A 56,292-nucleotide genomic window follows, 5' to 3' on the forward strand; every position below is an offset into this window, starting at 1 on the left:
GCGGGCGCGGATTCGGTGTCCATCGGGACCAACACGGTGTCGGGGGCGGGCGGGCCCTCGGTGGCCATCGGGTTGGCGGCCAATGCGAGCGGGGCGTTGGCCACCGCGGTCGGCCCTCAAGCCCAGGCGACCGCACCGAGTTCTGCCGCTTTCGGCCAAGGCGCCAATGCAACGGGATTTGGCGCGACGGCAGTGGGGGCTGGCGCCAAGGCATTGGTAGGGGGCGGCGCGACCGCGGTCGGCAACAACGCAGTGGCTTCGGCGGCGGACAGCGTTGCGCTCGGGAGTTCGGCCAACGCCATGGGCACTTTCGCGGTGGCGATCGGATCGCAAGCGCGAGCGCAGGGCCTGGGTGCCCTCGCGGTGGGCTTCACGGCCAACGCGGCGTATGACGCGAGCGTGGCGATCGGCAACGGCAGCGCGACATCGGCCACCCTGGCGGCACTGCAGGCCACGGCGGCCTACGTGCCTTTCGCGGGGGCCCCGATCGCCGGGGAGACGCCGGTGGGCGAGGTGGCCGTTGGATCGAGCTTTGTGCAGCGCCGGCTCACCAATGTGGCCGCGGGCGGTGCGCCGACGGATGCGGTCAACGTCAGCCAGCTTTCGACGACCGCCTCTTCGCTGTCCACGGGATTGAGCACGGCGACGAGCGACATCTCCAGCCTGTCCACCGGCCTGAGCACGACCAACAGCAGCGTGGGCAGCCTGTCGACATCCACGTCATCGGGCCTGAGCACGGCCACGAGCAACATCGAGAGTCTGTCGAGTTCCACTTCGACGGGCTTGAGCACCGCCGTCAGCGGGATCGGCAGTCTTTCCACGGGGCTCAGTACGGCCACGAGTGGCATATCGAGTTTGTCGACTGGGTTGAGTACGACCAACAGCAGCGTCGACAGCCTTTCGACGTCGACCTCGACGGGACTGAGCACTGCAACCAGCGGCATCGCCAGCTTGTCCAGCGGGTTCAGCACAGTCACCAGCGGCATTTCGAGTTTGTCGACGGGGCTGAGCACTACGAACAGCAACGTCGACAGCCTCTCGACATCAACATCGACGGGATTGAGCACTGCGACGAGTGGCATCACAAGTTTGTCTACCGGCTTGAGCACGACCAACAGCAATGTCGATAGCCTCTCGACGTCCGCCTCGACGGGCTTGAGCACCGCGACGAGTGGCATCACAAGTCTGTCTACTGGCTTGAGCACGACCAACAGCAACGTCGACAGTCTCTCGACATCGACATCAACGGGGCTGAGTACGGCGACGAGTGGCATCTCGAGTTTGTCGACCGGCTTGAGCACGACCAACAGCAACGTCGACAGCCTCTCGACATCGACATCGACGGGATTGAGCACTGCGACGAGTGGCATCACAAGTTTGTCGACCGGCTTGAGCACGACCAACAGCAACGTTGATAGCCTCTCGACATCCACCTCGACGGGCTTGAGCACCGCGACGAGCGGCATCACAAGCCTGTCTACTGGCCTGAGCACGACGAACAGCAATGTCGACAGTCTCTCGACATCGACATCGACGGGCTTGAGCACCGCGACAAGCGGCATCTCAAGTCTCTCGACTGGATTGAGCACAACCAATAGCAACGTCGACAGCCTCTCGACATCGACGTCAACGGGGCTGAGTACGGCCACGAGTGGCATCTCAAGTTTGTCGACTGGGCTGAGTACGACCAAGAGCAACGTTGATAGCCTCTCAACCTCGACATCGACGGGACTGAGTACCGCGACGAGCGGCATTTCAAGCCTTTCGACGGGCCTGAGCACCGCCACAAGCGGAATCTCCAGCCTCTCGACGGGCTTGAGCACTGCAACCAGCGGGATCTCCAGCCTGTCCACCGGACTGAGCACGACCGCCAGCACCGTCGACAGCCTCTCGACCTCTACCTCCACAGGCCTGAGTACCGCGACAAGCAACATCTCCAGCCTGTCCACCGGCCTGAGCAGCACGACCAGCAACATCTCAAGTCTCTCGACCGGCTTGAGCACCACCGACAGCACCGTCAACAGCCTGTCGACATCGACGTCCACGGGCTTGAGCACGGTCACGAGCAACATCGGCAGCCTCTCGACGGGCCTGAGCACGAACACCAGCGGCATCTCCAGCCTCTCCACGGGCCTGAGCACCACCAACAGCAACTTCGCGAGCCTGTCGACCAGCGTCATCGGCGCGACGAGCGGCTTCGGCAGCCTGTCCACCGGCCTCAGCACGGTCGAGAGCAATGTCAGCACGCTGAGCTCGACGGTCACCAGCATCTACAACGGCGGCACCAAGTACTTCCATGCCAACTCGTCGGCCGGCGATGCGGATGCCAGCGGGCAGGAGGCGGTGGCGATCGGGCCGCAGTCGGTGGCGAGCGGGGCCAATTCGTTCGCCGCGGGCAACGGCGCGAAGGCGACCGAGGCGGGCGCGGTGGCGATCGGCTTCGGCGCGCAGGCGACCGGCGCCAACGCCATCGCGATCGGCCCGGGCGCGCTGGCCACGGGGTCGCAGGCCATCGGCGTGGATTCGCGCGCCGGCGGTGGCGGCGTCGCGCTCGGCGACAAGGCCGATGCGGGCGGCACGCCGCTGAGCCAGGCGCAGAACATCGTGCAGGGCACGGCCGTCGGCTTCGGCGCGGTGGTGCAGCAATCGGGTGGCGTGGCGCTCGGCTCGGGCTCGGTGGCATCGACGGGCGCGGGCGCGGCCGGCTTCGTGCCGGCAAGTGCGACGGCGCAGCAGGCGCAGGCGATCAAGGCCACCACCGGCACGCAGGCGGCGGTGTCGGTGGGCGATGCGGCCACGGGCCAGTTCCGCCAGATCACCGGCGTGGCGGCGGGCACGGCCGACAGCGACGCCACCAACGTGGCGCAGCTGCGCGCCACCACGGGCGCGGTGGCCGCGGGCAGCGTGCAATACGGGACCAACCCCGACGGCTCGGTCAACTACGGCCAGGTGACCCTGGGCAACGGCCAGGCGCCGGGCGGCACGCGCATCTCGAACGTGGCGCCGGGCATCGTGGCCAGCGACGCGGTCAACCTGGGCCAGCTGCAGGGCGTGCAGGGCCAGGTGCGCGACATCGCCCGCATCGCGTACTCGGGCGTGGCGATGGCCACCGCGATGAGCTCGCTGCCGCAGGCGATGACGCCGGGCAAGACGCTGATGTCGGTCGGCGTGGGCTACTACTCGGGCTACAGCGCCGTGGCCGTCGGCTTCTCGCAGCGTTCGGAAAGCGGCAGCTGGGTCTACAAGGTCAACGGCTCCTACAGCGGGCAGAAGTTCAACCTGGGGGTGGGGGTCGGCTACGAGTGGTAGCGGGCGGCGCGTGGTTCGGAGGAGGGCGCGAGCATCTCCTCGAACCACGCCGCCACGTGCTGCGCTTCGGGCGCGGCGTCGGGCGCGAGGCCGTAGTAGTAGCGGCTGAGCGTCATGCGCAGCGCGGGCAGCGGCGACTGAAGGCGGCCCGAGGCCAGGTCGTGCGACACGAGCGAGGTCGGCGCGAGCGCGATGCCCAGGCCATCGACCGCCGCCTGCAGCACGAAGTGCAGGTGGTCGAACTGCAGCCGGCCCACGGGCTTCGCGCGCGGCGCGCCGACCTGCTTCTTCCAGGCGTCCCAATCGTCCTTGCGCGTGCGGGCCGAGAGCTGCACGTGCGATGCGAGCGCGCGCAGGTCCGCCAGCGGATGCGTCTTGAACAGGGCCGGTGCGCCGACCACCAGCACCTCGTCTTCGAGAAAGGGATGCACGTCGATGGAGGAGGGCCAGCCCTCGAGCCCGCGGCGCACCGCGATGTCGAAGCTGTCGGTTGCTTGCTCGGGCGTCACCGTGCTCGTGGTGACCTGCGGCTCGATGTCGGGGTGGCGCTCGACGAACGCCGGCAGGCGCGGAATCAGCCAGCGCACGGCGAACGAAGGCCGCACGTTGATCCGCACCGCGCGGGCCGGGCCTTGCGCCTGCAGCGCCTGGGCGGCTGCGTTGATCTGCGCCAGCGCCGGGCCGGCCTCGGCGAAGAACTGCTGGCCTTCCGGCGTCAACGTGACCTGCCGGACGCGCCGCTCGAACAGCGCGACGCCCAGGCATTCCTCCAGGCTCTTGATCTGCCGGCTCACCGCGCTGTGCGTGACATGAAGCTCCTGCGCCGCGCGCGTGAAGCTCTGGTGGCGGGCCGCGGCGACGAAAGCGCGCACGGCGTTCAGGGGCGGTTCTCGAAGCGGCATGTGTGCGATTTTCTCACGCATGCGGGGCGTTAATCTCGTTTGTCAGCCCGCCTTGCCGCGGCGCACCATGCGGTCCCGATGCCTTCAACGCCCCTCACACCTGCCCCCGCTCCCGCGCCCAGCACCACCGACCTGAATTCCCGCCACGCAGCCATCGCGCTCGGGCTTTCGCTGCCGGCCGACGTCGTTCTCTACCTGCTGCTGCCGATGTATGCCAGCCAGTTCGGCGTGACGCTGGCCGAGGCCGGCATGCTGCTCGCAGCCAACCGGCTGGTGCGCATCGCCGGCTACCGCTGGGTGGCGCGCTTCTATGCGCGCAACGGCGACCGGCCGACCTGCACCATCGCCGTCGTGGCCGCTGCCGTGTGCGGCGTGGGCTACGCGACGCTCTCGGGCTTCTGGGCGCTCTTGCCGTTGCGGTTGATGTGGGGGCTGTGCTTCGCGGCGCTCAATCTCTCGACACAGGCGCTGGCCACGGCCGACCCCATCGGCGCGGCGCGCCGCAATGGACGCTCGCGCGCGTTCATCGCCATGGGGCCGGTAATCGCGCTGCCGCTGGGCGCGTTGATGGCCCACTGGATCGGGCCGCGCGCGATCTTCGGCAGCCTCGCGGTGTTCTCGCTGCTGGCGGTGTTCGCGGCCCGGCGGCTGCCCTCGGCGCCGCATCGCTCGCACAAGCCCACGCGGCGCTTCCAGTGGCCCAACAGCCTGGACGGCTGGTCGTTCATGGAAGGGCTGGCGCTCGACGGGCTCTTCATCGTCGGCCTCTCGTACCTCGGCAAGGACCTGCTGCCGGGCGGCGCGGTGATCGTGGCCGGCTTGCTGATGGCGCTGCGCTACCTCGCGGAGATTTTCCTGAGCCCGGTCGGCGGGCACCTGGCCGAGCGCTTCGGCGCGGAGCGGCTGCTGGTGAGCCTCTCGCTCGTGACGGCCGTGGCGCTCGTGGGCTTCGGCCTCGGCTGGCTCTGGAGCTGCGCGGCGCTCATCGTGGTGTTGCGCGCCTTGCAACTGCCCTTGCTGTCGCCCATCGTGGCGCGCCGCACGCCGGGGCCCGAGCGCGTGCAGGCGCTGGCCGCGCGCTCGGTGTGGCGCGATATTGGCGCGGGCGCTGGTCCGCTCATCGCGGGGCTGCTGCTGCCGGTCGCGTCGCCGCCGTGGATCTACGGCATCGCCGCAGTGCTGCTGGCCATCATGGCGATCGCTTGCGGCCGGAATCCGTCGTCCCATCCGACACCTAACGCCCAGGAGCCAACGTCATGAACACTTCCCACGCCATCGAAACCGTCGCGCAGCTCGAGGCTCTGTTCGGTCAGCCGGGCGAGGCTTCGCTCAAGAAGGAAGTGGCTTATCTGCACCCGGCTTACCAGGCGCTGATTGCCGCATCGCCCTTCGCAGTGCTCGCCACGACCGGCCCTGGTGGCCTGGACGCCTCGCCGCGCGGCGACCCGCCGGGCTTCGTGGTGGTGCAGGACGAGAAGACGCTGCTGCTGCCCGAGCGCCGCGGCAACAACCGCATCGACAGCCTGCGCAACATCGTGGCCGATCCGCGCGTGGCCTTGCTGTTCCTGATCCCCGGTGTGGGCGAGACGCTGCGCGTGAACGGAAGAGGGCGCATCACCGTCGCGCCGGACGTCATGGCGCGCTTCGCGGTGGAGGGCAAGCTGCCGCAGTGCGTGATCGAGGTGCAGGTGGAGACGGTGTACTTCCAGTGCGCCCGCGCGATCCAGCGCTCCAAGCTCTGGGCCCCGGTGGCGGCGGATGCGAAGCGCGAGGTGCCGACGGCCGGAGCCATTCTTTCCGCGTTGACCGATGCGGCGTTCGACGGGGCGGCCTACGACCGTGAGTTGCCCGCCAGGCAGCAGGCCACGCTGTACTGAGCTGGGACGGGGCCGTGGCGCGGCCGCAAAAACCCGCGCGGCGCGGGCTACAAGATGTCACGCAAAAGGCGCTTCCGGCAGGGCGCGGGCAGCCGGTTCAGAGGGAGCGGCAGTGTAGACTGCCAAGTTTTTCCATCTGGCGGTAATGGTGCAAGTGTCAAGGCGCACAGGCTTCACCGGCTCGGCGCTGATTCGCTTGCTCGCTCGACTGACCGACATCGAAGTCCCCGAGCCCAAACAGGCTTTTGCGGATCGATTGAGTCAATGGCTCGGCTGGACCGATGCCATCTCCCTTTCTGCAGCGTTGAACGGCGGCGTGGCCGGCGTGCCTTCTGGCGCGCGCGCAGCCGGCAACCCCGAGGAACGCGAATGCGAGCGCGTGCGCAGCGCGATGGCCAACGCCATCGCGGAGGACATGCACAGCGTCGCCAAAGACAACACCGCCGACTTCCCGGCCTACCGCCGGCGCTATCACGCGAGGCAGCAGGCCATGGAGACGAGCATCGGCCCCTTGCGCGGCCGCCTGCGTTCGACGCTGGCGACGCGCTCGCCCGACATGGCGCGGCTGGCGGCGGTGGATGTGGTGATGGAACAGGTGCTGGGCGCTCAGGAGCATCGCCTGCTGGCGAGCGTGCCGGCGACGCTCGAGAAGCACTTCAAGCGCCTGAGCCGGGCCCCTGCAAACGCCGATGCAAGCGCTGATGCAGATGCCGGCACCGAGGCCGGCACCGACGCCGAGCCCGCCGCATGGCTGGCCGTGTTCCGCAAGGACATGCACGACGTGCTGCTTGCCGAGATGGACGTCCGATTTCAACCGGTCGAAGGGCTGCTCGAAGCCCTTCGCGCGAGCTAACCAGAGTTTCATGACCCAACTTCTTCATCGCATCGTCTTCATCGTCGGCCTCGCCGCGGTCTGCTGGGTCGGCATCGGGTACATCGGCTCGAACCCGCTGGCGCTGGCGATCACCGTGCTCATCGGCGCGTTCTACGTGATCGGCGCGCTCGAGCTGCACCGCTTCGGGCAGGCCACGACCACGCTGGCCAGCGCCGTCGCGGACATGACCGGGCCGCCGTCCACCCTGGGCGAATGGCTCGACAAGCTGCATCCGTCGCTGCGCAACGCGGTGCGCCTTCGCATCGAAGGCGAGCGCGTCGGCCTGCCCGGCCCGAGCCTCACGCCGTACCTGGCGGGCCTGCTGGTGCTGCTGGGCATGCTGGGCACTTTCCTCGGCATGGTGGTCACGCTGAACGGCACGGGCACCGCGCTGGAGAGCGCGTCGGACCTGCAGGCCATGCGCGCCTCGCTGGCCGCGCCGGTCAAGGGGCTGGGCGTGGCGTTCGGCACCTCGCTCGCGGGCGTGGCGACGTCGGCGACGCTGGGCCTTCTGTCGGCCCTCGCGCGGCGCGACCGGATGCAGACCGCGCAGTCGCTAGACACCCGGATCGCCACCACCTTGCGCGTCTTCTCGCAAGCCCATCAGCGTGAAGAGTCCTTCAAGCTGCTGCAGCGCCAGGGCGAGGCGATGCCCGCGCTGGTCGACCAGCTGCAACTGATGATGGCGACGATGGAGCGCCAGAGCCAGGCGTTGAACGAGCGCCTGATTTCCAGCCAGGACAGCTTCCACGGCAAGGCCGAGTCCGTGTACGCGGGCCTGGCTTCGTCCGTCGGCCAGTCGCTGAAAGAGGGCCTTGCCGACAGCGCCCGCATCGCCGGCGCGACGATCCAGCCGGTGGTCGAAGCCACCATGGCCGGCATCGCGCGCGAGACGGCTGCGCTGCATGCCACCGTCGAGCAGAGCGTGCAACGGCAGCTCGACGGCCTCTCCACCCGCTTCGAGTCCAACACCGCCACCGTGGCGGACATCTGGAAGACTGCGCTCGCCGGTCAGCAACGCACGAGCGAGGCGCAAGCCAACGACCTGCGCGCCACGCTCGCGCAGTTCACGCAGACCTTCGAAGAGCGTTCGGCTTCGCTGGTGGACGGCGTTTCCACGCGCCTGGAAACCACGGTCGAGCGCGTGTCCGACAACTGGCGCAGCGCACTCGCGCAGCACGAGCGCGCGAGCGAAAGCCTCTCGGGGGACACGCACCGCGCGCTCACGGCCGCCGCAGCCACGTTCGAACAGCACTCGGCATCGCTGCTCAACACGGTGGGCCAGGCACACACCGACCTGCAGACCGAGATGGCATCGCGCGACCAGCAACGCCTGGCCACCTGGACGCAGGCGCTCGAAACGATGGCCGTGTCGCTCCAGCAGGAATGGCAACAGGCCGGTGCCCGCAGCGAAGCCCAGCAGCAGGAAATCTGCAAGACGCTGGCAGAGACCGCCAGCGACATCTCCGCCCAGAGCGAGGCTCACGCAAGGAGCACCATCGCCGAGATCGGCCAGCTCATGCAGGCCGCCTCCGAAGCGCCCCGCGCCGCGGCTGAGGTGATCGCCGAGCTGCGCCAGAAGCTCTCGGACAGCATGGCGCGCGACAACGCGATGCTCGACGAACGCAGCCGCATCCTCGGCACATTGGAGACACTGCTCGATGCGGTGAACCACGCCTCCACCGAGCAGCGCAGCGCCATCGATGCGCTCGTGGCCACCTCGGCTGATCTGCTGGACCGCGTGGGCTCGCGCTTCACCGACAAGGTCGATACCGAAACCGAAAAGATGGCCGACGTCGCCGCGCAGATCACCGGCAGCGCGGTGGAAGTGGCGAGCCTGGGCGAGGCCTTCGGCTTCGCCGTGAAGCTCTTCACCGAATCGAACGACAAGATGAGCGCGCACCTGCAGCGCATCGAAGGCGCGCTGGGCAAGTCGATCGCGCGCAGCGACGAGCAACTGGCGTACTACGTGGCACAGGCCCGCGAGGTCATCGACCTGAGCATCTCGTCGCAGAAGCAGATCGTCGAAGACCTACAGCAACTCGCCGTGCAGCGCGATCAGCGCGATCACCGTGCAACGGCGGGCAGCGAAGCGTGATGACCGAGGACCTCGACGCCGGCACGGAAGCGACGGTCCCGGTCTGGGCCGTGTTCGGCGACCTGATGTCGGGCCTGCTCGGCGCCTTCGTGCTGATCCTGGTCTGCGTGATCGGCATGCAGCTCGAACTTGCGACGAAGCTCGAAACCGAGGTCAAGCAGCGCAAGGTCGAGGCCGAACGGCTGCAGACGCTCGAGCAGGCGCTGGCCGGGCCGCTCGCGGCGGGCCGCGTGACGCTGAACAACGGCCGCATCGGCATCAGCGGCAGCGTGCTGTTCGCGCTGAACTCCGCCGAGCTGCAGCCCGAAGGCCGGCAACTGCTCAAGAGCCTGGCCGCGCCGCTCACCGCGTACCTGCAAGCCCGCGACGAGATCCTGATGGTGAGCGGCTTCACCGACGACCGACAGGTGCGCGGCGGCAACCGCCAGTTCGCGGACAACTGGGAGCTCTCGGCGCAGCGCGCGTTGACGGTGACACGCACGCTGATCGAAGAGGGCATTCCGTCGTCCGCGATCTTTGCCGCGGCGTTCGGCGCCGAGCAGGCGGTGGCGTCGAATGCCGATGCCGATGGGCGCTCGAAAAATCGGCGCGTGGAGATGGCGCCCACGCCGAAGCGCTCCGACGCAAAGACAAAGCCGCGTGAGTAGCAGCGACGAAGCCAGCGGAATCGATGCAACGCTCGGCGCATGGCGCGAGCGCGGGGCGCATCGCCTCGACCCGGTCCGCTTCCACTTCATCGAGACGCTGGCCCGGCGCGCGGCGGACCACGGCGGCGAGGCGCGGCGCATCCTCGACGAGAAAGTCATCGCGTTGCTCGCGGCCTATGGCGACGATCTCGAAAAGATGCCGGATGCGCAAGCCACCGCGGTCGAGCCACGTGCGCATGGGCCGCTCGCGGAACTGACCGGCCACATCGCGCAGCACGCATCGTCCGAGCGGATGGACCCGGCAACCAACGAGCTGAAGGTGCTCCCGTTTTTCCGGAGCACATGGTCCAGGCTCAGCGCCGAACGGCGGCTCACGCAATCGCTGGCGAAGCTGCCGCAGAACGCCGGCCCGCTCAACTCGCACAACCTCGTGCATCAATCGCTCACGCTGATGCGCGAGCTCTCGCCTGAATACCTCAACCTGTTCGTGTCGTATGTCGATGCGCTGCTGTGGGTCGATCAGGCGAACGCCCCGGCGAGCAACGAAGCGCCGCGCGCCGAGAGCGGCAAGAAGACTGCGCGCAGCAAGTCCGGCTGAGCCGCAGGGAGCGGTTCAGCGGAGCGATGCCCGGTGCCGCTCGCGCAACCGCAACACCAGCAGGCAAACCGTGGCCGCAAGCAGCAGTGCCGCGGCAACGACTTCCGACAGGATCGTGAGGTTCGCCGTGCGGGTGTGCCAGGCCATCGGCGCCAGCGCATAGTGGCCGAGCCCGTCGAAGCCGAGCAGGGCATAGGCGGCGACAAGCAGAAGGCCCGTCATCACGAACCGCTTGCGGATGAGCAGGAACCCGATCACCCCCACCGACGTGATGCCCACCCAGGCCGCATAGACCTTCGCGCTGGTGAGCGAAGCCGGAAGATTCGGGTACTCGCAGATGAACTCGGCGTTGTGAGTGAAGTGTCCGAGGCTCGTCAGGAAGTACGCCACGGTCAGGACAGCGAGCAGCTTGGGGAGGCCGGAGAGGCGAGGGATTGAATTCATCGTGCCCTAATTTTTTCGCGTGACCGGCACGTTCACGTTCCACTTCTGCAGGGGGGTGCCCACAGCGCGTGCGCAGGTGACCATGACATTGCGCCCCGTCAGCCCGTAGCTCTTGGGTGTCCATCGGGTTTCGAGCGGAACGGTGCACCGCGGGACCAGGATTTTCAGGTTCGGCTCGAGCGCCACCCATCCGCTGTGAGTGGCCGCGTTCTCCTTCGCGACAAAGTCGCGAGCCTCCTGCCGTATCTCGAAGAGGCCATGCATCTCGGCGGTGGAGCGATCGGTCTCGATGCTCCACGAGGCAAGGCAGGGCGCCGATGCAAGCGGCAGCAAGGCAAGCAGCAGGGCCCGGCCGCCGTTCATCGCTGCGCTCAGGCCCGCCCCGCCGCCGCCTGCTCGGCCCGCGCATCGTGCCCGATGATCAGCACCAGCACGAACGCCACCGCGGACAGCAGCGCGAGAAAGATCACCGCGTAGATGTCGTTGCCCATGCGGTCCTTCAGCGCGCCGAAGATCGTCGGGCCGATGTAGCCGCCCAGATTGCCGATGGAGTTGATCCACGCGATGCCGGCCGCGGCGGCGGTGCCGCTCAGGATGGCGGTGGGGAGCGTCCAGAACATCGGCAGCGCGCTGAAGATGCCGAACGCGGCGAGCGTCACGGCCGCCATCTTGGGCACCGGCGCGCTGGTTTCCGCGGCCGCGACGAGGCCCACGAAGATGCACGCGAGCGGGATCAGGAGGAACCACTTGCGCTCCTTCTTCGCGTCGGAGGCGCGGGTCCAGAACACCATCGCGATGGCGCCGATCAGGTAGGGAAAGGCGTTGATGAAGCCGATCTCCACGTTGCCCAGACCTCCGAAGCCCTTGATGATCTGCGGCAGGAAAAAGCTCAGGCCGTACAGCGGCACGGTGATGCCCATGTAGACGAACCCGAGGCCGATCACGCGCGGATTCAGCAGCGCCTGCTTCCACGAGATGGTGTGCAGTGCCTCGCGGCTGCGACGCTCGCCGTCGAGCGTGTGCTGCAGCCAGTCGCGCTCTTCGTTGGAGAGCCACTTCGCATCCTTGGGACCATCGGGCAGGTAGAAGAGGATGAAGAAGGTCAGGATCAGCGAGGGGATCGCCTCCAGGATGAACAGCCACTGCCAGCCGTGCATGCCGCCCACGCCGTCCATGTTGAGGATGTAGCCCGAAATCGGCGAGCCGATCACCGTGGAGATCGGAATGGCGAACATGAACCAGCCCACGATGCGCGCGCGGTACGCCGCCGGAAACCACAGCGTGATGTAGAAGATCACGCCCGGAAAGAAACCGGCCTCGGCAATGCCGAGCAGAAAGCGCACGACATTGAAGCTGGTCGAGCCGCCCACCCAGGCCTGGGCCGCGGAAAGAATGCCCCAGCTGAACATGATGCGGGCGATCCAGCGGCGTGCGCCGAAGCGCTCCAGCGCCATGTTGCTCGGCACCTCGAAGAGAAAGTACGCCAGGAAGAAGATGCCGGCCGCGCTGCCGAACACCGCGGCGGTGAAGCCCAGGTCCTTGGACATCGCCGACCCGGCAAAGCCCAGGTTCACGCGGTCCAGGTAGGCGATGAAGTAGCTGATCATCAGGAGCGGCAAGAGCCGCCAGCTGATCTTGGAGATGGTTCTCTGTTCGACGGGGTTCACGGTATGTATGTCTCCTGTTATGTGAAGGTTTTGGTGGAGCCTGTCCGGTGACAGGTGATGGGAAAAATGCTCAGGAGGACGCCTGGTCCTCTTCTTTCTGCTGTGCCCTCATGACCTGGTGACGTTGCCAGTAGTAGCCGACGGCGCCCCTGAAGTTGTCTTTCTGCTTGCCAAGGCCCGCCACCTTGACCTTGGTGGTGCGCGCGCCCAGCATGCCCTTGTCGTGGTGCGTGACGATCAGCGTGTCGCCGAAACTGCCGTCCTTGTAGGTGAGGCCCTTCACCTCGTCCCACGCGATGGTCGAGCCGCCGTCCGCGCTCGGGTGCAGGCCGGTGTAGTCGATCACGATGCGCTCGCCGTTCTTCAGCGCGAACTCGACCGGCGGAAAGTGCCGCAGCACCACGACGCGCTCTTCCTCGGTGGCGGGTTCGTAGCGGTAGGCCAGGGCCAGGTCGTGGTTCTGCACGAAGCGCTGCTCGTACTCGCTCCACAGACGCTGCTCGATCGCGGGGGCCGTCTCGATGTCGTCGGCCCAGGTCGCTTGCGGTGCGGTCGCGACGATGGCGCCGTACACGCTCTCGGGCACATGGTGCTCGACGTTGCGCATGCGTTCGAGCAACGGCGGATGGCTGTCGTAGGGGTGGGGCACGTCGGCGGTCTTCATCGTCTCGATGAACGCCTCGGAGCTCGCGTAGGGCGGCAGCCCGTCGGCCACGAAGCTGGCGATGCCCAGCACGCCGTCGTGCTGGCGGTTTTGCGCGAAGAGCTTCTGCTCGACGTCGTTGCGGTAGCTCGCGTAGGCCGAGATCTTGATGAGCGACTGCACGATCGCGCTGGGGGCCGTGAGGCTCGCGGACACGCGGTCGGCCTTGTACTCGCGCTCGCGGCTGTCGCGCGCCAGGGCGAACTCGAAGATCATGCGATACAGGCGCAGCAGGTAGTGCGCCACGATGGTGAGGCCGCCGCTGCGCATCTTCCAGGTGTACTGGTCGAACTGCCGCAGCTTCGGGCCGAGCGCCGCGCTGCTGCGGGTGTCGCCGCCGCCCAGGTGGGCCAGCTCGTGCGCGAGCACCGCATCGGCCTCCGACTGGTCGAGCACGCGCAGCAGCGGAAGGCTCACGAAGAGCGTGCGGCCTTGCAGCGTGCGGCCGCCGACTTCGATGGGCGCTTCGGTCACGAAGAAATTGGTGTCGATGCCCGCGACGATCTGGTCGGGCGGCGCGGTCTGCACGCGGCCCGCGAGCTGGCGGATGCGCTCCCACAGGCGCGGCGCGTCGCCCTCGGCGATGAGCTCGCCGTCGATCGCGTTGACCGAGGGCAGCTTCTTGAACAGCGTGTACACCGCATAGAACACGGCCGCCGCGGCCGCCACGCCGGCGATGATGATCAGCTTGACGTAGTAGCTGTGCCAGAAGAAGGCGGTGAGCCAGAACGAGAGCCACACCAGCATCGCGCTCTGCAGCACGACCTCGATGGCGCTGGACACCGTCATGAGCCGCCAGCCCGCCACGAAGCTCGCGTAGCGCAGGCCCCGGTTGGCGAACGCCAGCGCGCCCAGTACCAGGGCCGCCGCGAGCAGCGCCGCGCCGAGCGCGAGCGTCCAGAGGGCGGCGCGGTCGGCCCAGTGGAACTGCCACTGCATCGAGTAGGGGCTGCACACCTTGTCGTGAAAGTTCTTGTCCTCTGGCGCGGTGGCGTCGCAGGCCTTGGAGAGCGGGTGGCTGCGGTAGAACGCGGTGGCTTGCGCCTTGTCGTCGGCGGAGAGGCGGGCATCCGAGTTGATGCGCTTTTCGATCGATTGCAGGAACTCGGCGTCCTGCGAGCGCAGTGCGTACTCGGTGAAGACCAGCGTCGCCGCCGGGATGGCGAAGAGCGACACGAGGGTCAGAAGAAACACGCGAAGCAGATCGGCATGGATCGTTCGGGCGAAGGCCATGGGTAACTCCTCCTGGAAGGCAGATGCTGTGAGTTGTTGTGAAAGCGGTCCGGGAAGCCGATAGGGTAGCCGCCGATCGTGTCGCCGCGCAATTGCGTGACACGTCAAGCACGTGCGGGCGCCGACCAGCCGGCAAATAAGGTTATCGCTTTTGCATCGTTCCACGGCCCGCAGCGCAGGTATAGCCTTCGGCGTCACGTATGCCTCCAACCACGCCTCCCACCTCTGCACCATCCCCTGTTTCTCCCTCGGGTTCGAGCCCTTCTCCGGTGGCCTGGATCGCCGGTGTCGGCGCCAGCGCGGGCCTGGGCGCAGCGCTCGCGCGGCGCTTCGCGGCCGAGGGATTTCTCGTCGCGCTGACCGGCCGCACGCAGGCCCAGTTGGCCGCGGTGGCCGCCGAAATCGAGGGCGCCGGCGGGCGCGCCCAGGTGTTCGCCGGTGACGTCGCCAGCGAGGCGGAGATGCATGGCATCGCTCAGCGCGTGAAGGCACTGGGCGCGCTCTCGGTCGCGATCTTCAATGCCTCGAGCGCGGTGCGCGCGCCGACGCTGGAGATTTCGGTCGACCAGTTCACGCAGGCCTGGCGCACCAGCGCGCTGGGCGGTTTCATCTTCGCGCGCGAAGCGCTGCAGGGCCTGCTGGCCAACGGCTTCGAGGCCACCGCACCGCGGGCGCGCGGCAGCCTGCTTTTCACCGGCGCCACCGCGGCGCTGCGCGGCAAGCCGCCGTTCGCCGCCTTCGCGGCGGCCAAGGCCAGCCTGCGCTCGCTCAGCCAGAGCCTGGCGCGCGAGTTCGGGCCAGAGGGCATTCACGTGGCGCACGTGGTGATCGATGGCGGCATCGACGGCGAGCGCCTGCGCAGCAACGCACCCCAACGCGTGGCGCAGGCGGGCGACGATGGCCTGCTGCAGCTGGAGGCCATCGCCGAGAACTACTGGCAGCTGCATGTGCAGCACCGCAGCGCGTGGACGCAGGAACTCGACCTGCGCCCGTTCAAGGAACCCTTCTGAGGAGTCATGCCGCATGGGCACCGCATCGAACGGCCACCTGGTGGCCGCCACGCTTTCCTCGGTGGAGGGCGAGCTCAATTACCTGAAGGCGGGGCAGGGCAGGCCGGTGAGCTACACCTTCGAGCCGCCGCCCGGCGTGCCCTGGGTGACCGGCGAGCTGGAGCCGCGCCGCGTGGCGATCCGCGACGGCCGCCCGCTCGTGGCGCTGCACGAGCTCTCGCTCGACCGCAGCGGCTTCACGCAGATCTCGCACCGCAGCGTGGTGGCCGACTTCTCGCACGATGCGACCATCCGCGACATCTACTACCGCGAAGCCGAGGCGCTGCTGCGCGACGTGACGGGCGCCGAGAAGATCGTCGTCTTCGACCACACGCTGCGCGACAGCGCGCAAGGCTCGCGCCGCACGGCCGAGCTGCGGGAGCCCGTGCGCCGGGTGCACAACGACCAGACCTTCGTCTCCGCGCCGCGCCGCGTGCGCGACCACCTGCCGCCCGACGAAGCCGAGGAGCGCCTGAAGCACCGCTTCGCCATCGTCAACCTGTGGCGCCCCCTGGCCACGGTGGAGCGCCTGCCGCTCGCGCTGTGCGATGCGCGCTCCATCGCGTTCGAGGACATGGTGCCCAGCGACCTGGTCTACCCCGACAGGGTGGGCGAGACCTATTCCTTCACCTGGAACCCGAAGCACCAGTGGTACTGGTTCCCGAGGCTGCGGCCCGATGAGGCGCTGCTCCTGAAGATCTACGACTCGCGCGAGGACGGCACCGCGCGCTTCACGGCGCACACCGCGTTCGAAGACCCGACCGGCGCCCGCGAAGCGCCGCCGCGCCGCAGCATCGAGCTGCGCGCGCTGGTGTTCTGGCCGGCCGCCTGAGTACGAAGTTCGTACGCCGCACGCAACGCGGCCTGCCAGTCGATTCTTTCGCCTGAATTAGTGCGGGCGCGCGGCCACGGGGCGCCCGACCCCACGCCTGCGCCGATCGCCTGGCTTGGCGACAATCGGGGCAATGCGTTCTTCCCCCTTCTTCAAGATGGCCCTCTTGCTGGGCCTGCTTTCGGCCATCGGGCCCTTCGCCATCGACATGTATCTGCCCGCGCTCCCCGCCATCGGGCAGAGCCTGCGCGCCGACATCGGCGCGGTGCAGATGAGCCTCACGGCGTTCTTCCTTTCGCTGGGCGCGGGCCAACTGCTCTACGGGCCGATCTCCGACATGGTCGGGCGCAAGCCGCCTCTCTATGCCGGGCTGGTGCTCTTCGCAGTGGCCAGCGTGGGCTGCGCCTTGGCCACCGACATCCAGACACTGATCGCGCTGCGCTTCATCCAGGGCCTGGGCGCGGCGGCCGGCATGGCGATTCCGCGCGCGGTCGTGCGCGACCTGCACACGGGCACCGACGCGGCGCGGCTGATGTCGCTGCTGATGCTGGTGTTCAGCGTGTCGCCGATCCTCGCGCCGCTCGCGGGCAGCGCGGTCATCGCGGTGGCGGGCTGGCGCGGCGTGTTCTGGGCGGTGACCATCGCCGCGGTGGCGGGCCTCGCGATGATGGTCAAGCTGCTCGACGAGACCCGGCCCGCCTCGGAGCGCGTCGAGAGCAGCCTGGGCAGCGCGCTCTCGGCCTACTGGCTGCTGTTGCGCGACACGCATTACCTCGGGCTGGTGTTCATCGGCAGCTTCGCGATGGCGGGCTTCTTCACCTACCTGGCCAATTCGTCGTTCGTGATGATCGACCACTACGGCCTCTCGCCAGCGCTCTACAGCGTGGCCTTCGGCGTGAATGCCGCGGCCTTCATCGGCGCCTCGCAGTTCACGGGTTCGCTCGGCGAGCGCTACGGGCTCGTCAACCTCGTGAAGTTCGGCGTGGCCTGCTGCGGCGCCGCGATGGTGGCGATGTTCGCGTACTTCGCCATGGGCGGCGACAGCATCTGGGTGCTCATCGTCCTGTACTTCATCGCCTCGGGCTTCATGGGCCTGGTGATCCCGACCACCGGCGTGCTCGCGCTGGAGATGCACGGCGCCATCGCGGGCACCGCCTCTGCGCTGCTCGGCACGCTGCAGATGCTGACGGGCGCACTCGCCATGGCGGTGGTGGGCTTCTTCACCGATGGCCGCCCGCTGCCGATGGTCGCCGGCATGGCCGCCGGCGCATTGATCGCGCTGGTGCTGACCTGGCTCACGCTGGGCAGCGTGCGCTCGGAACCCACACGAAGGACGCAGGAAGCGTGAGCTCGATACACCCAGGCGCCGCATTGGCAAGCGCCGAAGAAAACACCCTGAAACCCATCGACGGGCTGGCCTCGCCCGCGCGCGGCTGGGCCATGCTGGTCATCATCCTCGGGCTGATCGTGGCGGTGCTCGACGGCACCATCGTCAACCTGGCGCTGCCGGGCATCGCGCGCGAGTTGCAGGCCAGCCCCTCGCAGGCGATCTGGGTGGTCAACGCCTACCAGATCGCAACGCTGGTCATGCTGCTGCCGCTGGCGTCGCTCGGCGACCTGGTGGGCTACCGGCGCGTGTACCTCGTGGGCATGGCGGTGTTCGCGCTGTCGTCGCTGGCCGCCACCTTCGCCAACTCGCTCGGCACGCTGATCGCGGCGCGCGCCTTCCAGGGCCTGGGCGCAGCGGGGATCATGAGCGTCAACGCGGCGCTGGTGCGGCTCACGTACCCGTCGTCGCAGCTGGGCAAGGGCATGGCGATCAATTCGCTGGTGGTGGCCACGTCGTCGGTGGCCGGGCCCTCGGTGGCGGCGGCGATTCTCTCGGTGGCTTCGTGGCCGTGGCTCTTCGCCATCAACGTGCCGCTGGGCATCGTCACCTTCGCGCTGGGCATGAAGGCGCTGCCGTTCAACCGCGTGGCGCCGGCGGCGGGGCTCCGGTTCTCGCCCGTGGACGTGACGCTCAACGTGCTGATGTTCTCGCTGGTGTTCCTTGGCGTGGACCGGCTGGGCGTGCGCGAGGGTGGCGTGGACGGGGGCGGCTCGCACTGGTCCGCCTGGGTCATCCTGCTGGCCGGGCTGGCGGTGGGCTTCGTTTACCTGCGGCGCCAGCGCACGCAGGCGGTGCCGCTTTTCCCAATCGACCTGTTGCGCATTCCGGTCTTCGCGCTGTCCATGGGCACCTCGGTGGCCGCGTTCTGCGCGCAGATGCTGGCCTACATCGCGCTGCCGTTCCTGCTGCTCGATGTGTACGGCCGCAGCCACATCGAGGCGGGCCTGCTCATCACCGCGTGGCCCCTGGCCATCGTGGTGATGGCGCCCATCGCGGGGAAGCTGATCGGCAAGTACCCGGATGGCCTGCTCGGCGGCATCGGGCTCGGCCTGCTGGCGGCGGGCCTCGCGCTGCTGGCCGCGCTGCCGGCGCATCCGGGCAATGCCGACATCGCCTGGCGCATGGCGCTGTGCGGGCTGGGCTTCGGGCTGTTCCAGTCGCCCAACAACCACACCATCGTCAGCTCGCCGCCCGCGCACCGAAGCGGTGCAGCCAGCGGCATGCTGGGCACGGCCCGGCTCACGGGCCAGACCCTGGGCGCCGTGGTGCTGGCGGGGGTCTTCAGCGTCTGGAGCCCGCACGGCGGGCATGGCCCGGTGGTGGCGCTGGTGCTGGCCGCCTGCTGCGCGGCGGTGGCGGCGGTCTTCAGCAGTCTGCGATTGAAGACGACAAACCCGCACCACTGAATAGGGTAGGGTACGGCCCCATGAAGGAAGTACCTGACACGGTGGTCTGCCCGGGTTGTGACGCGGTCTACGCCCGCACGCCCCTCGCGCCGCGCGACGTGGCCCGCTGCCCGCGCTGCGGCACCGAGCTGGACAGGCACCCCGGCGCGCAGCAGCAGCGCATCCTGCCGCTCACGGTGACCAGCCTCATCATGTTCGCCATCGCCAACCTGTTTCCGATCGTGGAGATCGAGCTGCGGGGCCTCACCAGCCAGACCACGCTGGCCGGCGCGGTGGTGGTGCTGGCGGGCGAGGGCATGTCGGTGGTGGCGCTGCTGGTGCTGGCCACGACCATCCTCTTTCCGCTGCTGCAGCTGTGCATCCTGGCCTACCTCCTGATTCCGCTGCGCCGCGAGCACCGGCCGCTGGGCTTCGCGCTGCTGGTGCGCATGATGCAGTCGCTGCGCCCGTGGGGAATGATCGAGGTGTTCCTGCTCGGCGTGCTGGTGGCCATCGTCAAGCTCTCCAGCATGGCGACCGTGGTGCCGGGGCCGGCGCTCTGGGCCTTCATGGCGCTCACGGTCACGCTGACGGCGGTGCTGTCGTTCAACCCGGGCGCGTTCTGGGAGATGACCTACCGGGCCGCCGGCAATGAGGAGAAGGAGGCTTCCGCATGAGGCTCTTTCCCCGTTCCTTTCGCTTTCGCAGGATGCGCGAACCGGTGCCGGCCGATGAAGCGCACCACCTGCACGATCACGATCACGACGCGCCCGTCGCCACCGCCGCATCGCTCGGCCTGCTGGCCTGCCCGCACTGCGCGGCCGTCTGGCAAAACGCCGAAGAGGGCGACGCCTGCGGCCGCTGCGGCACGCACCTGCACACGCGCAAGCCCCAGAGCCTCACGCGCACCTGGGCGTTCCTGATCGCGGCCTGCATCATGTACATCCCGGCGAACCTGCTGCCGGTGATGATCACGCGCACGCTCTTCGGCGCGCAGTACGACACCATCCTGAGCGGGGTGATCTATTTTTGGGTGTCGGGTGCCTACGGCCTGGCGGCCATCGTCTTCATCGCGAGCTTCCTGGTGCCGCTGTTCAAGCTGGCGGTGCTCTTCTTGCTTGTGGTGACGGCCCAGCGCGGCAGCAGCTGGCGGCAGCACGAGCGGGCAAAGCTGTATCACATCATCGAGATCATCGGCCGCTGGTCGATGCTCGACGTGTTCGTGGTGTCGCTGCTGACCGGGCTGGTGCAGATCCAGGGCTTCGCGGTCATCACCGCGGGCGTGGGCATCGCGGCCTTCGGCTCGGTGGTGGTGCTGACCATGCTGGCCTCGCTGAGCTTCGATCCGAAGCTCACCTGGGACAGCAAGGAGGCGCAGGCGGTGCAAGAGAGTTTCGAGAACAGGGAAGAACAAGCAGCATGAGTGAAGAAGATCCGCAACCGCAAGACAAACCGGCGCCGTCCGCGCCCCAGTCCGCGCCCCCATCTGCGCCCCCATTGCCCAAACCCCAGGTCAAGCGCCGCCGCGAATGGTTGCCCTCGCTGATCTGGCTCATCCCCATCGTGGCCGCGCTCGTGGGCGTGACGCTGGTCGCGCGCATCCTGCTGGAGCGCGGCCCCGAGATCGTGCTCACCTTCAAGACCGCCGAGGGCCTGGAGGCGGGCAAGACGGCGGTGAAATACAAGGACGTGCAGATCGGCCTCGTGCAGAGCCTGCGCCTGGCGCGCGACCGCTCGCACGTGCGCGTGCTGGTGCAGCTGAACAAGGACGCCGACGGCTTCACCGCGCAGGACTCGCGCTTCTGGGTCGTGCGGCCGCGCCTGGACACCTCGGGCATCTCCGGCCTGGGCACGCTGCTGTCGGGCGCCTACATCGGCGCCGACGCGGGCACCGCGACCGAGACGGCCGGTGAATTCACCGGGCTCGAAACGCCCCCCATCGTCACGCGCGACGCCTCGGGCCAGCAGTTCCTGCTGCGTGCGACCGACATCGGCTCGCTCGACGTGGGCTCGCCCGTGTACTTCCGCCGCATCAAGGTCGGCCAGGTGGCCGCGTTCGAACTCGACGGCGACGGCCGCGGCGTCACGCTGCGCGTGTTCGTCAACGCGCCCTACGACAAGTTCGTGGGCGTCAACACGCGCTTCTGGCAGGCCAGCGGCATCGATGCGCAGCTGAGCGCCAGCGGCTTCACGCTGCGCACGCAGTCGCTCGCAACCATCCTGCTCGGCGGCATCGCGTTCCAGGCGCCCGAAGACGCGATGGGGCCGCTCGCCAAGGAAAACACCGCCTTCATGCTCGCGCAGGACGAAGCCGCGGCGATGAAGGAGCCCGACGGGCCGTCGCAGACGCTCCTGATGTACTTCAACCAGTCGCTGCGCGGCCTCGTGCCCGGCGCGCCGGTCGATTTCCGCGGCGTGGTGATCGGCGAGGTCAAGTCGATCGGCGTGGAGTTCGACCGCGCCGAGCGCGAGTTCCGCATGCCGGTGCTGGTGCAGGTCTACCCGGACCGCCTGCGCCGCCGCGAGAACGGGCAGCCGCCGGGCGCCGAGTCGCGCGTCACGCAGCAGGAGCGCCTGCGCTTCCTGGCCGAGAAGGGACTGCGCGCGCAGCTGCGCAACGGCAACCTGCTGACCGGCTCGGTCTATGTGGCGCTCGACTTCTTCCCGAAGGCGCCGCCCGCCAAGATCGACCTGGCCAAGAGCCCGATCGAGCTGCCCACGATGCCCAACAGCCTCGACGAGATCCAGTCGCAGGTGCAGGAGATCGCGAGCAAGCTCAACAAGGTGCCCTACGAGCAGATCGCGGCGGACTTGCGCACCACGCTCGCCACGCTCAACAAGACGCTCACCAGCGCCGAGCAGACCGTCACGCGCATCAACAACGACGTGACGCCCGAGCTGGCCGCGGCCATGAAGGACGTGCGCAAGACCGTGAACACGGCCGAGCGCACGCTGGCCGACGATTCGCCGCTGCAGCAGGACATGCGCCAGACGCTGCAGGAGCTGACCCGCGCCGCGGGCTCGGTGCGCGTGCTGACCGACTACCTGGAGCGCCATCCCGAGTCGCTGCTGCGCGGCAAACCGGACGACAAGAAATGATGAAGAACTTCGCTTTCGGAAAATTCGGAAACCCCGCGCTGGCCGTTGCAGCCGCGCTGCTGGCATTGGCCGGCTGCGCGAGCAAGCCCGACAACTACTACACGCTCGCCAGCCCGGTCGCAGCCGCCGATACGGCACCGTCGACGCTGGGCAGCCCCGCGCCGCTCTACGTCGAGCTCGCACCGGTGGCGGTGCCCGAGCGCTTCGCACGGCCGCAGATGGTGGTGCGCCGGCCGGGCGGCAGCGTGCAGGTCGAGGTGCTGGAGCAGCACCGCTGGGCCTCGTCGTTCGAGAACGAGCTGCGCGATGCGCTCGCGAGCAACATTTCCGCGCGGCTCGGCGCGCTCGACGTGACCAAGGGCGGCCGGCAGACCTCGCAACCGGTCTGGCGCATCGCGGTGCAACTGCGGCAGTTCGATGCGGTCGATGGCGGGCGCGTCGATGCGAGCTTCAGCTGGACGCTGCGCCGCTCCGACGAGGCGCGCACTGTTGTCTGCCAGCTGAACGTCGGCGAACCGGTCGGCAGCGGCATGGACGCCGTGGCGCAAGGCGCCCAGCGCGTGACGGCCGCGGCGGCCGCGGCCATGGCGCGCAGCGTGAGCGCGGCGCGTGCGAACCCGGCATCGACGGCATGCACGCTCTGACCTTTTTTCTTTCTCTCTCCCCCGCTGGGGGAGGGCAGGGGTGGGGGCACGACGGCGCTTGCAAATGCACGGCGCCCCGTTGGAAGATGCCCCCATCCCAACCTTCCCCCAGAGGGGGAAGGGGCAAGACCGAAGTCCAATAGAGAGATAGACAGATCGGAGACCCCATGGCACAGATCGGCAAGGCGCCCTGCGACGACACGCTGATCCTGCATGGCGCCGGGGCGCAAGAAAGCGCGTGCCCCGAGGCTTCCAAGCCGTGGGTGCTGGCCGCGGCCATCGTCGGCTCGAGCATGGCCTTCATCGACGGCACGGTGGTCAATGTCGCGCTGCCGGCCATCCAGTCCGACCTCAAGGCCACGGCCTTCCAGGCGCAGTGGGTGGTCGAGTCGTATGCCTTGCTGCTGGCGGCGCTGCTGCTGGTGGGCGGGGCGCTCGGCGACCACTACGGCCGGCGCCGCATCTTCGCCATCGGCGTGGGCCTCTTCGCGCTCTCCTCGGTGGCCTGCGGGCTGGCGGCCGATGTGCACCAGCTCATCGCCGCGCGTGCCGTGCAGGGCATCGGCGGGGCGCTGCTGGTGCCCGGGAGCCTCGCGCTCATCAGCGCGGCGTTTCCCGAGAAGGAGCGCGGCAAGGCCATCGGCACCTGGTCGGGCTTCAGCGGCATCACGGCGGCCGTGGGGCCGGTGCTGGGCGGCTTTCTGGTCGATCACATCTCCTGGACCTGGGCCTTCTACATCAACGTGCCGATGGCGCTGCTGGTGCTGTGGATCACTTGGCGCCACGTGCCCGAGAGCCACGGCGCATCGGCCAGCGGCGGGCTCGACGTGTGGGGCGCGCTGCTCGCCACCGCCGGGCTGGGCGGCGTGGTCTATGCCTTCATCGAGGCGCCCACGCAGGGCTGGAACTCGCCGTACGTGCTCGCGGCGCTGGCCGTCGGCGTCGTGGGCAGTGCGGCCTTCATCGTGGTGGAGCGCAAGGCGCGCACGCCGATGCTGCCGCTGGGCCTGCTGCGCATCGGCAACTTCAGCGGCGCGAACCTGCTGACTTTGCTGCTCTACGCGGCGCTCGGCGGCGGGCTGTATTTCTTCCCGCTCAACATGATCCAGGTGCAGGGCTACTCGGCCACCGCGGCGGGCGCGGCGCTCTTGCCGTTCATCTTCATCATGTTCGCGCTCTCGGGCTGGGCCGGGCAACTGGTCGACCGCTTCGGGCCGCGCCTGCCGCTGGTCATCGGGCCGGCCATCGCTGCTGCGGGGTTCGTGCTGTTCGCGGTGCCGGGCGTCGGCGCGAGCTACTGGAGCGGCTTTCTGCCCGCCGTCGTGGTGCTGGGTCTGGGCATGGCGGTGACGGTGGCGCCGCTCACCACCACCGTCATGAACGCGGTCGGCCTCGACCTCGCGGGCGTGGCCTCGGGCGTCAACAACGCGGTGTCGCGCGCGGCGGCGGTGCTGGCGATCGCGGTGTTCGGCGCGGTCATGGCGTGGGCCTTCGATGCCGCGCTGGCCGATGGCTTGCGCGAGATGGGCGCCTCGGCCGAGGTGTCGAAGTTTCTCGAAGGCGAGCGCAGCAAGCTGGCCGGCGCGGTGATGCCGCCGGGCATCGATGCGGCCACCGCCGCGTCCGTCAAGCGCGCCGTGGCCGAGTCGTTCGTGGCGGGCTTTCGCTGGGTGATGCTGCTGAGCGCAGGGCTCGCGGTGCTCAGTGCGTTGAGCGCGTGGCTGATGATCGGCCGCGGACCCGCCGCACCACCGGCCGACGAAAAACGATAGGCCAAGCACAAGCCGATGACAGCCCGACGTATAGACCTGCTCAATACGACACAGAAGATTTTTGAATTGGATCGATAGCAGCCGCCAGTGATTTACTCCGCCCGGAGTTGCAAAAAGCCACGCGAAGAAGCGGGCAACACGGGATTCATCCAACGTTCACGCGATGAGGAGACATCACATGAAGCCATCGATCCGCGCCGGCCTGGCGTGCCTGTTCACTGCGCTCGCGGGCCATGCGGCCGCCGCGCCGCTCGACGCGTTCACGCTCTCGCCGAATGCGGCGATCTCGGGCTACAACGTCGAGAACCTCGCGCAGTCCACACCCGAGATGTGCGCCACGGCCTGCCTTGCGGCGCCGCGGTCGAACTGGTGCGTGTCGTTCGATTTCAACAAGACCAACCAGAGCTGCGACCTGAGCGACAAACGCCCGGAGGACGTCGGCGGTTTGAAGACTGACTACCCCGGCAACCCCTACGACCACTACAGCCTGAAGCCCGATCCACTGAAGGCGTTCACGCGCACGCCCGATGCGGCCATCAGCGGCCACAACACCGAGACCCTGCAGGCCGTGACACCCGCGGACTGCGCCACCGCCTGCACCGACGCGAGCCGCACCGCATGGTGCAAGTCCTTCGACTATCACAAGACCCCGCAGCGCTGCGACCTGAGCGACAAGCGCGCGAGCGACGTCGGCGGCCTGAAGACCGACTACGCCGGCAACCCCTACGACCACTACGCGCTCATCGCAGGCGAGGGCGTTCCCAACCCCGTGCCGGGCAACAAGCACGTGCTGCTCATCGGCATCGACGGCCTGCGCGGCGACGCGGTCCAGTGCCAGGGCTGCGTGCAGACGCCCGCCATGTCGGCGCTGATCGCGGGCGGCGCCTTCCACGGCAACGTGCTCGCGGGCGGCACCCAGCAAGCGACCGTGAGCGGCCCCGGCTGGTCGTCGGTGTTCACCGGCTTCTGGGCCGACAAGCACGGCGTGACCTCGAACGACACCGGCCTCGTGCTCAAGAAGACGCACGTGTTCGACCTCATCAAGCAGGCCTGGCCCACGGCCACGACGGCGGTGGTGGGCGACTGGTTCAACATCACCCACAACCTGCGCCCCGCGAAGGCCGACTTCGTCGTGGCCAACGCGGCCAAGAACTCGCAGCAGGCCACCGATGCCGTCAAGGGCTGGCTCGGCTGGAAGAACCCGCCGACGGCCATCTTCTACTACCTGCACAACGTGGACATCCACGCGCCGAGCTACGACCCGCTGAACGCCAACTACCGCAGCAAGATCGCAGGCGAAGACCAGCAGATCGCGCAAGTGCTCGCGGCGCTGACCGCACGGCCGAACTACGCGAACGAGGAGTGGCTGATCGTCGTGACCTCCGACCACGGCGGCACCGGCAGCAGCCACGGCGGACAGACCGCCGCGGAGCGCGACACCTTGCTCATCCTCAACAACAACTACGCGAACCCGCTCAAGCCCAGCTATTGCCAGGGCAACCTGAGCGCCACCGCGATGCTGCAGGTGGACGGCGCGACGCCGCACATCCTCGATTTCATGGGCCTGCCCAACGCCACCGAGGGGCACAAGCACCCGAGTTGCGGACAGTAGTCAGAGCACTGGTCGATCGCCCGATAGCCAGCAGCGCGCCCAAGTGCGCAGGGCATCGGGTGCTCCCCGCAGCGAAATCAAGGAGGAGGGCGAAGCCCGGGGGACATTCGCGGAGGGGAGCACCCGGTGGCCTGTGCACGCCGCCCCGAACAGGGCCTCACGAAGCCCGCCACTCCAGCAAGAGCTCATCGAGCTCGCCCCACAGCGGATCGCATTGCCCCTTGCGAAACGCCGCAGCCCGAAACGTCGGGTGCTCGCCGCGATAGGTGTCCCACAGCTGCCGATGCCCATCGGCCACGCAGGCCCGCACATTCGCAAGCCGGTCCGCCGCCTTGACCACGAGCGCGAGCTCTTCATCGCCCGACACCTGCGCCATCGCCGCATAGGTCTTGGCCTTGCGCTCCTTGCGGTTGGCGCCGGGCGCATCGGTCAACAGCGACACGCACCGGGCCACCAGGTCGCCGAACCGCGCTTGCACATCCGACACCGTGGCATCGGTGTCCTCCACCACGTCGTGCAGGTAGCCGACGACCTGCGCCTTCTCGCCGTAGGGCTGGAGCAGGGCGACCACCGCGTCCAGATGGTGAACGTAGGGATGCGGGCCGTATTTCTGGTCGCCATGCATCGCGATGGCGTAAGTGCGCGCGGCTTCGGGTGTCGATGAGGTCATGGGGGCATCCGTGAGCTGGTTTTTCCATTCTGCCTTTGCGGCCTGCCGATTTACCTCGTTTACGGAGGAAAACACCTATCGGAATCGCATTGCCGCCATTCTTGTGTATCGATACAGTAAATCGTTCCACCAAAAGCGCCAGACCGAGCAACCGAATGGGCAATCGACCCACAGGAGACAACACCATGACCCCGATTTCACGCCGCCAGTTCGTCCAGTCTTCCTCGGCGCTGTCGCTTGCGATGGCGACCGCAGGCCTTCCGCAAGGCGCGTCCGCGCAGGAGAAAACCGTGGTGCTGCGCCTGTCGTCGTCCCACGTGGCCGACCTCAATTCGTCGCACTTCGCGTGGTCGCAGCTGATGCAGGCCAACCTGAAGAAAGCGGTGGGCGAGCAGATCCGCATCGACTACTTTCCGAACAACCAGCTGGGCAAGGAAAGCGACGTGGTGCAGCAGGTGAAGGTGGGCTCCATCGACATGATGCTCACCGGCTCCTCGATCTGGGCCACGGTGACGCCGCAGCTGGGCATGCTCGACCTGGGCTACGTGTTCGACAGCTACGAGCACGCCGCGCGCGCGCTCGACAGCGGCGTGGGCGGCAAGCTCAACGACATGCTCGTCAAAAGCACCGGCTGCCAGGTCATCACCTGGGGCGCGCACTACGGCGCGCGCAACGTGTACACCAAGCAGCCGGTGAAGTCGCTCGCCGACGTGAAGAACGTCAAGCTGCGCGTGCTGCCCACGCCCGCCTTCATCGAGACCTTCAAGATCATGGGCGCCATTCCCACGCCCATCTCCTTCGGCGAGCTCTACATGGCCGCGCAGACCGGCGTGGTCGACGGCTTCGAGCACGATGCGGCCACGGTGCTCGCGAGCAAGCTCAACGAGGTCGTCAAGTACTGCTGGATGACCGAGCACCTGTTCAGCCCGATGGTCTGCGTGGCCGGCAAGCGCGCGATGGACAAGATCCCCGCCACGCTGCGCCCCGCGTTCCTGAAGGCCGCCGCCGACTCCACGCTGCAGCAGCGCGAGATCGGCACGCAGAAAGGCCTGCAGGCCATCGAGGAGCTCAAGAAGCTGGGCATCGTCTTCACGCCGATGGCCAAGAGCGAGCGCGACTTCGTGCGCAAGGAAATGGAAACGCGCCTCTGGTCGGGCTTTGCCAAGCAGTACCCGGAGACGGGGCCGCTGTTCGCCGCCATCACCGCCGCGCGCGCCTGAGCGGCCATGTCGAGCCTCTCGATTTCGCCGGTGGCCATGGAGCCCGCGCTCGGCTTCGACGTCACCCGCGCCTCCGGCCGGTGGCTGGCCTGGCTGATGCGCATGACCGAGTACGTGGCCGGCGTGGTGCTGGCCGTCGACGTCATCGTCGTCTTCATCTCGGTGGTGTTCCGCTACTTCCTTCACGACCCCTTCGACTGGGCGGAGGAGGTGGCGCGCGCGCTCATGATCATCCAGGTGTTCTTCGGCGCGGCCACCGTGCTCGCGCGCAGCCAGCACGTGGGCGTGGACCTGTTCCGCGGCCTCCTGCCGGCGCGCTGGCAGCCGGCGCTGATCCAGTTCGGCAGCTGGATCATCGTGGGCGTGTCGGCGAGCCTCTTCGCCTCGTCGTGCGAGCTCCTGCTCGACTCGTACAACATGACCACGCCGATCGGCATGCCGCAGTGGATCTATGTGTACCCCGTGACCATCGGCAGCCTGTTCATGACGCTGTTCGGCCTGGCCAATGCGATCAACGGGCCGGCGCGCATGGTGTGGTCGACGCTGGGCGTGGGCGTCGCGCTCACGGCCGCGGTCGTCGCATGGAACACGCTCGTGCCGAACCACGGGATTCCTCCATGGGCGCTGCTCACCGCGGGCTTTCTCGGCGGCATGGCGCTGGGCATGCCGATCGCGTTCGTGCTGGCGCTCTCGTCGCTGGTGTTCTTCATGGCCGATCCGTCGCTGCCGATGCTTGTGTATTCGCAGCAGGTGATGGCGGGCACCGACCACTACGTGCTGCTGGCGATTCCGTTCTTCGTGCTCGCGGGGTTGCTGATGGAGGCCAACGGCATGTCGTCGCGGCTCATCGAGCTGCTCTTGCGCATGTTCGGGCGGCTGCGCGGCGGGCTCGGGCTCATCACCATCACGGCGACGGCGTTCTTCTCGGGCGTCTCGGGTTCCAAGCTCGCGGACATCGCGGCGGTGGGCGGCATCATCATGCCGGCCGTGCGCAAGACCAAGCAGGACCCGAACGAGACGGCGGGCCTCCTGGCCTGCACCGCGGTGATGGCCGAGACGATCCCGCCCTGCATCAACATGATCATCATGGGGTTCGTGGCCAACATCTCGATCGCTGGGCTCTTCATGGCGGGGCTGGTGCCCGCGGTGGTGCTGGCGCTGTCGCTGGCCGCGGTCACGATCTACGTGGGCACCAAGATCAACCCCGACGAAGCCTTCGACGTGCGCACGCCGACGTTCCGGCTGCTGGGCGGCGCGTTCGTGGCGCTTCTCATGGTCGCGATGATCGGCAAGGGCGTGACCTCGGGCATCGCGACATCGACCGAGGTGTCGTCGTTCGCGGTGATCTACGCGCTGGTGGTCGGGTGGCTCGCCTTCAGGGAGCTCACGGTGAAGTCGGTGGCGCGCCTGTTCGTGCGCTCGGCGTCGATGGCCGGGGGCATTCTCTTCATCGTGGCGGCGGCGTCGAGCCTGTCGTTCGCGCTCACGATCCAGCAGATTCCGCAGTACCTGTCGGAGTTCATGATCGGCTTTGCGCACTCGTACGGCAGCACGATGTTCGTGATGCTGTCGGTGCTCATCATGATCGTGTTCGGCGCCATCCTGGAGGGCGCGCCCGCGCTCATTATCTTCGGGCCCTTGCTGACGCCGATCGCCTCGCAGCTGGGCGTGAATCCGCTGCACTTCGGCACGGTGATGGTCATTGCCATGGGCTTCGGCCTCTTCGCGCCGCCCGTGGGCCTGGGGCTTTTCGCGACCTGCGCGATCACCGGCACGCAGGTGAAGGACGTGGCCCGGCCGATGATGAAATACCTGGCCGTGTTGTTCGTTACGCTCGTGGTGCTGGTGCTCGTGCCCGCGTTCTCCACGTGGCTGCCGACGCGCATGGGCTTGTGACGACGATGAAAACAGGAAGGATTCCGTGAGCAGAATCACCGATGTGGCCCAGAGGGCCGGGGTGTCGACCAGCACCGTCTCGAACGTGTTGAACGGCCGCAGCGACCGCATGGCCGCCGAGACGCTGGCGCGCGTGGAGGCGGCGATCCGCGAGCTCAAGTACCGGCCCAACACCTCGGCGCGGCAGTTGAAGACGGGGCACACGCCGCTCCTGGGCCTCCTGGTGCCGTCGATGGCCAACCCGATGTACGGCTTCATTGCGCGCGAGGTCGAGACGCTCGCGCAGGAGCGCTACGGCTTTCGCATCATGATCGGCAACACCTACCGCGATGCCGAGAAGGAAAAGCACTTCTTCGAAGACCTGATGGCGCACGGCGTGCGCGGCGTGATCATCATCTCGTCGCTGGTGGACGAGCAGCACGTGGAGGCCGCGGCCGAGCGCGGGCTGGTGGTGGTGAGCTACGACCGGCGCGCAACGTCGGGTATGCCTTCGGTCATCGATCACGTGACCGTCGACAGCTTCGAGTCGTCGCGCATCGCGACGACGCACCTCATCGAGCAAGGGCACCGACGCCTCGCGTTCGTCACGCCCTCGGGCCGCACCATGAGCCGGAACGAGAAGATCAACGGCTTTCTCGCCGCGGCGAAAAGCGCCGGCCTCGAAGCGAGCGCGCAGGTCGTCGAGGGCCTGCCGGTCGACGAGTACGGCGATTCGATGATGAGCGAGCTGGGCCGCATGCAGGCCGGCCTGCTCGCGAAATCGCCCGACCACCCCACGGGCGTGATCGGCGTGAACGACCTGCTGGCCTTCGGCCTCATGGCGGGGTTTCGCGATGCCGGGCTCTCGGTGCCGCGCGATGTGTCGGTCATCGGCATCGACAACGTGTTTCTCTCCACGCTCATGTACCCGGCGATGACCTCGGTGCGCGTGCCGGTGCCCGAGATGGCGCAGGTGATGGTCGAGCGGGTGATGAGCCGGCTGGCCGACGCGTCGCTGCCGACCGAGGAGTTCGTCTTTGCGCCCACGCTGGTGGCGCGCGATTCGGTGGCGCCGCCGCGCGCCTAGTCTTCTTTCCGGAAATTTCCTTCTTCATGACCACGGTTTTCGTCAGCCATCCGCAGGGCAAGCTCGCCCACTATTTCGGCGACCGCGCCAGCGTCGCGCTGCAGGCCATTGCGCAGGTGCGCTTCAACCCGACGGACAACGACCTCTCGTCCGCCGAACTCGCCGAGCTCGCGAAGGGCTGCGACGCGATCGTCTCGTACCGGCAGACGGTGGGCGACGAGGCGCTGTTCGCGGCGCTGCCCGACCTGAAGGCGTTCGTGCGCTGCGCCATCGACATCCGCAACATCGACGTGGCGTCGGCCAGCCGTCATGGCGTGCTGGTGACGCAGGCGAGCGCGGGGTTCATCGCGTCGGTGTCGGAGTGGATCGTGGGCGCGATGATCGACCTGGGCCGGCACATCAGCGCCTCGACCGCGCTGTACCACGCGGGCCGGCCGGTCGTGCCGGCGATGGGGCGCGAGCTGCGCGGCAGCACGCTCGGCGTGATCGGCTACGGGCAGATCAGCCGGTACCTCTGCGACGTGGCGTTGGCGCTGGGGATGCGCATCGTCGTGCACGATCCGCATGCTTCGACAGGGCGCGCCGAACTCGAACAGGTCGCGCTCGATGCGCTGCTCGCGCGGTCCGATTTCGTGGTCTGCCTCGCGCCCGCCAACGAGGCGACGGAAAACATGTTGAACGCCGCCGCCTTCGCCGCGATGCAGCCGCATGCCTTCTTCATCAATGCCTCGCGCGGCAACCTCGTGGACGAAGGCGCGCTCCTGGCCGCGCTGGACGCCGGCACCATCGCCGGCTGCGCGCTCGACGTGGGCCGCGCGCCCGACCAGATGCCGTCGCCGCGCGTGGCCGCGCACCCGCGCGTGATCGCCACGCCGCACATCGGCGGGCTCACGCCGCCGGCCGTGGAGCACCAGGCGATGGAGACGGTCGCGCAGCTGGGCGAGATCTTCCAGGGCCGGGTGCCGAAGGGCGCCGTCAACGCGGCCGAGGCGTGGCGGTGGCAGAAGGCTTTCGGCTGATCGTTCCATTCATCACAACCACACAAAGAGACGCCCCATGGAACCCACCCGCAACACGCGCTACCCCGGCGCCTGCGACTGCCACGTCCACATCTACGAAGACCGATTTCCGCTGATCCCGAACGTGGCCTGGGTGCCCCCGCATTCGCCGGTGTCGGCGTACCGCGCCGAGGTACAGGCGCCGCTGGGCATCGACCGCGCGATCGTCGTGCAGCCGACCGGCTACGGCTTCGACAACAGCTGCACGCTCGATGCGCTCGCGCAGTTCGGCGATGCGGCGCGCGGCATCGCGCTGGTCGCGTCCGAGGTGAGCGATGAAGAGATCGCGCGCCTGCATGCGGGCGGCATGCGCGGGGTGCGCTACATGATGATCGGCGGCGTGCTGAGCTGGGCGTCGCTGGAGCCCATGGCCGCGCGGCTGGCGAATGCCGAGTGGATGGTCAACCTGCAGCTGGACGGGCGCACGATGCCCGAGCACGAAGAGGTGCTCAAGCGCCTGCCGTGCCGGCTGGTGCTCGACCACAACGGCAAGTTCCTGGAGCCGGTCGCGCCGTCGCATCCGTCGTTCCAGTCGCTCTTGCGCGTGCTCGATTCGGGGCGCGTGTGGATCAAGCTTTCCGCGCCCTACGAGACCTCGAAGGTGGGTGCGCCCGGCTACGACGACGTGAGCCTGCTCGCGCGCACGCTGGCCGAGAAGTTTCCGGAGCGGTGCCTGTGGGCGAGCAACTGGCCGCACCCCGGGCGCGACCCGCGGCCGGACGCGGTACCGCTCTACGACCTGCTGTTTTCGTGGGCCGCGAGCGACGACACGCGGCGCCGCATCCTCGTGGACAACCCGGGCGCGCTGTACGGGTTCTAGCCCGGTTGGCTCACGCGGGGGAGGGTAGCCAGCAAGGGTTTCGCGACGGCAGGCGGAACGCCTACCTACGAAAGCTCGGCTTGACACGGTCCTTTGGGGCTTGAATACTGAACTCCCTGGTTCATCGAGGACTCGTCGAGAACCCATCGAGGACCGTGACTCAAACCCTCAAGGAGAACGCTTCATGCAACGGATCATTCCGTGCCTCTGGTTCGACGGCAACGGCGAAGAGGTGCTTGATTTCTACACCGGCATCTTCCCCAACTCCCGCGTGACCGACCGGCTGAATTGGCCCGCCAACGGCCCGGGCCCCAAGGACGGAAGCCTGCTGACCGCGACCTTCGAGCTCGACGGCCAGGCCTTCATGGTGCTCAACGGCGGGCCCGACTACAAGTTCACCCCGGCGTTGTCGCTCTACGTGCCGTGCGAGACGCAGGCCGAGGTCGATCACTACTGGGACAAGCTGCTCGAAGGCGGCGGCAAGCCCGTGAAGTGCGGCTGGCTCACCGACCGCTACGGCGTCTCGTGGCAGGTGGCGCCCCAGGCCATGATCCGCATGTTCCAGGACAAGGACCCCGAGAAGGCCGGCCGCGCGATGCGGGCCATGATGGAGATGACCAAGCTGGACCTGGCCACCGTGCAGAAGGCCTACGAGGGCCGCTGAACCCTCGTCGTGCTCACACCAGCTTGTGGATGGCTTTCTTGCGCCACACGAGCTGGTAGTACGCGGTCTGCAGCAGCAGCATCGCGCCGAAGGTCACGGGGTACGCGATCCAGATGCCATCCAGGCCGATGCGGTGGCTCATGACCCACGCCACCGGCACCTCGACGCCCAGGATGCAGACGATGGAGATCAACGTCGGCACCAGCACCGAGCCGCTCGCGCGCATGACCCCCGACGTGGCCGCGGCCATGCCGAAGATCACCAGGCTCCACAGCATGATGTGCAAGAGCGTCTGCGCGATCTCGATCACCGGTGGGCTGGTGATGAAGAAGCCCATGAGCGGCCGCGAGAAGAGATAACCCAGCAGCACGAGGCTGCCGGTGAGCACGAGGTTCATCAGGAGCGCCGTCTTGGTGATCGCGCCGAGCCGATCGGCGCGACCGGCGCCGATGGCCTGCGCGCCGAGGATCGACGCGGCAATGGCGATCGAGATGGCCGGGAACTGCACGTACGCCACCACCTGGTTCACCGCGCCATAAGCCGCCGTCGCGTTGGAGCCGTAGCTGTTGACCATCGACAGCAGCACCACTTCGGCCAGGGCCACCACGATCATCTGCACGCCCGTGGGCACGCCGATGCGCAGCACGGCTTTGAGCAGTTGCGGCTGGATGCGCAGGTACCGGAAGAACTCCGCATCGGGCGCGAGCGGGCTCTTTTTCTGGCGCAGCCGAAACCCGAGCCACGTGGTCGCCACCACGAAGGACAGCACCGAGGCCCACGCGCCGCTGGCCACGCCCATCTGCGGCAGGCCGCCCCAGCCGCGGATGAGCGCGGGCGTGACCACCAGGCCGATCAGCGTGGAGATCACCAGCGTGAGCAGCGGCGTGACGGTGTCGCCCACGCCGCGCAGCATCGCGGTCGCGAGCAGGAACACGAACACGCCGGGCATCGCGATCAGCATGATGCGGGCGTAGCGCGTGGAGTCGGCCAGCACGTCGGGTGGCGTGCCCAGCGCGGCCAGCATCGGCGTGGTGAAGGCGCCGCCGAACACCGCGATCACCAGGCCCATCAGCACGCCGACGGTGAGCGTGGTGCCCGCGACCGCCTTGGCCTTGGCCGCGTCGCGCGCGCCCCAGGCCTGGCCGATGAGCACCGAGGCGCCCGCGCCCAGGCCGATGATGAAGGCGATGAAGAAGAACATCACGGGAAAGAAGCTCGACACCGCCGCCAGCGCGCCCACGCCGAGCATCTGCCCCACGTAGACGTTGTTGAGCGTGCCCGAGAGCGATTGCAGGATGTTGCTGAGCAGCATCGGCGCGAGGAAGAAGAGAAACACCTTCCACAGCGGCCGCGCCGCGCCGACGGGCGCCACGGGCACCCCCTTCAGGCCGCTCGGGCCGGCGGCGGGAGACGTGGGATTCGCAGAGGCCGAGGGAGTCGTGGGATTCGTGGAAGTCGCGGGGGTAGCGCTCATGCAGGGGTGCTCCAGCCAGCGGCTGACAGTTCTTGAAGATGGGTGCGCAGGTCCGCGGGCCAGGCGTCGATGAGGCCCTCGAAGCGGTTGCGCTCGCCGGCGAAGAGCGCGCGCGTGGCTTCCTCGAAGCCGGGCAGGGCGCCGGCGATTGCGGTCATGAAACGGTAGGTGGATTCGCGCGAGGCGCGCACGGCGTCGCGGTCGGCGTTCACGCGGCTGGCTTCCTGCACCAGGCGCCGCAGCGCCACCGAGGCGCCGCCGGGCTGGCGGTTGAGCCAGTCCCAGTGGCGCGGCAAGAGCGTGACTTCGCGCGCGACCACGCCCAGCTTGGGGCGGCCCACGCCGCGCGGTGCGTCGTCATGGGCTTCGGCGCTGGCCGCGTGCGGCACGACGCCGGCCTGGTTGTGCACGTCGAAGTCGAGCGACTCGCCGGTCTGCGCGTCGAAGATGAGGTAGGGCGCCTCGTCCTTGCGTTCGCGCAGTTGCGCGAGCACGTCGGCGGTGCTGCCCTGCGCGATGCGCTTGAAGCCGGCGAAAACAATGAGGTGGATGGGTTGCGTGTCGGATGGCATGTCGAATGGCTTGTTCTTTCTTCCGGTCCGTTCGAGGCGAGGTGCGTCACAAGGTGCGCAACGAGGTGCGTAATCTACCCGCTGAACGGCTCAGGCGTTCGGTGTGTCGCCCAGGCACAGCGCAAGGAGCGCGGCATGGATCTGCGGCAGGCTTTCGGGGGCCAGCGGTTCGACTGCATCGGCGCAGATCGCCTCGGCGGTCGTGACCGCAGCTTGCATCAATTTGCGGCCGCCCGGGCGGATGGCTGCAAGGCGGTGGTCGTGGTGGTTGTCTTCGTTCGCGCTGGTCGTGCGTTCGGCCAGTCCTGTTTTCTCGAGCAGGACCATTTTGCGAAGCAGCGCCGACATCGGCAACCCCAAGGTGCGCGAAAGCTCGGCCATCGGCATGCGGCCGCCTTCGGCGCGCAGCAGCAGATGGAGCAGCGTGAAGTCTTCGTAGTCCAGCCCGTGGAAGGCGCCCAGGTTGTCGCGGAGCTTCAGGTTCAGGCAGGCGTGGGCGCGGCCGATCGTGAGGCAAAAATCCAGTGCATCGGCGCTCATGGCGTGTTGTAGCCCTGGTCGCCGGTGCACTGGAGTTCTTCCCGCCAGAGTTCGAGCAGCTTCTCGAGTTCGGCGGCGCGGTCGAAGGCCGGATCGTCGCGCTCCTTCACGCGGTCGATCACCTCGAAGCTGAAATGCGCGGCGCCATGCGCCACCCAGTCGCGCACCAGCGCCTTGTTGCGGTGCGAGCGCAGGCCGAGCTCGAAGCGGGCCCGGTTCATCGCGCCCTCCACGTCGAGGCTGCCGGACACATAGACGCGGCCGTTCAGCAGGTTGCGGATGACGAAGACGCCCGCGGGGAGCACCGTTTCCTTGTATTTCCTGACGAGGGCGCGCCGCGTCTCTTGAGGCATGTTCATGCCGTCTATATTACCCGGGTGAAATAGAAAAGGCAATAAGACCCGGGTAAAACTGGCAGATCAGCCTTCCCGCAACCGCCGCCATCCGCGATAGATGCCGCGGTTGAACACCCGCACCACGCGCCACGGCCGGCTCTGGCGAACGAGGTCCAGCACCCGGTCCTTCCAGGCTTTCCAGCGCGGATACCAGCGGGCGAACCAGGGAATGCGCATCAGCGGGCCTTCGACCAGCTGGAAGATCCGCGCCACGACCGCCGTGCCGGCCAGCTTGGCCAGCACCAGCACCGTCACGCCGCTGGCGGCATGGCCGTTGCTGAAGAGAAAGAGCGCCAGCACCTTGACCGGCAAAAGCAGCACCACCGGCACGAAGAACGCCAGCAGCGCGCCCCACGGCGGCAGGCGGCGCAGCCGCTCTTCCAGGCGCGCCCAGAAGGGCAGGCGCGACAGCCGCCCGACGAGCGCCGCCAGCGGCTCCCAGCCCCACTCCTCGAAGAGCAGGAAGGGAACGATGAGCACCGTGGCCACTGCACGGAACACGGTGCGCAGGACGCGCAAGACGCGCGGAACGCGCGGAACACCCGAGGGGGAGGTCATGCGCGAAGGGTACGGCATCGCGCGGCCGGGTGGTCCGGCCGCGTTTGCCGGCGGGGCGCCGTTACTTGCGGACCGGCCGGAAGAACAGGTACTCGCCGCGGCCCAGCTCCGGCGTGACTTCGTAGCCCGCGCACAGCTCGTTGGCGCACGGGATCTCGACGACGCGCGGCCAGATGGTCGCGGAGGTCGGATAGCCGGGCATGTACTGCGGCACGTGCCACACGCCCAGGTCGCCGACCGGCTCGGCGGTGTCCTTGCCGATGCCGTTCTGCTGGCCGCTGCCGAAGGTCATCCGTTCGACGCGCAGGTTGGGAACGGCAGGGCCCGCGGAGGCCGTGGCCGCACAACAAGCCGCCGCGATCCAGAGGAATACGGTCCTGGTCATCATGGGCTCCGCGCGGTCATTGCGAAACGGCGATCGCCGAGAGCTCGCCGATGGGCTCGCCGGCCATCACGCTGCGCAGTTCGACCGGCATCGTCACCACCGCGACTGCATGCTGCTCTTCCTGCAGCAAGGGCTGCACCGGCGCGGCCGCCTGCGGCGCGGGTGCCGATTCGGCGACGGGCGCCTGGGGCAACGGCAGCGGGGCGGGCACGGGCGAGGCCGTGGACGAGGACGTGGGCGGCGGCATCGACGCCACCGGCGGCGCAATGACCACCGCCTGCGGCGGCTGCATCGGCTGCACCGACACGGCGATGGGTTGCGCAGGCGGCATGGTTTGCACGGGCTGCGTGGCCTGCACGGGTTGCATGGCCGCGATCGGCCGCCCCGTCACCTGCGCCGCGGCGTTGGCCGGCGACGCATACGGACCGAACGCACTCACGCGCTCCTCGGCGGTCATGGACTGCGGGCACTTCGTGCCGGTCATCTCCATCGCGGCCATCGCGGCCGCATCCATGCAGTCCATCGCGAGCGAGGCGGCCTTCATGCCCTTGTTCCAGAGCTCGCGGCTCATCTTCAGGCGCTTGCAGTGCTCGTCCGTCCAGGTGGTGCCGAAGCTGATGCCTACGCCGGGGCCGTTCGCGCTGGCGCTGGTGCTGCCCATGCAGGTGTCGTTGCTGGTGGTCAGGTTGGGCCCGCTCACCGACGGCACGTTCTTGATCGTGTAGCTGCCCTGGTAGTCCAGGGTGCTGGTCGTGGCGCCGGTGTTGTTGATGTTCTGGTTGCTGCTCAACGTCGAGCGGGTGGTGGTGTCCGCCGGCGTATTGGTGTTGAAGTTCACGGCCTGGGTGTTGCCCTGCGCCGATGTGGTGGCTGAACTCGATGACTGGTTGTTGGCCCCGCCCGCCGTGGTCTGCGCGAAGGCGCCGGCGGACAAGCCCATCAAGGTCAGGACAATCAGTTTTTTCATGTTCTCACTCCTTTGAAAGCCGGGGAGGGGGCATGCCCCTCCCCATTTCTGGTCCAACAACCGTGATGTGGCCCGTTCAGGGAGCCGATGCGGTTGCGCCAGCGCCCGCGAGGCCGCCGGTGCCGCCACCGTTGCTGACGCCGCCCGCGTTGCCGAAGGCGAAGTTGCTCACGCCGAAGGAGCCGCCGGTCGAGCCCGCCGTGGCCGACGTGGTGGTGCCGTTGACGAAGCCGTTGATGGCGCCCGACGAGGCGTTGTAGCCGGACGTGGTGCCCGAGGTGCGCGTCACCACGGCCAGGCCGCCGCCAGGGCCGGCTGCGGTGGCAGCCGTGTTGTTGGTGGTGGAAGCCGCACCGCCGGTTGCGCTGCCGCTCACCTGGTTGGGGCCGCCCGCGCTGTAGTTGGCGGTGCCGGCCGAGGTCGAGTTGGCCGAGGCGTTGGCGCCGCCCAGGGCCACGCCGTTGCCGGTCGTCGCGGCCACGCTGGTCACGCGCCCTTGGGTGGTTGCGGAGCCGCTGGCGGTGGCGCCGCCAACGCGCAGGCCCGGAATGCTGACCGCGCCGCCGGCTGCATTGGCGGTGGCCGACGAGCTCGAATTGGCCGCGTTGTAGCTCAGTGCACTGCCCGTGCCCGAGCTGGCTGCCACCGACCCGGCCGAGCTGGAAGAGCCCGTGGTCGTGCTGGTGACGGCCAGGGCCGTGGTGCTGGTCGCCGAGGCCACGCCTGCAAGCAGGACCACGGCTGCCGTGATGAGAGTCTTCTTCATGATGATGCTTCCTCGAATGGTGTTGAAACGAACCCGATCGCCGGCGAATCCGGCCTATCAGCCAACGGTCAGCGAGCGCGGATTGAATGTTTCCGATGCGACCGGGATGCAGTTTCTGCGTGGGTGAGGAAACCCAAAATGCCCAGTGGTGGGTAGTGCAAGGCTATGGCGAAAGCAATGGAAGCGGCCGTTTCGGGCACCCGGCCAAAGGCCCTGTTCCGCGTGGTGACGCTTGCAATATCTACTTCTTTAGTTCACATTCATCCCTGACTGCAACAAGAAGAAACCGAAGTAATCAAAAAAGCTCAAAAACAAAATTTGAGTAGAAATGAATTAACTTTTGCTCACGAACTAGCGGATAGTTTTTGTCACCAGGGGATAGAAATGGAAAACGAACTTGACATTTCATTGACGGACATGGGCGGCGGTGCTAGGAAATTTTCCAACCCCGGCCAGTTCGGCGGGCTGCTCGCACCCTCCGCCGACACGCTCCCCTGGCCCGACTATCTGACCGGCCAACAGACCAAGCCGGTGCGCGTCGTCCTGGTGGACGACGACCCCTTCGTGAGACGCGTCATCGCGCAGGAATTGCTGGGCGACCTGCGCATCCAGCTAGAAGGCCAGGCCGGGAGCCTGCGCGAAGGGCGGCGCCTCCTGATGCAGCATGAATTCGACGTGCTCATGGTCGACATCCGCCTCGGAGACGGCAGCGGTTTCGAGCTGATCGAGGAGGCCAAGAAGCACCGCAGCGCGGCCGAGATCATCGTCATCTCCGCCATCGAGGACGAACCCCAGGTGCTGCATGCCTTCGAGCTCGGCGCCTCGGGTTTCCTGGTGAAGAACGCGTGGTTCCAGAGCTATGCGCAGGCCGTGCTGCAGGTGGTCAACGGGGGCGCGGCCATCACCCCGCGTCTGGCCCGGCGCCTGCTCGTGCACCTGGACCACCAGCGCACCAACCCGAGCCCGGTCCGCCCGCCCGAGACCAAGGCGGCGCTCTCCGTACGGGAGCGCGAAGTGTTGCGACTTGTAGCCACAGGGTATGTGACCGAAGAGATCGCATTGCAGCTCACCATCAGCGCGCAAACCGTCAATGCGCACGTGAAGAACATCTACCGCAAGCTCCACGCGCACACCCGCGCGCAGGCCGTGAGCTTCGCCTCGCACCGCGGGCTGCTCTGACGCCGATGCAACGGCCTGTGACCGGCGCGTCCGCCCATGCTGTCCTCGGTGCTTCAACTGCCCCACCACCTGCAAGACCAGGGGGTGTGGCTTTCCATCGCCGCCTCGTACGGCGACGTTCCGCCGGCGTTCTGGGCGCTGCAGGGGCTGTGCATCGCGGCGGCGGGCATGGCCGGGGGCATCGGCTACCTGCTGCGCCAATGGTTCGTTCGCGAGCGGCATGGGCATGCGGTTCAGGGCGGGCAGGGCGTTCAGGGCATTCAGACGGGTCAGGCCGCGCAAGCGGTGCAGGCCGAGCGGCGCCGCATCGCGAGCGACCTGCACGACGGCGTCGGCTCCCGGCTGGTGGCGCTGCTCGCGAGCAATGACCCGCGCTCGGCCGCGCCGAGCGAACTCTCGATGGCGCTGCAGGCCTGCCTGCTCGAGCTGCAGATGACCGTCGATTCCCTCGACGACCAGGCCTCGGCCACCATCGCCGAACGGCTGGCGCACCTGCGCTACCGGCTTCAGCCCGCTTTCGACCGGCTGGGCATCGGCCTTGCCTGGAACGTGCGCGACGTGCCGCTCGCGCACGCCATGCCCGCCGAATCGGCGCTGCAGATCTGCCGGATCGCCCAGGAAGCCTTGTCCAATGTGCTGCGCCATTCGCACGCCGGCAGCGTCGAGGTCCGCTTCGGCCCGCTCGAACGCTCGCGCGGGCTGCTGCTCGAAGTGCGCGACGACGGCCGCGGCCTCGGCGCACCGGCGCGCATGCCGGTCGAGAGGCTGGGCAAGGGCCTGCGCAGCATGCGCGCGCGGGCCGATGCGCTGCATGGCGACCTGGCCGTCATGGACGCCGTGCCGCACGGGCTGTGCGTGCGCCTGGTGCTCGGCGACGAGGCGCTGGCGCCGGTCCTGCGCGATCCGTTGCCCGCGGCTGCCAGCAGCCTGTAACAGGCCCGCGGCACCGGCCGCCGGAACCCGCCCGCGCCTATGGCAAACTTCCGCGCTTTGCCAGGGATGCGCTCAAGACATGCAGAAAATCATTCGCCAGCTCGCCACTGAAATCAAGGTCGGCGAGCACCAGGTGAAGGCCGCCGTCGAACTGCTCGACGAAGGTGCCACGGTTCCATTCATCGCCCGCTACCGCAAGGAAGTGACCGGCGGCCTGGACGACATCCAGCTGCGCGAACTCGAAGCGCGTCTTTCCTACCTGCGCGAACTCGAGGACCGCCGCGTGGCGGTGCTCAAGGCCATCGACGAGCAGGGCAAGCTCACTCCCCAGCTGCGCGCCGCGATCGAATTCGCGCCCACCAAGCAGGAGCTGGAAGACCTGTACCTGCCGTTCAAGCAGAAGCGCCGCACCAAGGGCCAGATCGCCCGCGAATTCGGCATCGAGCCGCTGGCCGACAAGCTCCTGGCCGACCCCACGCTCGACCCGGCCGTCGAAGCCAAGGCCTTCCTGCAGCCGGCCACCACGCTGGACGACGGCAAGCCGGGCCCCGATTTCTCCACCGTGCCGCTGGTGCTGGATGGCGTGCGCGACATCCTTTCCGAGCGCTGGGCCGAAGACGCGGCGCTCGTGCAGGGCCTGCGCGAATGGCTCTGGGCCGAGGGCCTGCTCAAATCCAGCCTCATGGCCGGCAAGGACGAGAACAACGCCGACATCGCCAAGTTCCGCGACTACTTCGAATACGACGAGCCCATCGGCCGCGTGCCCTCGCACCGCGCGCTGGCCGTGTTCCGCGGCCGCGCGCTCGACATCCTCGATGCCAAGCTGGTGCTGCCCGTGGAGCCCGAGCCGGGCAAGCCCAGCATCGCCGAAGGCAAGATCGCGCTGCACCTGGGCTGGAGCCATGCGGGCCGCCCATCAGACGACCTGCTGCGCAAGTGCGTGGCCTGGACCTGGCGCGTGAAGCTGGCGCTCTCGACCGAGCGCGACCTCTTCACCCGCCTGCGCGAAGACGCCGAGAAGGTCGCGATCAAGGTCTTCGCCGACAACCTGCGCGACCTGCTGCTGGCCGCACCCGCCGGCCCGCGCGTCGTGATGGGCCTGGACCCCGGCATCCGCACCGGCGTGAAGGTGGCCGTGGTCGATTCGACCGGCAAGCTGGTCGAGACCGCCACCGTGTTCCCGCACGAGCCGCGCAAGGACTGGGAAGGCTCGCTGCACACCCTGGGCAAGCTGTGCGCCAAGCACGGCGTGAACCTCATCGCCATCGGCAACGGCACCGCCAGCCGCGAGACCGACAAGCTGGCCGCCGACCTCATCAAGCTCTTGGCCAAGATGGCCGAGCAGGCCGGCGCACCTGAAATGACGGTCGAGAAGGTCGTGGTCAGCGAGGCCGGCGCCTCGGTCTATTCCGCGAGCGAATTCGCCTCGCAGGAAATGCCCGACGTGGACGTGAGCCTGCGCGGCGCCGCCTCCATCGCGCGGCGCCTGCAAGACCCGCTGGCCGAACTCGTGAAGATCGATCCCAAGAGCATCGGCGTGGGCCAGTACCAGCACGACGTGAACCAGAGCGAGCTCGCCCGCACCCTGCAGGCCGTGGTCGAAGACTGCGTGAACTCGGTGGGCGTGGACCTGAACACCGCGAGCGTGCCGCTCCTGAGCCGCGTCTCGGGCCTCTCGGGCAGCGTCGCCAAGGCCGTGGTGCGCTGGCGCGAATCGAACGGCGCGTTCTCCACGCGAAAGCAGTTGCTCGACGTGACCGGCTTCGGCCCCAAGGCCTTCGAGCAGAGCGCCGGGTTCCTGCGCATCCGCGGCGGCGCCGATCCGCTGGACATCACCGGCGTGCACCCGGAAACCTATCCGCTGGTCGAGCAGATCATCGTGAAGACCGGCAAGCCGATCGCCGAGCTCATGGGCCGCGCCGAAATGCTCAAGACCCTGAAGCCCGAGCTCTTCGCCAACGAGAAGTTCGGCGTCATCACGGTGAAAGACATCCTCGGCGAACTCGAGAAGCCCGGCCGCGACCCGCGCCCCGACTTCAAGGTGGCGCGCTTCAACGACGGCGTGGACGACATCAAGGACCTGGTCGAGGGCATGATCCTGGAAGGCACCGTGAGCAACGTGGCCCAGTTCGGCGCCTTCGTCGACCTGGGCGTGCACCAGGACGGCCTGGTGCACGTGAGCCAGCTGAGCCACAAGTTCGTGAACGACGCGCGCGAGGTCGTGAAGACCGGCGACATCGTCAAGGTCAAGGTGATGGAAGTGGACGTGGCGCGCAAGCGCATCGGCCTGTCGATGAAGCTCGATGCGGCGCCCGCGCGCCGCGACGGCCCGCGCGACAACCGCTTCGAAGGCGCCGGACGCGGCAACCAGCAGCAGCCGCGCCGCGACAACGCGCCGCAGCCGGCGGGGCAGATGGCGAATGCGTTTGCGAAGCTGCAGGGGTTGCGCAAGTAGTCTCGAAGGAACGCCATGAATCGCAAGCCAGCATCAATCACCAAGGACTGCGCCGTCGTCGAGCCTCTGAATGACGGATCGAAAATTGGCGCTGCGCCGAGTGGCGATGCGCTCGCGGCGGTCAATCTGTCGTTGAAGCAATTGCTGCTTTCCGCGCCTGCAAGTGCCGACGTTCCGGCTTTGCCGAGAGGCGCGGCGCGCAGACGGAGTGTTGCGCCGGTTCATTGAGAGAAGTCTGTGGACCGTCGTCAGTCATGAATGTTTTTCGCGAGCACGGCACTGCATGAAAGCCCTGCGCATCTACGCCGGTCCCGCGGCCCGCAAGCACATCGAGCAGCACGGCCTGCGCCCGCAGGACGTGCGCACCGTTCCCGGCGCGGCGGGCGGGCCGAAGGGGCTGATCCTGGGGCCGCTCGATCGCTTCATCTTCGGCCGCTGGCTCACGCAGTCGAGCCAGCAAGTGCACCTGGTGGGCGCATCGATCGGCGCGTGGCGGCTCTCGACGGCGTGCCTCTCGGACCCGGAGGCCGCCTTCCAGCGCTTCGAGCACGACTACGTGCGCCAGCAGTTCGAAGTGCCGCCGGGCCAGAAGCGCCTGAGCCCGCACCAGCTGAGCGAGCGCTTCGCCGAAAGCCTGGTCGACTTCTACGGCGGGCGCATCGGCGAGGTGCTGAACCACCCGCGCTACCGCCTGCACGTGGTGACCTCGCGCGGCCGCCACATCCTCGGGCGCGAGGGCAGGGCGCGCACGCCGTTCGGCTATCTCGGCGCCTTCGCGTCGAACAGCGTCTACCGCAAGAGCCTGGGCGCGTGGCTGGAGCGCTGCGTGTTCTCCACGCCGGGCGCGGCGCTACCCTTCGGCACGCAGGACTTCCGCACGCGCCAGCACGCGCTGAGCGAAGCCAACTTCAACATGGTGCTGCAGGCCTCGTGCTCGATCCCGTTCCTGCTCGCCGCGGTGCACGACATTCCGGGCGCGCCGCGCGGCGCCTACTGGGACGGCGGCATCACCGACTACCACCTGCACCTGGACTACCGGACTGCCCATGACGCGGCCGACGACGGCATCGTGCTGTACCCGCACTTCCAGCGCGCGGTGGTGCCGGGGTGGCTCGACAAGGGGCTGCGCTGGCGCCACAAGGCCACGGGGTTTCTCGACCGCATGGTGGTGCTCGCGCCCGACCCGGAATGGGTGAAGTCGCTGCCCAACGGCAAGCTGCCCGACCGCAAGGACTTCATCCATTTCCAGAACGACGCGCAGGCGCGCATCACGGCCTGGGGCAAGGCGACGCGCGAGGCGCAGCGGCTGTCGGACGAGTTCGAAGGGTGGCTCGCGAACGGGCGCGCGCCCGACGTTCTGCCGCTCTGAGCCCGGCGAGGGCGCTTGCCGCCGGGGCAAACCCTGACGGGCATCGCAGGTGGCGCTTCGAGAATGGCCCGGTCCATTCAGAAGCAACAAGAGACAAGCCACATGACCCATCCCCAGCCTCTCACGCTGACACGCCGCCGATTCACGCTCGCCGCCGCCGCCTCCAGCCTCGCCGTTCCCTCGTTCGCGCAGACCGCGTGGCCGAGCAAGCCGATCCGCATCGTCGTGCCCTACACGCCCGGCGGCTTCACCGACCAGATGGCGCGGCTCGTGCAGATCGGCCTGCAGACGCGCCTGGGCCAGCCGGTGCTCATCGACAACAAGCCCGGCGCCAACAGCCTGATCGGCGTGGACGCGATCGCCAAGGCGCCGGCCGACGGCAGCACTTTCGGCGTCGTCATCGCGGCGTACGCGGCCAACACCACGCTGTACCCCAAGCTCCCGTACGACCCGCAGAAGGACTTGACGGGCGTCTCGCTCATGGGCGTCTCGCCGCTGCTGGCCGCGGTGAACATCAACGCGCCGTTCAAGACCGCGCGCGAGCTCATCGACTACGCGCGCGCCAACCCCGGCAAGGTGAGCTTCGGCTCCTCGGGCAACGGCTCGGCCGCGCACCTGACGACCGAGTTGTGGAAGTCGCTCACGCAGACGTACATGATCCACATCCCGTACCGCGGCGCCGTGCCCGCGCTCACGGACCTCATGGGCGGGCAAATCCAGCTGTTCTTCGACGCGCCGACCGGCCTCATCAACCAGGCCAAGGCTGGCAAGGTGCGGCTGATCGGCGTGGCGGGCGACAAGCGCCTGGCGGCCGCGCCCGATGTGCCCACCTTCATCGAGCAGGGCTTCGCGGGTTTCACCGGCAGCACCTGGGCCGGCATGCTGGCGCCGGCGGGCACGCCGCGCGATGTGGTCAAGCGCATGTCCGACGAGGTGGCGCGGATCATCAAGAGCGACGAGACGCGCGCCAAGCTCGACGCGATGGGCACGATTCCGGCCGGCAGCACGCCCGAGGAGTTCGATGCGTTCATCACGGCCGAGACGGCCAAGTGGGGCAAGGTCATCCGCACGGCGGGGGTGAAAGCGGAGTGACGGCGAAATAGGGCGCCCGCGCATGCACTGAAGGTCATTCGATTGGCGCCGCAGGGATAGTGCGGCCCGTCGCCAGGCGATTGAGAATTTCCACGGCCTCGCAGAAGGCGCGGCGCCATCCATACGCATGGATGGCGCCCGTGAATATTCAATTCAATTCAATCAATTGGAGACAAATCTTGACCAAGACAGAAAATAACGGGTCTTCGGGCGCTCGGCCGTCGCCGCGGTTGCCTAAATCATTTTTCGTGGCAATCGCATTGGGATGCATATTCTCCGTGGCGCATGCGGCCAATGATATTTCCGCCACCCTCGTGCGCACATGCTCCAATCAATTAAATGGTTCGGCATATGCCGACGCCGTATTGAATGATTTCCGGAACACCCGATTTCCTTCACCCAAGACCGGCGGATTCAAGATCACATCGGTCGAGCAGGTCTGGCTTGCATTTCCTGCCTATTGTTTGATCAAGGGAACCATCCAGCCCACATCTCCCGGCGGAATAGATCCTGCCGTCAAGGCACCTGATTACAGAATTCCAGATATCAATTACCAGGTCTATATCCCGGCGCAATGGAATGGTAAATTCATCCAGCTCGGCGGCGGCGGATTTGCCTGGGATACCGACGTCGTTGCAGCCGGCAAGCAAAGCAACCAGCAATTCTCGCCGTCGTGGCAGGGACCGGCGCTGTCGAATTACGCAGTCGTTCTGGGCGACGCGGGTGCCGGTGCATCGTCGAAGGCATTCGATCCGGCCTTCGTGCAGCCGGGCAGGCAACTGAGCGATGTGCCCAAGCAGGAGGCGGTCAAGAATTTCGGACAGGACTCGATCAAGAAAACGCTCGACGTCGGCCTGTACCTCTCGCGAAAACTCACAGGCGCCGCGCCCACCGACACCTATTTCGTCGGAATTTCCACCGGCGGCCGGCAGGCATTGAAAGCCGTGGCGAATTGGCCCGATGCGTATGACGGCGTTATTGCAGGCGCGCCGCCGGTCGATGAAACCAATCTGCTGAAAACGCTGGAAGTCCCGGCGGTGGTCAATGATTGGGTGGTCAATTGGAACAGCAGCGCCGCCATACTGACCAGCCTTTTTGGCCAGGACGTGTCGGATCAAACGCTCAGCGATGCGCTGGGCTCGACATCCCGGCGTCTGGCGGATGTTGCCGTTCAATCCGGTGCGAACTACGATGGCTATGGCAGATTGCTGGATGCGTTGGCGCCCGTGTGGAACGTCAAGCCGCATGATCTTGCCAATTTTTTCGATGCTGCGGCAAATCAGAAGAGAGCAGGCAAAAAAGGCAAGAAGATCATTATTTACCAGGGGACTTCCGATTTCCTGGTGCCTTGCAGCCAGGCAGGCGAATTCGTTAGGGAATTGGCCCAAAAAGAAACGGCGAGCGATATCAAGAATTCCGTTCGCACCTATTTCATCGAAGATTACAGCCACGGCTTCTACAACACCAATTCACTGCTCAAGCGAATCGGATTGAGCGCCATGCAATTGAATTGGAACGCGGTGTCGGACCTCGACAAATGGGTCCACGACGACAACGCCGTCGCCAGCACGCCATCGCTTGTCAGGAATGCCTCCGGTGAAATTCCCGCGGCCTCGGCGCTGGGCGCGTGGAGGTGCTCGGCGCCCCAATGACCGGGCGACCGGCCCTCAAGCCGCCAGCACCAGCACCTTGAACTGGCTCGGCACGATCCGCATCCCGACGATGTTGCAGCGGTTCTGCACCGACAGGCTGGTCATGCGCGTGCACGGCGTGCCCTTGAGCAGCACAGTGAACGCGCCGGTGATGTGCCGCGAGGGCCCCATCACCGTCTGCGACACCACGCCCATCAGCACGCCGGCGTTGTCACCGTTGGTGATCGGCGTGGTGGTGGCCATGTTGTGCGCGGGCGTGCCGCCGTAGAGGATGTTCCAGGCGTTGGGAATGGCCGTGGGCCCGAGCGCGAAGTTGGGGTAGGGGATGGGCAGCGCCGGGGGCGTCTTGCAGACGTCCGGGAAGGCGAGGTCCACGCCCATCATCTGTGCATTGGCGAACATGGCAACGGGTCCTTGAATCGGTGGGGGTCAACGGGCCTCAGCCCATGTGGATCTGTTCGGCATCGACCTTGACCAGCGCCTTGCTGGTGACAAGCGTGTTCTTGGCGTGCAGGCGCAGCGTCTCTTTGGCCTGCATGTCGATCTGCCCGGCGCGCACCTGCTCGACTTCTTCAGTGAGGCGAAAGCTCGAGCGCGTGAGCACGCTCAGGCGGTCGAGCACCGTCTCCAGCGTGCGGCCCACGAAGCGCGCGACCAGCGTGGTCACGCGCACCTCGGCGCCGCGGTAGTCCATGTCGGCGATGTCCAGCTGCGCCTTCTGCGCCTGCATGCGCAGCTCGGGCGCATCGAGCGCGATGCGGCCCTGGCGCGAACGGATGGTGAGGTCGCCGTCGGTGACGATGTGCGCCTGGCTCGCGTCCGCCTGCGTGATGACCGCGATCAGGTAGACGTGGTCGCGGTGCGGCCCGGCCACCAGCACGGTGTCGCCGGCGGCGGGTTGCAGCAGGCAGCTCGCGGCGCGGGGGCACTGCCAGGGGGCGCCGCCGTCCTGCGGCGCGACGAGAAAGGCGCCGTCCGCGAGCGGCTGCACGACGGTGCCGAGGGCGCTGCCAGTCCATGGGGAGACGGCGGTCGCGGCGGAGGAGGGCAGGGGCTTGCGCAGGAGCGCCTGCATGTCGCCTTCGGGGGCGTGCGCGGGCATGTCCGGCACGAGGTGCGGCGCTTCTATGGATTCGCGGATGGCGCGATGGGTCATGAAAGGTCCTTGCGGTCTGGCGGCAACGGGCGGCCCAGCGGGTCGCGGCCCGCGCGCCGGGGGCGGCGCTCGCGCATCGCCGAGAAGCGCTCGGCCTCGAACAGCGCGGGGTCGCTGTCGAGCACGCCGAGGCGGTCGCTCCAGCGCGTGCCGGCTTCGATCGCGCGGTGCAGCTGCGTGCGCTGGAAGGTCGCGCCGCGCATGTCGGCATCGCTCAGGTCGGCGTACGAGAAATCCGCGTAGACCAGCTGGCTGCGCGCGAACGAAGCGCGGTTGCAGCGCGCGCGGTGGAACACGCATTGCACGAGCTGCGCGTCGGACAGGTCCGCATCGGTAAGCGTCGCGTCGACCCAGATGCTTTGCGCGAACTGCCCGCCGCGGCAGTCGGCACCGCGCAGGTCCGCTTCGGGAAACAGGCACTGCGGCGCATGCACACCCGTGAGCACGGCGCGCTCCAGCTTCGCGCCCTTGAAGTTGCACTGCGTGAGGCGCGCGCGGTCGAAATTGCAGCCCGTGAGATCGGCATCGATGAACTGGCAGAGGTGGAACTGCTGCCCCGAGAAATCCTGCCCCGCCAGATCGGCCTCGCTGAAGATCACGTTGTGAAAGCGCGCGCCCTTGAAGCGCGCGCCGCGCAGCCCGGCGCGGTAATAGACGGTGGTGTCGAGCCGCACATCGTCGAAGCGCGCCCCGTCCAGCGCCGATTCGCCGAACACCGTCTTGGTGAGGTCGGCGCGATCGAAGCGCGCCGCATCGAGCGTGCTCTTGTGAAAGGCCGCGAGGTCGAGCCGGGCCTCTGCGAAATCGGCGTGCTTCAGGGCCGATTCGCTGAAGGCCGCGCGCGTCATCGTCGCGCCCCGCAGGCTCACCTGCTGCAGGCCGCATTTGTGAAACGCTGTGCGCTGCAGGTCGGCGGCATCGAGCCTCGCGCCGTCGAAGCGGCAGGTGTCGAACATCGATTCGGTCAGTTGCGCGCCTTCGAGGCTCGCCTGCGAGAAATCGCATTCGCCGAAGCTGCCGCCGCGCAGGTCGAGGTGGTCCAGCTGCATGCCCTTGAAATCCTGGCCCTTGATGAACTCGCCGCCGCGAACCTTCTGCGCCAACGCCTCCGGCGTCATCGCGCCGGTTCCGCCGCGCGCCGCGGGACGGTCTTGGCCTGCTCGATGTAGGCGCCGCGGGTTTCGGTGACGGTGTCGATCAGCGCCTGCGACACGTCGGCGCGAAAGAGGTTGGCGTCGCGCAGGTCGACGCCCACGAACGTTGCTTTCTGGAGGCTTGCGTTCATGAGGTTGGCACCGCGCAGCGATGCATGGGTGAGGTCCGCGCGGATGAAAAGGCTGTCGGGCGCGTCGATGAGGCCGAGGTCCGCGCCCAAGAGGCTGCAGCCCGAGAAGTCGCAGGTGTCGAGCGTGGCGCGGGCGAGAAGCGCGCCGTCGAGCACCATGTCGCGCAGGCTGCACTGGACGAGCGTCGCGTCTTCGAAGTCGATGGTGCGCAGGCTGCTGGTGCCGACGAAGCAGGTGGTCTTGAGCGTGGCCGCGGTGAACGAGATGCCGTGGTCGCCGACCGTGTGGACCCAGGCGCAGGCCTCGAGATTCGCCTCGGAAAAATCCAGCCGCTCGACCACGCAGGAGATGAGCCCGAACTTGTGCAGCGTCGCCGCGCGAAAGCTGCAATCCACGAGGCGGCTCTTTTCGAGCAGCGTCACGTAGTCGAAGTGCGCGCGGTCGAAGCGGCAGTTCTGGAAATGCATGCCCAGGAGGTTCAGATGCGCGAGGCGCGCCTCCGAAAAATCGCAGTCGTCGAAGCGGGTCTTCTCGATCGTCGTTTCATCGAACTGCGCGCGCGCGAACGAGGTGCGGGCGCAATGCGCGAGGCTCAGGTTGGCGCTGCGCAGCACGCAGCCCGCGAGCGATGCGCCCGCGAGCCGCGCGCGGACCAACACGGCTTCGGTGGCATCGGCATCGTCCAGCTGCGCGCCCGAGAGGTCTGCGCTTTCGAGCAGCGTGCGGTGCAGGCGGGCGCCGCGCAGGTCCATGCGCGAGAGGTCGGCGCCGGTCAGGTCCAGGCCCGAGAGGTCGCGCGTGGTGGCCATGAGCGCCTGCACGCGCGCGCGGGCTTCGCCGGTGCGTTCGGTGGTCATCGCATCGGCCGCGGACTGGTGCTGCGCGCCGAGCCGGTACATGTCGATGAGGCCGCGCTGGCCGCTTTCCGCGGTCTTGCGCAGGTCCGCCTCTTGCGCCGGCGACAGGGGCGCGGTGCGCGTGGCCGGGGCGATGCCCAGCATGCCCTGCATCACGCCACGCGCATCGAAGCTGGGCGGGCCCTTGACCTGGCTGCCGTTCGCATCGGCCACGAGCGCGCGGCTGTCGAAGCCCACCTTGCGCGACTCCACCGCATTGGCCTCGGCCATCTGCGCGAGCTCGCGGCGCGCGGCGTCGAGCTTTTGCTGCTGCTCGCGCTCGTAGACCTTGGTGCGCTCGATGAACCCGGGCAGCTCGCCGAGCGTGGGCATCTTCGTGAAGGGCGCGGGCAGCGCCTGCGTCTTGAAGTGGCGCGGCTTGTGGCCGGCGTCCAGGCCCTGCTGCGTGAGGTCTTGCCGCAGCGTGTTGCCGCGTTCGCGCATGTTGCGCACGAGCGCGGACTCTTCCTCTTCCATCTGGTCGATCCAGGGGCCGATGGCCTCGGCGGGCAGCAGTTCGTCGTCGCGGAACATGTAGAGGCCGCCCGTCTCGGGGTCGCTGCGGCGCTGCAGGATCGCGAAGTAATGGGCGAGCGGCCGCTCGGGTTCGCTGGCGGATTCGATCGCGGGCATCACATGCGTCACGTCGGCCGCATCGTCTTCCGCGATGGCGGTTTCGCCGTGCCAGATCAGCGCGACCTGCGACAGGTGCGGAAAGAACCACGCGGTGGTGAGCCGCAACGGCACTTCTTCGAAGCGCTCGGGTTCGGCCTGGCCCGAGGTGGTCTTGCGCGCGATGAAGGCGCGCGCGCGCCAGTCCGGCAAGCGGCCGCGCTGCACCGGCAGGGTGGGGTGCATGTTCCACACCTCGTAGGGCGTCCCGCCCGGAATGCGGTCGTGGTCGGGCCAGCGCTGCTCGGGCGACGCGGCGTTGAAGAGGCGCCAGTCCATGTCTTCCGAAAAGCCCGGAAAGAGGTTCTCGCGCCAGTGCGCGTCGTAGTGCCGCCCGATGAGGCGCATGCGGCTGGGCCAGCTCACGTCCATCGCGCCGAAGCACGCGGGCTCCGGCTGACGTGAGGGCTGGTCGATGCGGCGGTGCGGATGCTCGACGTTGGGCAGGCGCTGCACCAGCAGGCCATTCACCAGCTCGGGCGCATGGCCGATGCCCAGCGGGTTGTCGGCGAAGGCGGGGCCGCCGAAGGCACGCGTCCAATCCAGGCGCATCGATTCGAAGGGCTGCGGCGCGGTTGCGCGGCCATCGAGCCAGAAGCGGTCGCCGAAGACCACCAACTGGCGGGTGAGGGCGCCGACGCTCAGCGCGACGGCACAGGCGGTCTTTTCTTTCTGATGGTGCGTGTAGGCATGGCCGGTCGCGAGGAATTCGGCGCAGGCCTTGGGCATGCCGAGGTCGAGCACGCCGGTGGGGCCGAGTTCTTCGGAGACCGCCTTCCAGAACTCGGGCTCGGGCAGCAGCACGGGCACCTCCTCCATCGCGACCATGCCCATCGCCGTCACGCCCAGCCGCTGGTGGCCGGCGCGCAAAAAGGGGCGCGTGATGACGCTCAGGCGCAGGGGTTTGACGGTCTTCACGGCGTGGCTTCGATCAACCCGCGGCGCGCGCGATTTCGAGCGGCGTTCGCGTGCGGTCGATGGCCAGGCTCGATGCATCGTCGGGGTCGCGCAGCAGATGCACCCGCGTGCCCGCGATGCAGAACTGTGGCAGCAGCGCTTCGTCGACCAGCGTGCGCACGACGGCAGGGCTCGCGCCGCCCGCGCCGTCGAACACCTTCAGCGACATCTCCACCGCGAACACTGTCTGGCCCTGCGAGCCGCCGCGCGTGAGCTCGTGCTCGGAGCGCTTGACCGATTCGACGATGGCCTCCGCCGGAACGCCGTGCTGCGCGAGGCGCTTCCAGGTTTTCTCTTCGGCCGAGTAGATGCGGTTCTCGCGCGAGGCGACGATCACCACCGAGATGGCCGTCACGATCACCGCGCTCATCACGACGGCGAACACGATCCAGAGCAGCGTTTCAAACCACAAGGGTGAGCACCTTGAACTTCGCGGCCAGGCCGCCGGTGGCGATGAGCATGCCCTTGTTCGCAATGGCCAGGCCCTTGGTGCTGACTTCGAGCGGCTTGTTCTTGAGCGAGAAGACGGCCGTGTCGATCTTCACGGTCGCGATCTGCGCGTTCAGGCCCGCGTAGTACTGCAGGCGCGCGCCCCACACGTCCAGCGAGATGCCCACCAGGCTGATGCGAAAGCCCACGCCGCCCGCGCGGAACCAGCGCCAGTCGCTGCTTTTGGCGTAGTTGTTGATGTAGGTGGCGGAGTTGTTGGTGTAGTTGACCGTGAGGTTGTTGTAGGTGGTCGACGTGGTGTTGTAGGTCGTCGTGTTGATGACGTGCTGCGTCGTGTTGTGGATGTGGTTGGTCGTGTTGAAGGTCACGTCGGGCGAGGTGTGCACCGTGGGGCCGGTGACCACGGTGGTCGAGGGGCCGTTGACCGTGACGTTGTTCGAGGTGTCGATGGTGTCGGTGCGGCCATCGCTCACGAAGCGGATTTCCTTGCCGTCGATGGTGCCGTGGAAGCCGCCGGTGATCGCCAGTTGCACGCCGCCCGTGATGGTGTCGTTCAGGCCGCCGCTCAGCGTGCGCGTCTTGCCGCCCGATATCGTTTGCGTCACGCCGCCGGTGATGGATTCGCCGAAGCCGCCGGTCACGCTGCGGGTGTCGCCGCCGGTGATGGTTTCCCTGGCGCCCGCCGTGATGTCGCGGGCTTCGCCGCTCTGGTAGGTGGCCGACTCGTGGCCCTTGATGAGGGTGGTGCGGGTGCCGTCGGTGGTGTGGGTCTCGTCGGCTTCGACCTCCACGTCCAGGTTGCGCTCGGCGTGCAGCAGGATCTGCTCGGCGCCGGTGCGGTCCTCGAAGCGCAGCATGTTGGCCTGGTTGGCCGCGCCGCCGGTGCTCGAGCGCGTGAGGATGCCGCTGGCCGTGGCGTTGGCGGGCAATTCCCACGGCGGCATCTGGTCGCTGTTGTAGACGCGGCCGGTGATGATGGGGCGGTCGGGTTCGCCGCCGATGAAATCCACGATCACTTCCTGGCCCACGCGCGGCATGTGCATGGTGCCGTAGTTGGTGCCGGCCCAGCTGCTGGACACGCGCACCCAGCAGGAGCTGTTCTCGTCCGACTGGCCGTAGCGGTCCCAGCGGAACTGCAGCTTCACGCGGCCGAAGCGGTCGGTCCAGATCTCCTCGGGGCCGACGACGGTGGCGGTCTGCGGGCCGTTGGTGCGCGGCTTGGGGGTCTTGCGCGCGGGGCGGTAGGCCACGGTGGAGGGCAGCACGGTGAAGTCGAACTCGCACACCGATTCGGCGCTGCCGCCGCTGGAGTACTCGGGCTCCTGCAGGTCGTAGCGCGTTTCGGTGACCAGGTACTCGCGGTTGTCGGCCTCGCGCGGGCAGTGCGTCATCTGGAAGAGGTAGCCGGGCGCCATGCCCACCACGTTGGTGTGGCCCGCGGCCAGTTCGTAGGCGCACTGCAGCTCCTGCAGGCGGATCTTGGCGTAGGCGTCGCCCTGGCCGTGCTCGCTGTAGCCGCCGAGCCATTCATAGACTTCGTAGGTCGAGTGGTCGTGCGGCTTGGGGTCTTGCTGCACGCTCTGCAGCGAGGCGCGCGACTTCTTGAAATCGAAATCGTCCAGCATCACGCGGCCCGAGGTGATCTGCTCGGCGATGCGCCAGCGGTCGATGCACGGCTCCATCGCGTTGACCACGCGGTCGCGCGGGCGGTAGGGAATGGTCGCGTAGCCCGGCAGGTTGCCGTAGCCGCCGGTGTCGTCGGCCAGCACGAGGAGGTGCGCGCCGTTGCCGTGCTCGAAGTGGTAGGCGATGCCCTCGTGCTCCATGAGGCGGCTGGCGAAGGCGAAGTCGCTCTCCTGGTACTGTACGCAGTATTCCCACGCGCGGTAGCTGCCGGTGAGGCGCTTCTCGAACTGGAAGCCGTATTTGCCCAGCACGTCGTCGAGCACCTCGGGCACGCTCTTGTTCTGGAAGATGCGGCTGTCGGTGGTGCGCGTGAGGTACCAGAGCCAGGGCTGCACGAGCGCGCGGTAGATGTAGTGGCGTCCGGTTTCGTTGGCGCGGCCCACGAGCTCGAAGCGCACCACGGTGCCGTTCAGGAAACGCGGCGCGCCGCCGTCCTGCAGCTCGATCGTGAGCGATGTGCCCAGCAGCGTCTTCAGGTCCAGGCTGAAGCTGGGGCTGACCATGTCGACCTCGAACTCGAACAGCTGCGAGAGGCCTTCGCGTCCCCGCATCGCGCGGAACTTCAGCTGCTCGGTGTTCAGGACGGTGTGAACCTGGACGGTGCGTGGCATTCGGAATTTCCCTGTCCCTTGGGGCTTCTGCGGATGCGGAGCCTTCGAGGGGCAGTCTAGGAATTCGTTATGTCATATGCATGACGCGGGGAGGGCGCTCGTGCTGTCGTTCGGGGCGTGTGCGCAGGGCACCGGGTGCTCCCCTCCGCGAATGTCCCCCGGCCTGCGGCCTCCTCCTTGATTTCGCTGCGGGGAGCACCCGATGCCCTGCGCACGATGGGCGTGGCGCTTGTGCGGGGCGATCGACGATTGCGCGGTGCGCCTTACATCGATGCTTCGAGCATGGCCTTGTAGTCGTCGCGCGTGGCCAGGCGCGGGTTGGTCTTGTGGCAGTGGTCGGCCATGGCGCCGTCGATGATCTTCTCGAACAACGCGGGGGTGACGCCGACTTCCGCGAGGCCCTTGGGCAGGCCGAGGCGCGCGTTCATGTCGCGGATCGCATCGCCGAGATCGCCGGCCGAATCGAGGTGCATCGCTTGGGCCATGCGCTGCAGGCGCTGGTCTTTCTGCACCGACTCGGCGCCCGCGTTGAAGTGGATCACCGCGGGCAGGAAGAGGGCGTTGAGCGTGCCGTGGTGCAGGCGCGGATCGACGCCGCCCAGGCTGTGGCTCAGTGAATGGACGCAGCCCAGGCCCTTCTGGAAGGCCATCGCGCCCTGCATCGATGCGCTCATGAGATTGAGGCGCGCCTCGCGGTCGCTGCCGTCCTTCG

The 56,292-nt window shown here is 67.9% G+C and carries 51 protein-coding genes and 1 pseudogene (2 of these 52 running past the window's edge); 31 read left to right on the top strand and 21 right to left on the bottom strand.

Annotated features, from left to right (window positions below; all coding sequences use genetic code 11):
- Together ACZYRS_RS17185 and ACZYRS_RS17190 are read left to right on the top strand one after the other, a co-directional pair.
- Nucleotides 1–609: pseudogene (locus ACZYRS_RS17185) on the top strand (ESPR-type extended signal peptide-containing protein) (its annotated part extends 1,437 nt beyond the left edge of the window); the annotation flags it as partial.
- Nucleotides 610–1,995: 1,386 nt separating this feature from the next.
- The gene (locus tag ACZYRS_RS17190; RefSeq protein WP_463422497.1) at nt 1,996–3,309 is read left to right on the top strand and encodes a YadA family autotransporter adhesin; all 1,314 of its coding nucleotides are present in this window, start codon (nt 1,996–1,998) and stop codon (nt 3,307–3,309) included.
- Here ACZYRS_RS17190 and ACZYRS_RS17195 read toward each other — a convergent pair.
- A complete protein-coding gene (locus tag ACZYRS_RS17195) occupies nt 3,297–4,211 on the bottom strand; it encodes a LysR substrate-binding domain-containing protein (RefSeq protein ID WP_463420204.1) in 915 nt (304 codons plus the stop codon). The genes ACZYRS_RS17190 and ACZYRS_RS17195 overlap by 13 nt on opposite strands.
- Before the next feature lie 78 nt (nt 4,212–4,289).
- Here ACZYRS_RS17195 and ACZYRS_RS17200 point away from each other — a divergent pair, with 78 nt between their 5' ends.
- The 6 genes from ACZYRS_RS17200 (at nt 4,290) to ACZYRS_RS17225 (ending at nt 10,305) form a co-directional block, all read left to right on the top strand.
- Nucleotides 4,290–5,471, top strand: a complete 1,182-nt coding sequence (locus ACZYRS_RS17200) for an MFS transporter (RefSeq protein WP_463420205.1) — start codon at nt 4,290–4,292, stop codon at nt 5,469–5,471.
- The gene (locus ACZYRS_RS17205; protein ID WP_463420206.1) at nt 5,468–6,088 is read left to right on the top strand and encodes a pyridoxamine 5'-phosphate oxidase family protein; all 621 of its coding nucleotides are present in this window, start codon (nt 5,468–5,470) and stop codon (nt 6,086–6,088) included. Before ACZYRS_RS17200 ends, ACZYRS_RS17205 begins: the two co-directional genes overlap by 4 nt.
- Nucleotides 6,089–6,233: 145 nt before the next feature.
- Nucleotides 6,234–6,941, top strand: a complete 708-nt coding sequence (locus tag ACZYRS_RS17210; protein WP_463420207.1) for a DUF3348 domain-containing protein — start codon at nt 6,234–6,236, stop codon at nt 6,939–6,941.
- 10 nt (nt 6,942–6,951) lie between these two features.
- Nucleotides 6,952–9,060, top strand: a complete 2,109-nt coding sequence (locus tag ACZYRS_RS17215) for a DUF802 domain-containing protein (RefSeq protein ID WP_463420208.1) — start codon at nt 6,952–6,954, stop codon at nt 9,058–9,060.
- Nucleotides 9,060–9,707: an OmpA family protein gene (locus ACZYRS_RS17220; protein WP_198783730.1), complete on the top strand. Its 648-nt coding sequence runs from the start codon at nt 9,060–9,062 to the stop codon at nt 9,705–9,707. Before ACZYRS_RS17215 ends, ACZYRS_RS17220 begins: the two co-directional genes overlap by 1 nt.
- Nucleotides 9,700–10,305, top strand: a complete 606-nt coding sequence (locus tag ACZYRS_RS17225) for a DUF2894 domain-containing protein (protein ID WP_463420209.1) — start codon at nt 9,700–9,702, stop codon at nt 10,303–10,305. The genes ACZYRS_RS17220 and ACZYRS_RS17225 overlap by 8 nt, the downstream gene beginning before the upstream one ends.
- 15 nt (nt 10,306–10,320) lie before the next feature.
- Here ACZYRS_RS17225 and ACZYRS_RS17230 read toward each other — a convergent pair whose 3' ends face one another.
- The 4 genes from ACZYRS_RS17230 to ACZYRS_RS17245 all read right to left on the bottom strand — a co-directional run bounded on the left by ACZYRS_RS17230 (nt 10,321) and on the right by ACZYRS_RS17245 (nt 14,352).
- On the bottom strand, nt 10,321–10,749 hold the full coding sequence (locus tag ACZYRS_RS17230) for a hypothetical protein (protein ID WP_463420210.1): 429 nt from the start codon (nt 10,747–10,749) through the stop codon (nt 10,321–10,323).
- Nucleotides 10,750–10,755: 6 nt separating this feature from the next.
- Nucleotides 10,756–11,112, bottom strand: coding sequence for a hypothetical protein (locus ACZYRS_RS17235; RefSeq protein ID WP_463420211.1), 357 nt, complete (start codon nt 11,110–11,112; stop codon nt 10,756–10,758).
- 8 nt (nt 11,113–11,120) lie between these two features.
- Nucleotides 11,121–12,416: an MFS transporter gene (locus tag ACZYRS_RS17240; protein WP_198783733.1), complete on the bottom strand. Its 1,296-nt coding sequence runs from the start codon at nt 12,414–12,416 to the stop codon at nt 11,121–11,123.
- Between the two features lie 70 nt (nt 12,417–12,486).
- Nucleotides 12,487–14,352 (bottom strand): M48 family metallopeptidase, encoded by a 1,866-nt coding sequence (locus ACZYRS_RS17245; protein ID WP_463420212.1) that lies wholly within the window; start codon nt 14,350–14,352, stop codon nt 12,487–12,489.
- 200 nt (nt 14,353–14,552) lie between these two features.
- Here ACZYRS_RS17245 and ACZYRS_RS17250 point away from each other — a divergent pair, with 200 nt between their 5' ends.
- The 10 genes from ACZYRS_RS17250 (at nt 14,553) to ACZYRS_RS17295 (ending at nt 26,135) form a co-directional block, all read left to right on the top strand.
- Nucleotides 14,553–15,362, top strand: a complete 810-nt coding sequence (locus ACZYRS_RS17250) for an SDR family NAD(P)-dependent oxidoreductase (protein ID WP_463420213.1) — start codon at nt 14,553–14,555, stop codon at nt 15,360–15,362.
- A 13-nt stretch (nt 15,363–15,375) separates the two neighbouring features.
- Nucleotides 15,376–16,233 carry a CmcJ/NvfI family oxidoreductase gene (locus tag ACZYRS_RS17255; RefSeq protein WP_198783736.1) on the top strand — a complete coding sequence of 286 codons (858 nt, stop codon included), beginning with the start codon at nt 15,376–15,378 and terminating at the stop codon, nt 16,231–16,233.
- 133 nt (nt 16,234–16,366) lie between these two features.
- Complete coding sequence (locus ACZYRS_RS17260; protein ID WP_463420214.1) at nt 16,367–17,581, top strand: multidrug effflux MFS transporter; 1,215 nt, start codon at nt 16,367–16,369, stop codon at nt 17,579–17,581.
- A gap of 92 nt (nt 17,582–17,673) precedes the next feature.
- A complete protein-coding gene (locus ACZYRS_RS17265) occupies nt 17,674–19,029 on the top strand; it encodes an MFS transporter (RefSeq protein ID WP_463422498.1) in 1,356 nt (451 codons plus the stop codon).
- Between the two features lie 20 nt (nt 19,030–19,049).
- Nucleotides 19,050–19,685: a paraquat-inducible protein A gene (locus ACZYRS_RS17270; protein WP_463420215.1), complete on the top strand. Its 636-nt coding sequence runs from the start codon at nt 19,050–19,052 to the stop codon at nt 19,683–19,685.
- 32 nt (nt 19,686–19,717) lie between these two features.
- Entirely contained in the window at nt 19,718–20,431 is a 714-nt protein-coding gene (locus ACZYRS_RS17275; protein ID WP_463422499.1) for a paraquat-inducible protein A, read from the top strand.
- Nucleotides 20,428–22,107 (top strand): PqiB family protein, encoded by a 1,680-nt coding sequence (locus tag ACZYRS_RS17280; RefSeq protein ID WP_463420216.1) that lies wholly within the window; start codon nt 20,428–20,430, stop codon nt 22,105–22,107. The genes ACZYRS_RS17275 and ACZYRS_RS17280 overlap by 4 nt, the downstream gene beginning before the upstream one ends.
- Nucleotides 22,104–22,751 carry a PqiC family protein gene (locus ACZYRS_RS17285; protein WP_463420217.1) on the top strand — a complete coding sequence of 216 codons (648 nt, stop codon included), beginning with the start codon at nt 22,104–22,106 and terminating at the stop codon, nt 22,749–22,751. Before ACZYRS_RS17280 ends, ACZYRS_RS17285 begins: the two co-directional genes overlap by 4 nt.
- A gap of 167 nt (nt 22,752–22,918) precedes the next feature.
- Nucleotides 22,919–24,523, top strand: coding sequence for an MFS transporter (locus ACZYRS_RS17290; RefSeq protein WP_463420218.1), 1,605 nt, complete (start codon nt 22,919–22,921; stop codon nt 24,521–24,523).
- A gap of 178 nt (nt 24,524–24,701) precedes the next feature.
- Entirely contained in the window at nt 24,702–26,135 is a 1,434-nt protein-coding gene (locus ACZYRS_RS17295; RefSeq protein WP_463420219.1) for a PAN domain-containing protein, read from the top strand.
- 157 nt (nt 26,136–26,292) lie between these two features.
- Here ACZYRS_RS17295 and ACZYRS_RS17300 read toward each other — a convergent pair whose 3' ends face one another.
- Nucleotides 26,293–26,805: an HD domain-containing protein gene (locus ACZYRS_RS17300; RefSeq protein ID WP_463420220.1), complete on the bottom strand. Its 513-nt coding sequence runs from the start codon at nt 26,803–26,805 to the stop codon at nt 26,293–26,295.
- 185 nt (nt 26,806–26,990) lie between these two features.
- Between ACZYRS_RS17300 and ACZYRS_RS17305 the strand changes: the two genes are divergently transcribed.
- The 6 genes from ACZYRS_RS17305 (at nt 26,991) to ACZYRS_RS17330 (ending at nt 33,529) form a co-directional block, all read left to right on the top strand.
- Nucleotides 26,991–28,025, top strand: coding sequence for a TRAP transporter substrate-binding protein (locus tag ACZYRS_RS17305; protein ID WP_463420221.1), 1,035 nt, complete (start codon nt 26,991–26,993; stop codon nt 28,023–28,025).
- Nucleotides 28,026–28,031: 6 nt separating this feature from the next.
- Nucleotides 28,032–29,921 carry a TRAP transporter large permease gene (locus ACZYRS_RS17310; RefSeq protein WP_463420222.1) on the top strand — a complete coding sequence of 630 codons (1,890 nt, stop codon included), beginning with the start codon at nt 28,032–28,034 and terminating at the stop codon, nt 29,919–29,921.
- Between the two features lie 25 nt (nt 29,922–29,946).
- The gene (locus tag ACZYRS_RS17315) at nt 29,947–30,987 is read left to right on the top strand and encodes a LacI family DNA-binding transcriptional regulator (RefSeq protein ID WP_463420223.1); all 1,041 of its coding nucleotides are present in this window, start codon (nt 29,947–29,949) and stop codon (nt 30,985–30,987) included.
- Nucleotides 30,988–31,013: 26 nt separating this feature from the next.
- A complete protein-coding gene (locus ACZYRS_RS17320; protein WP_463420224.1) occupies nt 31,014–32,006 on the top strand; it encodes a hydroxyacid dehydrogenase in 993 nt (330 codons plus the stop codon).
- A 37-nt stretch (nt 32,007–32,043) separates the two neighbouring features.
- Nucleotides 32,044–32,865, top strand: coding sequence for an amidohydrolase family protein (locus ACZYRS_RS17325; RefSeq protein WP_463420225.1), 822 nt, complete (start codon nt 32,044–32,046; stop codon nt 32,863–32,865).
- Between the two features lie 184 nt (nt 32,866–33,049).
- Nucleotides 33,050–33,529 carry a VOC family protein gene (locus ACZYRS_RS17330; RefSeq protein ID WP_463420226.1) on the top strand — a complete coding sequence of 160 codons (480 nt, stop codon included), beginning with the start codon at nt 33,050–33,052 and terminating at the stop codon, nt 33,527–33,529.
- A gap of 13 nt (nt 33,530–33,542) precedes the next feature.
- Here the strand turns inward: ACZYRS_RS17330 and ACZYRS_RS17335 are convergent, their stop codons facing one another.
- From ACZYRS_RS17335 to ACZYRS_RS17370, 8 genes are all read right to left on the bottom strand, one after another.
- Nucleotides 33,543–35,003, bottom strand: a complete 1,461-nt coding sequence (locus ACZYRS_RS17335; protein ID WP_463420227.1) for an MATE family efflux transporter — start codon at nt 35,001–35,003, stop codon at nt 33,543–33,545.
- A complete protein-coding gene (locus tag ACZYRS_RS17340; protein ID WP_463420228.1) occupies nt 35,000–35,575 on the bottom strand; it encodes a DUF2239 family protein in 576 nt (191 codons plus the stop codon). The genes ACZYRS_RS17335 and ACZYRS_RS17340 overlap by 4 nt, the downstream gene beginning before the upstream one ends.
- A 90-nt stretch (nt 35,576–35,665) precedes the next feature.
- A complete protein-coding gene (locus ACZYRS_RS17345) occupies nt 35,666–36,115 on the bottom strand; it encodes an AsnC family transcriptional regulator (protein ID WP_463420229.1) in 450 nt (149 codons plus the stop codon).
- Nucleotides 36,112–36,474 carry a GIY-YIG nuclease family protein gene (locus ACZYRS_RS17350; RefSeq protein WP_463420230.1) on the bottom strand — a complete coding sequence of 121 codons (363 nt, stop codon included), beginning with the start codon at nt 36,472–36,474 and terminating at the stop codon, nt 36,112–36,114. The genes ACZYRS_RS17345 and ACZYRS_RS17350 overlap by 4 nt, the downstream gene beginning before the upstream one ends.
- A 60-nt stretch (nt 36,475–36,534) precedes the next feature.
- Nucleotides 36,535–37,068: a hypothetical protein gene (locus tag ACZYRS_RS17355; protein ID WP_463420231.1), complete on the bottom strand. Its 534-nt coding sequence runs from the start codon at nt 37,066–37,068 to the stop codon at nt 36,535–36,537.
- A 61-nt stretch (nt 37,069–37,129) separates the two neighbouring features.
- Nucleotides 37,130–37,453 (bottom strand): hypothetical protein, encoded by a 324-nt coding sequence (locus tag ACZYRS_RS17360; RefSeq protein WP_463420232.1) that lies wholly within the window; start codon nt 37,451–37,453, stop codon nt 37,130–37,132.
- Nucleotides 37,454–37,469: 16 nt separating this feature from the next.
- Nucleotides 37,470–38,420, bottom strand: coding sequence for a hypothetical protein (locus tag ACZYRS_RS17365; RefSeq protein WP_463420233.1), 951 nt, complete (start codon nt 38,418–38,420; stop codon nt 37,470–37,472).
- 76 nt (nt 38,421–38,496) lie between these two features.
- Nucleotides 38,497–39,186: a hypothetical protein gene (locus tag ACZYRS_RS17370; protein ID WP_463420234.1), complete on the bottom strand. Its 690-nt coding sequence runs from the start codon at nt 39,184–39,186 to the stop codon at nt 38,497–38,499.
- A gap of 384 nt (nt 39,187–39,570) precedes the next feature.
- On the opposite strand from ACZYRS_RS17370, the gene ACZYRS_RS17375 reads away from it, so the two are divergent.
- The 7 genes from ACZYRS_RS17375 to ACZYRS_RS17405 all read left to right on the top strand — a co-directional run bounded on the left by ACZYRS_RS17375 (nt 39,571) and on the right by ACZYRS_RS17405 (nt 47,866).
- Entirely contained in the window at nt 39,571–40,365 is a 795-nt protein-coding gene (locus ACZYRS_RS17375; protein WP_463420235.1) for a response regulator transcription factor, read from the top strand.
- A gap of 36 nt (nt 40,366–40,401) precedes the next feature.
- The gene (locus tag ACZYRS_RS17380; protein ID WP_463420236.1) at nt 40,402–41,298 is read left to right on the top strand and encodes a sensor histidine kinase; all 897 of its coding nucleotides are present in this window, start codon (nt 40,402–40,404) and stop codon (nt 41,296–41,298) included.
- A gap of 79 nt (nt 41,299–41,377) precedes the next feature.
- Nucleotides 41,378–43,753 (top strand): Tex family protein, encoded by a 2,376-nt coding sequence (locus ACZYRS_RS17385; RefSeq protein ID WP_463420237.1) that lies wholly within the window; start codon nt 41,378–41,380, stop codon nt 43,751–43,753.
- A gap of 15 nt (nt 43,754–43,768) precedes the next feature.
- A complete protein-coding gene (locus ACZYRS_RS17390; protein WP_463420238.1) occupies nt 43,769–43,981 on the top strand; it encodes a hypothetical protein in 213 nt (70 codons plus the stop codon).
- 55 nt (nt 43,982–44,036) lie between these two features.
- The gene (locus ACZYRS_RS17395) at nt 44,037–45,122 is read left to right on the top strand and encodes a phospholipase (RefSeq protein WP_463420239.1); all 1,086 of its coding nucleotides are present in this window, start codon (nt 44,037–44,039) and stop codon (nt 45,120–45,122) included.
- 102 nt (nt 45,123–45,224) lie between these two features.
- Complete coding sequence (locus tag ACZYRS_RS17400) at nt 45,225–46,214, top strand: tripartite tricarboxylate transporter substrate binding protein (protein ID WP_463420240.1); 990 nt, start codon at nt 45,225–45,227, stop codon at nt 46,212–46,214.
- Nucleotides 46,215–46,393: 179 nt separating this feature from the next.
- Nucleotides 46,394–47,866, top strand: coding sequence for a tannase/feruloyl esterase family alpha/beta hydrolase (locus ACZYRS_RS17405; RefSeq protein WP_463420241.1), 1,473 nt, complete (start codon nt 46,394–46,396; stop codon nt 47,864–47,866).
- 15 nt (nt 47,867–47,881) lie between these two features.
- Here the strand turns inward: ACZYRS_RS17405 and ACZYRS_RS17410 are convergent, their stop codons facing one another.
- From ACZYRS_RS17410 to ACZYRS_RS17440, 7 genes are all read right to left on the bottom strand, one after another.
- A complete protein-coding gene (locus tag ACZYRS_RS17410) occupies nt 47,882–48,268 on the bottom strand; it encodes a DUF4150 domain-containing protein (protein ID WP_198783764.1) in 387 nt (128 codons plus the stop codon).
- Nucleotides 48,269–48,305: 37 nt separating this feature from the next.
- Complete coding sequence (locus ACZYRS_RS17415) at nt 48,306–49,022, bottom strand: DUF3540 domain-containing protein (protein ID WP_463420242.1); 717 nt, start codon at nt 49,020–49,022, stop codon at nt 48,306–48,308.
- The gene (locus ACZYRS_RS17420; protein ID WP_463420243.1) at nt 49,019–50,140 is read right to left on the bottom strand and encodes a pentapeptide repeat-containing protein; all 1,122 of its coding nucleotides are present in this window, start codon (nt 50,138–50,140) and stop codon (nt 49,019–49,021) included. The genes ACZYRS_RS17415 and ACZYRS_RS17420 overlap by 4 nt, the downstream gene beginning before the upstream one ends.
- Complete coding sequence (locus ACZYRS_RS17425; protein WP_463420244.1) at nt 50,137–52,794, bottom strand: DUF2169 family type VI secretion system accessory protein; 2,658 nt, start codon at nt 52,792–52,794, stop codon at nt 50,137–50,139. Before ACZYRS_RS17425 ends, ACZYRS_RS17420 begins: the two co-directional genes overlap by 4 nt.
- Nucleotides 52,795–52,807: 13 nt before the next feature.
- Nucleotides 52,808–53,245 (bottom strand): hypothetical protein, encoded by a 438-nt coding sequence (locus ACZYRS_RS17430; protein WP_463420245.1) that lies wholly within the window; start codon nt 53,243–53,245, stop codon nt 52,808–52,810.
- Nucleotides 53,235–55,580: a type VI secretion system Vgr family protein gene (locus tag ACZYRS_RS17435; RefSeq protein WP_463420246.1), complete on the bottom strand. Its 2,346-nt coding sequence runs from the start codon at nt 55,578–55,580 to the stop codon at nt 53,235–53,237. Before ACZYRS_RS17435 ends, ACZYRS_RS17430 begins: the two co-directional genes overlap by 11 nt.
- A gap of 263 nt (nt 55,581–55,843) precedes the next feature.
- Nucleotides 55,844–56,292: the final stretch of an iron-containing alcohol dehydrogenase gene (locus ACZYRS_RS17440; protein ID WP_198783769.1), read on the bottom strand. The gene runs 688 nt beyond the window's last position; 449 of the gene's 1,137 nt are visible here — the last part of the coding sequence; its start codon lies off the right edge, out of view; it ends in the stop codon at nt 55,844–55,846.

This window comes from Variovorax sp. AC194 (genome assembly GCF_979257995.1).

What these genes read in the sequence shown, in the direction of transcription:
- ACZYRS_RS17210 (WP_463420207.1), top strand. Translation starts at nt 6,234, where the DNA reads ATGGTGCAAGTGTCAAGGCGCACAGGCTTCACCGGCTCGGCGCTGATT.
- ACZYRS_RS17325 (WP_463420225.1), top strand. Translation starts at nt 32,044, where the DNA reads ATGGAACCCACCCGCAACACGCGCTACCCCGGCGCCTGCGACTGCCAC.
- ACZYRS_RS17320 (WP_463420224.1), top strand. Translation starts at nt 31,014, where the DNA reads ATGACCACGGTTTTCGTCAGCCATCCGCAGGGCAAGCTCGCCCACTAT.
- ACZYRS_RS17330 (WP_463420226.1), top strand. Translation starts at nt 33,050, where the DNA reads ATGCAACGGATCATTCCGTGCCTCTGGTTCGACGGCAACGGCGAAGAG.
- ACZYRS_RS17410 (WP_198783764.1), bottom strand. Translation starts at nt 48,268, where the DNA reads ATGTTCGCCAATGCACAGATGATGGGCGTGGACCTCGCCTTCCCGGAC.
- ACZYRS_RS17275 (WP_463422499.1), top strand. Translation starts at nt 19,718, where the DNA reads ATGCGCGAACCGGTGCCGGCCGATGAAGCGCACCACCTGCACGATCAC.
- ACZYRS_RS17270 (WP_463420215.1), top strand. Translation starts at nt 19,050, where the DNA reads ATGAAGGAAGTACCTGACACGGTGGTCTGCCCGGGTTGTGACGCGGTC.
- ACZYRS_RS17415 (WP_463420242.1), bottom strand. Translation starts at nt 49,022, where the DNA reads ATGACCCATCGCGCCATCCGCGAATCCATAGAAGCGCCGCACCTCGTG.
- ACZYRS_RS17300 (WP_463420220.1), bottom strand. Translation starts at nt 26,805, where the DNA reads ATGACCTCATCGACACCCGAAGCCGCGCGCACTTACGCCATCGCGATG.
- ACZYRS_RS17285 (WP_463420217.1), top strand. Translation starts at nt 22,104, where the DNA reads ATGATGAAGAACTTCGCTTTCGGAAAATTCGGAAACCCCGCGCTGGCC.
- ACZYRS_RS17360 (WP_463420232.1), bottom strand. Translation starts at nt 37,453, where the DNA reads ATGACCAGGACCGTATTCCTCTGGATCGCGGCGGCTTGTTGTGCGGCC.
- ACZYRS_RS17385 (WP_463420237.1), top strand. Translation starts at nt 41,378, where the DNA reads ATGCAGAAAATCATTCGCCAGCTCGCCACTGAAATCAAGGTCGGCGAG.
- ACZYRS_RS17390 (WP_463420238.1), top strand. Translation starts at nt 43,769, where the DNA reads ATGAATCGCAAGCCAGCATCAATCACCAAGGACTGCGCCGTCGTCGAG.
- ACZYRS_RS17355 (WP_463420231.1), bottom strand. Translation starts at nt 37,068, where the DNA reads ATGACCTCCCCCTCGGGTGTTCCGCGCGTTCCGCGCGTCTTGCGCGTC.
- ACZYRS_RS17265 (WP_463422498.1), top strand. Translation starts at nt 17,674, where the DNA reads ATGCTGGTCATCATCCTCGGGCTGATCGTGGCGGTGCTCGACGGCACC.
- ACZYRS_RS17310 (WP_463420222.1), top strand. Translation starts at nt 28,032, where the DNA reads ATGTCGAGCCTCTCGATTTCGCCGGTGGCCATGGAGCCCGCGCTCGGC.
- ACZYRS_RS17215 (WP_463420208.1), top strand. Translation starts at nt 6,952, where the DNA reads ATGACCCAACTTCTTCATCGCATCGTCTTCATCGTCGGCCTCGCCGCG.
- ACZYRS_RS17400 (WP_463420240.1), top strand. Translation starts at nt 45,225, where the DNA reads ATGACCCATCCCCAGCCTCTCACGCTGACACGCCGCCGATTCACGCTC.
- ACZYRS_RS17260 (WP_463420214.1), top strand. Translation starts at nt 16,367, where the DNA reads ATGCGTTCTTCCCCCTTCTTCAAGATGGCCCTCTTGCTGGGCCTGCTT.
- ACZYRS_RS17295 (WP_463420219.1), top strand. Translation starts at nt 24,702, where the DNA reads ATGAAGCCATCGATCCGCGCCGGCCTGGCGTGCCTGTTCACTGCGCTC.
- ACZYRS_RS17420 (WP_463420243.1), bottom strand. Translation starts at nt 50,140, where the DNA reads ATGACGCCGGAGGCGTTGGCGCAGAAGGTTCGCGGCGGCGAGTTCATC.
- ACZYRS_RS17245 (WP_463420212.1), bottom strand. Translation starts at nt 14,352, where the DNA reads ATGGCCTTCGCCCGAACGATCCATGCCGATCTGCTTCGCGTGTTTCTT.
- ACZYRS_RS17380 (WP_463420236.1), top strand. Translation starts at nt 40,402, where the DNA reads ATGCTGTCCTCGGTGCTTCAACTGCCCCACCACCTGCAAGACCAGGGG.
- ACZYRS_RS17250 (WP_463420213.1), top strand. Translation starts at nt 14,553, where the DNA reads ATGCCTCCAACCACGCCTCCCACCTCTGCACCATCCCCTGTTTCTCCC.
- ACZYRS_RS17395 (WP_463420239.1), top strand. Translation starts at nt 44,037, where the DNA reads ATGAAAGCCCTGCGCATCTACGCCGGTCCCGCGGCCCGCAAGCACATC.
- ACZYRS_RS17290 (WP_463420218.1), top strand. Translation starts at nt 22,919, where the DNA reads ATGGCACAGATCGGCAAGGCGCCCTGCGACGACACGCTGATCCTGCAT.
- ACZYRS_RS17200 (WP_463420205.1), top strand. Translation starts at nt 4,290, where the DNA reads ATGCCTTCAACGCCCCTCACACCTGCCCCCGCTCCCGCGCCCAGCACC.
- ACZYRS_RS17365 (WP_463420233.1), bottom strand. Translation starts at nt 38,420, where the DNA reads ATGAAAAAACTGATTGTCCTGACCTTGATGGGCTTGTCCGCCGGCGCC.
- ACZYRS_RS17255 (WP_198783736.1), top strand. Translation starts at nt 15,376, where the DNA reads ATGGGCACCGCATCGAACGGCCACCTGGTGGCCGCCACGCTTTCCTCG.
- ACZYRS_RS17350 (WP_463420230.1), bottom strand. Translation starts at nt 36,474, where the DNA reads ATGAACATGCCTCAAGAGACGCGGCGCGCCCTCGTCAGGAAATACAAG.
- ACZYRS_RS17435 (WP_463420246.1), bottom strand. Translation starts at nt 55,580, where the DNA reads ATGCCACGCACCGTCCAGGTTCACACCGTCCTGAACACCGAGCAGCTG.
- ACZYRS_RS17340 (WP_463420228.1), bottom strand. Translation starts at nt 35,575, where the DNA reads ATGCCATCCGACACGCAACCCATCCACCTCATTGTTTTCGCCGGCTTC.
- ACZYRS_RS17370 (WP_463420234.1), bottom strand. Translation starts at nt 39,186, where the DNA reads ATGAAGAAGACTCTCATCACGGCAGCCGTGGTCCTGCTTGCAGGCGTG.
- ACZYRS_RS17375 (WP_463420235.1), top strand. Translation starts at nt 39,571, where the DNA reads ATGGAAAACGAACTTGACATTTCATTGACGGACATGGGCGGCGGTGCT.
- ACZYRS_RS17305 (WP_463420221.1), top strand. Translation starts at nt 26,991, where the DNA reads ATGACCCCGATTTCACGCCGCCAGTTCGTCCAGTCTTCCTCGGCGCTG.
- ACZYRS_RS17345 (WP_463420229.1), bottom strand. Translation starts at nt 36,115, where the DNA reads ATGAGCGCCGATGCACTGGATTTTTGCCTCACGATCGGCCGCGCCCAC.
- ACZYRS_RS17335 (WP_463420227.1), bottom strand. Translation starts at nt 35,003, where the DNA reads ATGAGCGCTACCCCCGCGACTTCCACGAATCCCACGACTCCCTCGGCC.
- ACZYRS_RS17195 (WP_463420204.1), bottom strand. Translation starts at nt 4,211, where the DNA reads ATGCCGCTTCGAGAACCGCCCCTGAACGCCGTGCGCGCTTTCGTCGCC.
- ACZYRS_RS17205 (WP_463420206.1), top strand. Translation starts at nt 5,468, where the DNA reads ATGAACACTTCCCACGCCATCGAAACCGTCGCGCAGCTCGAGGCTCTG.
- ACZYRS_RS17230 (WP_463420210.1), bottom strand. Translation starts at nt 10,749, where the DNA reads ATGAATTCAATCCCTCGCCTCTCCGGCCTCCCCAAGCTGCTCGCTGTC.
- ACZYRS_RS17280 (WP_463420216.1), top strand. Translation starts at nt 20,428, where the DNA reads ATGAGTGAAGAAGATCCGCAACCGCAAGACAAACCGGCGCCGTCCGCG.
- ACZYRS_RS17235 (WP_463420211.1), bottom strand. Translation starts at nt 11,112, where the DNA reads ATGAACGGCGGCCGGGCCCTGCTGCTTGCCTTGCTGCCGCTTGCATCG.
- ACZYRS_RS17220 (WP_198783730.1), top strand. Translation starts at nt 9,060, where the DNA reads ATGACCGAGGACCTCGACGCCGGCACGGAAGCGACGGTCCCGGTCTGG.